General features: G+C 62.9%; 58 protein-coding genes and 1 tRNA gene (2 of these 59 running past the window's edge). 44 read left to right on the top strand and 15 right to left on the bottom strand.

Annotation, left to right across the window (positions count from 1 at the left end):
- Both pepT and JQ553_RS30565 read right to left on the bottom strand, forming a co-directional pair.
- Window positions 1-1,092: the 5' portion of a peptidase T gene (pepT, locus tag JQ553_RS30570; RefSeq protein ID WP_212503774.1), read on the bottom strand. The gene continues 165 nt to the left of window position 1, outside the view; only the first 1,092 of its 1,257 coding nucleotides appear in the window; its start codon is at window positions 1,090-1,092; the stop codon falls past the left edge of the window.
- Window positions 1,093-1,204: 112 nt separating this feature from the next.
- Window positions 1,205-1,528 carry an HU family DNA-binding protein gene (locus tag JQ553_RS30565; RefSeq protein ID WP_312015213.1) on the bottom strand — a complete coding sequence of 108 codons (324 nt, stop codon included), beginning with the start codon at window positions 1,526-1,528 and terminating at the stop codon, window positions 1,205-1,207.
- 309 nt (window positions 1,529-1,837) lie between these two features.
- Here JQ553_RS30565 and JQ553_RS30560 point away from each other — a divergent pair.
- Both JQ553_RS30560 and JQ553_RS30555 read left to right on the top strand, forming a co-directional pair.
- Window positions 1,838-1,914, top strand: a tRNA-Asp gene (locus JQ553_RS30560).
- A 328-nt stretch (window positions 1,915-2,242) separates the two neighbouring features.
- A complete protein-coding gene (locus tag JQ553_RS30555) occupies window positions 2,243-3,985 on the top strand; it encodes a winged helix-turn-helix domain-containing protein (protein WP_212503773.1) in 1,743 nt (580 codons plus the stop codon).
- A 99-nt stretch (window positions 3,986-4,084) separates the two neighbouring features.
- Here the strand turns inward: JQ553_RS30555 and JQ553_RS30550 are convergent, their stop codons facing one another.
- The 7 genes from JQ553_RS30550 to JQ553_RS30520 all read right to left on the bottom strand — a co-directional run bounded on the left by JQ553_RS30550 (window position 4,085) and on the right by JQ553_RS30520 (window position 9,426).
- Window positions 4,085-4,543, bottom strand: coding sequence for a YHS domain-containing (seleno)protein (locus JQ553_RS30550; protein WP_212503772.1), 459 nt, complete (start codon window positions 4,541-4,543; stop codon window positions 4,085-4,087).
- A gap of 584 nt (window positions 4,544-5,127) precedes the next feature.
- Window positions 5,128-5,295, bottom strand: a complete 168-nt coding sequence (locus JQ553_RS30545; RefSeq protein ID WP_249144697.1) for a hypothetical protein — start codon at window positions 5,293-5,295, stop codon at window positions 5,128-5,130.
- 39 nt (window positions 5,296-5,334) lie between these two features.
- On the bottom strand, window positions 5,335-5,535 hold the full coding sequence (locus JQ553_RS30540; RefSeq protein ID WP_212503770.1) for a hypothetical protein: 201 nt from the start codon (window positions 5,533-5,535) through the stop codon (window positions 5,335-5,337).
- A gap of 108 nt (window positions 5,536-5,643) precedes the next feature.
- A complete protein-coding gene (locus tag JQ553_RS30535) occupies window positions 5,644-6,273 on the bottom strand; it encodes a haloacid dehalogenase-like hydrolase (RefSeq protein ID WP_212503769.1) in 630 nt (209 codons plus the stop codon).
- Window positions 6,266-7,891 (bottom strand): hypothetical protein, encoded by a 1,626-nt coding sequence (locus tag JQ553_RS30530; protein WP_212503768.1) that lies wholly within the window; start codon window positions 7,889-7,891, stop codon window positions 6,266-6,268. Before JQ553_RS30530 ends, JQ553_RS30535 begins: the two co-directional genes overlap by 8 nt.
- A gap of 1 nt (window position 7,892) precedes the next feature.
- A complete protein-coding gene (locus JQ553_RS30525; protein WP_212503767.1) occupies window positions 7,893-8,882 on the bottom strand; it encodes a UbiA family prenyltransferase in 990 nt (329 codons plus the stop codon).
- Between the two features lie 340 nt (window positions 8,883-9,222).
- Window positions 9,223-9,426 carry a hypothetical protein gene (locus JQ553_RS30520; protein ID WP_212503766.1) on the bottom strand — a complete coding sequence of 68 codons (204 nt, stop codon included), beginning with the start codon at window positions 9,424-9,426 and terminating at the stop codon, window positions 9,223-9,225.
- A gap of 162 nt (window positions 9,427-9,588) precedes the next feature.
- Between JQ553_RS30520 and JQ553_RS30515 the strand changes: the two genes are divergently transcribed.
- The 27 genes from JQ553_RS30515 to mtnK all read left to right on the top strand — a co-directional run bounded on the left by JQ553_RS30515 (window position 9,589) and on the right by mtnK (window position 33,195).
- On the top strand, window positions 9,589-9,804 hold the full coding sequence (locus JQ553_RS30515; RefSeq protein ID WP_212503765.1) for a hypothetical protein: 216 nt from the start codon (window positions 9,589-9,591) through the stop codon (window positions 9,802-9,804).
- 77 nt (window positions 9,805-9,881) lie between these two features.
- Window positions 9,882-10,787 carry an alpha/beta fold hydrolase gene (locus tag JQ553_RS30510; RefSeq protein WP_212503764.1) on the top strand — a complete coding sequence of 302 codons (906 nt, stop codon included), beginning with the start codon at window positions 9,882-9,884 and terminating at the stop codon, window positions 10,785-10,787.
- A 60-nt stretch (window positions 10,788-10,847) separates the two neighbouring features.
- Window positions 10,848-11,042: a hypothetical protein gene (locus JQ553_RS30505; RefSeq protein WP_212503763.1), complete on the top strand. Its 195-nt coding sequence runs from the start codon at window positions 10,848-10,850 to the stop codon at window positions 11,040-11,042.
- 473 nt (window positions 11,043-11,515) lie between these two features.
- Entirely contained in the window at window positions 11,516-11,881 is a 366-nt protein-coding gene (locus JQ553_RS30500; RefSeq protein ID WP_057856661.1) for an NADH-quinone oxidoreductase subunit A, read from the top strand.
- The gene (locus JQ553_RS30495; RefSeq protein WP_050423879.1) at window positions 11,872-12,462 is read left to right on the top strand and encodes an NADH-quinone oxidoreductase subunit B family protein; all 591 of its coding nucleotides are present in this window, start codon (window positions 11,872-11,874) and stop codon (window positions 12,460-12,462) included. The genes JQ553_RS30500 and JQ553_RS30495 overlap by 10 nt, the downstream gene beginning before the upstream one ends.
- Window positions 12,463-12,473: 11 nt before the next feature.
- Window positions 12,474-13,076 carry an NADH-quinone oxidoreductase subunit C gene (locus tag JQ553_RS30490; RefSeq protein WP_212503762.1) on the top strand — a complete coding sequence of 201 codons (603 nt, stop codon included), beginning with the start codon at window positions 12,474-12,476 and terminating at the stop codon, window positions 13,074-13,076.
- Window positions 13,077-13,113: 37 nt separating this feature from the next.
- Window positions 13,114-13,494, top strand: coding sequence for a four helix bundle protein (locus JQ553_RS30485; protein WP_283817301.1), 381 nt, complete (start codon window positions 13,114-13,116; stop codon window positions 13,492-13,494).
- Window positions 13,495-13,549: 55 nt separating this feature from the next.
- Window positions 13,550-14,746: an NADH-quinone oxidoreductase subunit D gene (locus tag JQ553_RS30480; RefSeq protein ID WP_212503761.1), complete on the top strand. Its 1,197-nt coding sequence runs from the start codon at window positions 13,550-13,552 to the stop codon at window positions 14,744-14,746.
- Window positions 14,746-15,705, top strand: coding sequence for an FkbM family methyltransferase (locus tag JQ553_RS30475; protein WP_212503760.1), 960 nt, complete (start codon window positions 14,746-14,748; stop codon window positions 15,703-15,705). Before JQ553_RS30480 ends, JQ553_RS30475 begins: the two co-directional genes overlap by 1 nt.
- An 11-nt stretch (window positions 15,706-15,716) precedes the next feature.
- Entirely contained in the window at window positions 15,717-16,328 is a 612-nt protein-coding gene (gene nuoE / locus JQ553_RS30470) for an NADH-quinone oxidoreductase subunit NuoE (protein ID WP_212503759.1), read from the top strand.
- Window positions 16,328-16,540: a hypothetical protein gene (locus JQ553_RS30465; protein ID WP_212503797.1), complete on the top strand. Its 213-nt coding sequence runs from the start codon at window positions 16,328-16,330 to the stop codon at window positions 16,538-16,540. Before nuoE ends, JQ553_RS30465 begins: the two co-directional genes overlap by 1 nt.
- A gap of 19 nt (window positions 16,541-16,559) precedes the next feature.
- The gene (gene nuoF, locus JQ553_RS30460; protein WP_212503758.1) at window positions 16,560-17,885 is read left to right on the top strand and encodes an NADH-quinone oxidoreductase subunit NuoF; all 1,326 of its coding nucleotides are present in this window, start codon (window positions 16,560-16,562) and stop codon (window positions 17,883-17,885) included.
- 8 nt (window positions 17,886-17,893) lie between these two features.
- Window positions 17,894-18,382 (top strand): hypothetical protein, encoded by a 489-nt coding sequence (locus JQ553_RS30455; RefSeq protein WP_212503757.1) that lies wholly within the window; start codon window positions 17,894-17,896, stop codon window positions 18,380-18,382.
- A gap of 7 nt (window positions 18,383-18,389) precedes the next feature.
- Window positions 18,390-20,465, top strand: coding sequence for an NADH-quinone oxidoreductase subunit NuoG (nuoG, locus tag JQ553_RS30450; protein WP_212503756.1), 2,076 nt, complete (start codon window positions 18,390-18,392; stop codon window positions 20,463-20,465).
- Between the two features lie 10 nt (window positions 20,466-20,475).
- Entirely contained in the window at window positions 20,476-21,546 is a 1,071-nt protein-coding gene (gene nuoH / locus JQ553_RS30445; protein ID WP_212503755.1) for an NADH-quinone oxidoreductase subunit NuoH, read from the top strand.
- A gap of 7 nt (window positions 21,547-21,553) precedes the next feature.
- The gene (gene nuoI, locus JQ553_RS30440; protein WP_212503754.1) at window positions 21,554-22,048 is read left to right on the top strand and encodes an NADH-quinone oxidoreductase subunit NuoI; all 495 of its coding nucleotides are present in this window, start codon (window positions 21,554-21,556) and stop codon (window positions 22,046-22,048) included.
- A 9-nt stretch (window positions 22,049-22,057) separates the two neighbouring features.
- A complete protein-coding gene (locus JQ553_RS30435) occupies window positions 22,058-22,696 on the top strand; it encodes an NADH-quinone oxidoreductase subunit J (RefSeq protein ID WP_212503753.1) in 639 nt (212 codons plus the stop codon).
- Entirely contained in the window at window positions 22,693-23,001 is a 309-nt protein-coding gene (nuoK, locus tag JQ553_RS30430) for an NADH-quinone oxidoreductase subunit NuoK (protein ID WP_166296023.1), read from the top strand. Before JQ553_RS30435 ends, nuoK begins: the two co-directional genes overlap by 4 nt.
- A 66-nt stretch (window positions 23,002-23,067) precedes the next feature.
- On the top strand, window positions 23,068-25,140 hold the full coding sequence (nuoL, locus tag JQ553_RS30425) for an NADH-quinone oxidoreductase subunit L (RefSeq protein ID WP_212503752.1): 2,073 nt from the start codon (window positions 23,068-23,070) through the stop codon (window positions 25,138-25,140).
- Window positions 25,140-26,651 carry an NADH-quinone oxidoreductase subunit M gene (locus tag JQ553_RS30420; protein ID WP_212503751.1) on the top strand — a complete coding sequence of 504 codons (1,512 nt, stop codon included), beginning with the start codon at window positions 25,140-25,142 and terminating at the stop codon, window positions 26,649-26,651. Before nuoL ends, JQ553_RS30420 begins: the two co-directional genes overlap by 1 nt.
- A gap of 10 nt (window positions 26,652-26,661) precedes the next feature.
- The gene (gene nuoN, locus JQ553_RS30415; RefSeq protein WP_212503750.1) at window positions 26,662-28,098 is read left to right on the top strand and encodes an NADH-quinone oxidoreductase subunit NuoN; all 1,437 of its coding nucleotides are present in this window, start codon (window positions 26,662-26,664) and stop codon (window positions 28,096-28,098) included.
- Between the two features lie 62 nt (window positions 28,099-28,160).
- A complete protein-coding gene (locus tag JQ553_RS30410) occupies window positions 28,161-28,967 on the top strand; it encodes a biotin--[acetyl-CoA-carboxylase] ligase (protein WP_212503749.1) in 807 nt (268 codons plus the stop codon).
- Window positions 28,967-30,637, top strand: coding sequence for a ribonuclease J (locus JQ553_RS30405; protein ID WP_212503748.1), 1,671 nt, complete (start codon window positions 28,967-28,969; stop codon window positions 30,635-30,637). Before JQ553_RS30410 ends, JQ553_RS30405 begins: the two co-directional genes overlap by 1 nt.
- Window positions 30,638-30,693: 56 nt before the next feature.
- Window positions 30,694-31,098 carry a methylmalonyl-CoA epimerase gene (mce, locus tag JQ553_RS30400; RefSeq protein ID WP_212503747.1) on the top strand — a complete coding sequence of 135 codons (405 nt, stop codon included), beginning with the start codon at window positions 30,694-30,696 and terminating at the stop codon, window positions 31,096-31,098.
- Window positions 31,099-31,101: 3 nt separating this feature from the next.
- Entirely contained in the window at window positions 31,102-31,377 is a 276-nt protein-coding gene (locus tag JQ553_RS30395) for a DUF1467 family protein (RefSeq protein ID WP_212503746.1), read from the top strand.
- Window positions 31,378-31,503: 126 nt separating this feature from the next.
- On the top strand, window positions 31,504-31,851 hold the full coding sequence (locus tag JQ553_RS30390) for a hypothetical protein (RefSeq protein ID WP_212503745.1): 348 nt from the start codon (window positions 31,504-31,506) through the stop codon (window positions 31,849-31,851).
- A 42-nt stretch (window positions 31,852-31,893) separates the two neighbouring features.
- A complete protein-coding gene (mtnK, locus tag JQ553_RS30385) occupies window positions 31,894-33,195 on the top strand; it encodes an S-methyl-5-thioribose kinase (protein ID WP_212503744.1) in 1,302 nt (433 codons plus the stop codon).
- Here the strand turns inward: mtnK and JQ553_RS30380 are convergent, their stop codons facing one another.
- The 4 genes from JQ553_RS30380 to JQ553_RS30365 form a co-directional block, all read right to left on the bottom strand.
- Window positions 33,196-34,224, bottom strand: coding sequence for an ABC transporter permease (locus JQ553_RS30380; protein WP_212503743.1), 1,029 nt, complete (start codon window positions 34,222-34,224; stop codon window positions 33,196-33,198).
- Window positions 34,225-34,236: 12 nt separating this feature from the next.
- The gene (locus tag JQ553_RS30375) at window positions 34,237-35,739 is read right to left on the bottom strand and encodes a sugar ABC transporter ATP-binding protein (RefSeq protein WP_212503742.1); all 1,503 of its coding nucleotides are present in this window, start codon (window positions 35,737-35,739) and stop codon (window positions 34,237-34,239) included.
- Between the two features lie 10 nt (window positions 35,740-35,749).
- Entirely contained in the window at window positions 35,750-36,763 is a 1,014-nt protein-coding gene (locus tag JQ553_RS30370) for a sugar ABC transporter substrate-binding protein (protein ID WP_409363100.1), read from the bottom strand.
- A 129-nt stretch (window positions 36,764-36,892) separates the two neighbouring features.
- A complete protein-coding gene (locus JQ553_RS30365; protein ID WP_212503740.1) occupies window positions 36,893-37,300 on the bottom strand; it encodes a globin in 408 nt (135 codons plus the stop codon).
- Window positions 37,301-37,762: 462 nt separating this feature from the next.
- On the opposite strand from JQ553_RS30365, the gene JQ553_RS30360 reads away from it, so the two are divergent.
- The 8 genes from JQ553_RS30360 to JQ553_RS30325 all read left to right on the top strand — a co-directional run bounded on the left by JQ553_RS30360 (window position 37,763) and on the right by JQ553_RS30325 (window position 46,468).
- Window positions 37,763-38,137 (top strand): DUF2946 family protein, encoded by a 375-nt coding sequence (locus tag JQ553_RS30360; RefSeq protein WP_212503739.1) that lies wholly within the window; start codon window positions 37,763-37,765, stop codon window positions 38,135-38,137.
- Window positions 38,138-38,220: 83 nt separating this feature from the next.
- Entirely contained in the window at window positions 38,221-40,599 is a 2,379-nt protein-coding gene (locus JQ553_RS30355) for a TonB-dependent receptor (RefSeq protein ID WP_212503738.1), read from the top strand.
- A gap of 11 nt (window positions 40,600-40,610) precedes the next feature.
- Window positions 40,611-41,837, top strand: coding sequence for a sialidase family protein (locus tag JQ553_RS30350; protein ID WP_212503737.1), 1,227 nt, complete (start codon window positions 40,611-40,613; stop codon window positions 41,835-41,837).
- Between the two features lie 23 nt (window positions 41,838-41,860).
- The gene (locus JQ553_RS30345; protein WP_409363102.1) at window positions 41,861-42,331 is read left to right on the top strand and encodes a TlpA family protein disulfide reductase; all 471 of its coding nucleotides are present in this window, start codon (window positions 41,861-41,863) and stop codon (window positions 42,329-42,331) included.
- 29 nt (window positions 42,332-42,360) lie between these two features.
- Window positions 42,361-42,870: a copper chaperone PCu(A)C gene (locus JQ553_RS30340; RefSeq protein WP_212503735.1), complete on the top strand. Its 510-nt coding sequence runs from the start codon at window positions 42,361-42,363 to the stop codon at window positions 42,868-42,870.
- Window positions 42,871-43,089: 219 nt separating this feature from the next.
- Window positions 43,090-44,409 carry a proline--tRNA ligase gene (gene proS, locus JQ553_RS30335; protein WP_212503734.1) on the top strand — a complete coding sequence of 440 codons (1,320 nt, stop codon included), beginning with the start codon at window positions 43,090-43,092 and terminating at the stop codon, window positions 44,407-44,409.
- A gap of 72 nt (window positions 44,410-44,481) precedes the next feature.
- Window positions 44,482-45,762 carry a lipoprotein-releasing ABC transporter permease subunit gene (locus JQ553_RS30330; protein WP_212503733.1) on the top strand — a complete coding sequence of 427 codons (1,281 nt, stop codon included), beginning with the start codon at window positions 44,482-44,484 and terminating at the stop codon, window positions 45,760-45,762.
- 7 nt (window positions 45,763-45,769) lie between these two features.
- Complete coding sequence (locus JQ553_RS30325; protein WP_212503732.1) at window positions 45,770-46,468, top strand: ABC transporter ATP-binding protein; 699 nt, start codon at window positions 45,770-45,772, stop codon at window positions 46,466-46,468.
- Between the two features lie 3 nt (window positions 46,469-46,471).
- Here the strand turns inward: JQ553_RS30325 and JQ553_RS30320 are convergent, their stop codons facing one another.
- Window positions 46,472-46,735, bottom strand: coding sequence for a DUF3551 domain-containing protein (locus JQ553_RS30320; protein ID WP_212503731.1), 264 nt, complete (start codon window positions 46,733-46,735; stop codon window positions 46,472-46,474).
- A gap of 122 nt (window positions 46,736-46,857) precedes the next feature.
- Window positions 46,858-47,151, bottom strand: a complete 294-nt coding sequence (locus tag JQ553_RS30315) for a DUF3551 domain-containing protein (protein ID WP_249144696.1) — start codon at window positions 47,149-47,151, stop codon at window positions 46,858-46,860.
- Between the two features lie 279 nt (window positions 47,152-47,430).
- On the opposite strand from JQ553_RS30315, the gene JQ553_RS30310 reads away from it, so the two are divergent.
- The 7 genes from JQ553_RS30310 to frr all read left to right on the top strand — a co-directional run.
- Window positions 47,431-48,165 carry an outer membrane protein gene (locus JQ553_RS30310; protein WP_212503729.1) on the top strand — a complete coding sequence of 245 codons (735 nt, stop codon included), beginning with the start codon at window positions 47,431-47,433 and terminating at the stop codon, window positions 48,163-48,165.
- Between the two features lie 458 nt (window positions 48,166-48,623).
- Window positions 48,624-52,136 (top strand): DNA polymerase III subunit alpha, encoded by a 3,513-nt coding sequence (gene dnaE, locus JQ553_RS30305; RefSeq protein ID WP_212503728.1) that lies wholly within the window; start codon window positions 48,624-48,626, stop codon window positions 52,134-52,136.
- A gap of 179 nt (window positions 52,137-52,315) precedes the next feature.
- Window positions 52,316-52,753, top strand: a complete 438-nt coding sequence (locus JQ553_RS30300; protein WP_249144695.1) for a DUF2846 domain-containing protein — start codon at window positions 52,316-52,318, stop codon at window positions 52,751-52,753.
- A 292-nt stretch (window positions 52,754-53,045) separates the two neighbouring features.
- Window positions 53,046-54,038 (top strand): 30S ribosomal protein S2, encoded by a 993-nt coding sequence (locus JQ553_RS30295; RefSeq protein WP_212503726.1) that lies wholly within the window; start codon window positions 53,046-53,048, stop codon window positions 54,036-54,038.
- 126 nt (window positions 54,039-54,164) lie between these two features.
- Window positions 54,165-55,088 carry a translation elongation factor Ts gene (gene tsf, locus JQ553_RS30290; protein WP_212503725.1) on the top strand — a complete coding sequence of 308 codons (924 nt, stop codon included), beginning with the start codon at window positions 54,165-54,167 and terminating at the stop codon, window positions 55,086-55,088.
- A 71-nt stretch (window positions 55,089-55,159) separates the two neighbouring features.
- Window positions 55,160-55,876: a UMP kinase gene (gene pyrH, locus JQ553_RS30285; protein WP_212503724.1), complete on the top strand. Its 717-nt coding sequence runs from the start codon at window positions 55,160-55,162 to the stop codon at window positions 55,874-55,876.
- Window positions 55,877-55,926: 50 nt separating this feature from the next.
- On the top strand, window positions 55,927-56,202 hold the 5' end (the start) of the coding sequence (gene frr, locus JQ553_RS30280; RefSeq protein WP_212503723.1) for a ribosome recycling factor. 288 nt of this gene lie beyond the right edge of the window; only the first 276 of its 564 coding nucleotides appear in the window; the start codon lies at window positions 55,927-55,929; its stop codon lies off the right edge, out of view.

The following is a 56,202-nucleotide window of genomic DNA, read 5'->3' as shown; positions in this document are numbered from 1 at the left end:
GCCGCGGATTGACGTCTTTACCGGCGTCAGGCCGGTACGCTTGATCGCCTCGATCGCGTAGCGGACGATCTCGGGATGGCGGTCGATGACCTGCTTCATGTTGCGGTATTGCTGCTTGACCTCCATGCGGTAGGTCGAGCGCGGATAGGCCTTCATGACATCCTTCACGATGTCCTCGAGCAGGGCTTCCTTCCGCTTCAATCCGTCGTCGGTGAAGTCGCGCACGATGAACTCGATCCGCGCCTTCTCCAGGGCACCCGAGATTGCGACCGGGTGCAGGAAGCCTTCCTTTCCCTCGGTGGTCTCGGGCGAGCAGGTGTTTTTCGGCAGACGATCGACGATGGCCGCGGCAATCTTGATCGCGTGCTCCATCTTGCCCTTGGCAAAGCCCGGATGGGTGGAGACGCCTTCGATGATCACGCTGGCGCCATCGGCGGAGAACGTCTCGTCTTCGATATGGCCCGCGCTTTCGCCGTCCATCGTGTAGCCGAAGTCGGCGCCAAGCTTCTTCAGGTCGACCTTGTCGACCCCGCGCCCGATTTCTTCGTCCGGAGTGAACAGGATCTTGATGGTACCGTGCTTCACTTGCGGATTGCTGATCAGAAAATGCGCCGCATCCATGATCTCGGCGAGGCCGGCCTTGTTGTCGGCGCCGAGCAGCGTGGTGCCGTCGGTCGTGATGATGTCATTGCCGATCTGGTCGGCCAGCGCGGCGTGCTCGGCGGCACGGATGACCTGGGAGGGATCGGCCGGCAGCACGATGTCGCCTCCGCGATAGTTCTTCACGATCTGCGGCTTCACGTCCTTGCCGGTGCAGTCGGGCGAGGTGTCCATGTGCGAGCAGAAGCAGATCACCGGCACCTTCTTGTCGGAATTGGCCGGGATCGTCGCGTACACATAGCCGTGCTCATCGAGATGGGCATCCGATATCCCGATCGCCTGCAATTCGGTGACCAGCAGGCGGCCAAGGTTCTTCTGCTTCTCGGTGGACGGGCAGGTGGGCGACTCGGGATCGGACTGGGTGTCGATCACGACGTAGCGCAGGAAGCGCTCGGTCACTGTGTGTTTGAAGTCGAGAGCCGGTGCCAGCATGAAAAACCGCGCGGGTGAGGAATTGCGACAGGCAGGCTCTATAACAGAAAAGCGTCATTCCGGGGCTGCGTCGCTGGCCGGAATGACGCTTCATCGAGGCAAGAAGCCGGGATTAGACGGCTTCCTTGAGCTCCTTGGCGGCGCGGAAGGCGACCTTCTTGCTGGCCTTGATGTGAATCTGCTCGCCCGTGGCGGGGTTGCGGCCCATACGGGCGGCGCGCTTGCGCACCTGGAGGATGCCGAGGCCGACAATGCGGATGCGCTCGCCCTTCTTCAGGTGCTTCGTTATCCGGGTGACCATGTCCGTCAGGATCGCCTCGGCCTGCTTCTTGGACAGTTCCTGGTCCTCGGCGATGGCCGCCGCCAGATGCTTCAGGGTGATCGTCGCCGGGGTCGCTGCTTTCTTCGCCATGTGTGGCCCTCCTCGTTGCTGAATGGCTGGGATGGTCGCCTTCGCGCGCGATGGGCATGCCAGTTCGCGTGCGAAAGGCGCGTCCAGGAGAGTCCTGAAACCGCCGATTTTGACAGGCTCCGCGCCGAGCGGGCGTCAGGAAACCAAGACATATCAGGCCTTATTTGATTCGGGGCTTTGCTGACTACGCTGTTTCGCCTGAAAACAGGCCATAATTCGCATCGACGTCACAAAAATAGCGGTCTTCCGCGACGATCCGCAACGTCCTTGACTAACGGGATGCGGGCCTTTATGCCCTCGGTGCTACGCGGATCAGTCCTGTGATCGGCATCCGCGGGAGTAGCTCAGTTGGTTAGAGCGCCGCCCTGTCACGGCGGAGGCCGCGGGTTCGAGTCCCGTCTCTCGCGCCATCATTTCAATGGCTTAACTCAGATTCCCGATTTCGGTAGGCGCGCAAGGAGCGGCAGCGTGATGCATTGGGCCGCATGTTGTTCGACCTTCTCCGCTTCTTCACCTCGCCGGCGCGCGACGGAAGCCCCTACGCGCCTTTGAAAGCGTGAGAGCGGTTGTCGACCGTCGAGAACTGACTATTCCGGGCGTCCGCGATCAGTTCGGCAAGTCCGACCCGCGGCGGCCGTTCCAACTGGACTGCGGCCGGCCCACTGATAGATTCCTGATGACCTCTGGATGCTCCATGCAGAGACAGCTTTATCAGGTGTCTTTGGACGGGACCGTGCGATGACGCCGAGCGAGCATGACCACCCGGCACCCTCGGCAAACCGCTTGGGATTCGATCGCTACGTTCTGGATATGGAGCGGGGTTGTCTGTTTCTCGGCGAAAGCGAGATCGTTCTGCGACCGAAGACTTTCGCCGTGCTGCGTGTCCTCGTCGAAAATTCGGGACGCCTTGTATCGAAGGAGGATCTGTTCGCGGCGGTGTGGCCGAACATCGCCGTCACCGACGATGTGTTGGTCCAGAGTATCGGTGAATTGCGGCGTGCACTTGCTGACGACGGTCAGAGGCTGATCAAGACGATACCCCGGCGGGGTTATCGGTTTGAACCGATCGTGTCCGTCGTGTCGTCCAGTGGCCCAGGCGATGCTTCGATGAGCGAGATGCTCAGCGGTCAGAAAGCACCGACCACATTATCCGGAGTGGGATGGCGCAGGGCGCTGTCGCTAGGATTTGGGCTTGCCGCCCTCATCTCTGCAACGGTCTTCCTGAACGATCGTTTTGGACAGGATCTGAAGCCGGATAACCAATCTCTGAAAGCGGCGGAGACGGGAGGAAAGCCCAGCATCGCCATTCTGCCCCTCCTCAATCAGAACGCCGGTGCGTCCCGGGACTATTTTGCCGACGGGTTGACGCAGGACATCATCCACGCGCTAGGCCGGTTCCGAGGGCTGACGGTGATGTCATGGAACGCCGTGTTTCCTTACAAGACAAGGCCGGAAAGTCCCGGTGCAATCGCTCGCAAACTTGGCGTGCGCTACCAGGTTGAAGGAAATGTCCGTCAGAACGGCAACCGAGTCCAGGCAAACACACAGCTCGTCGATGCAAACGGCCAGGTGTTGTGGTCTGCAAGGTTCGATGAGGCTCTGTCCGATGTCTTCGCCCTGCAGGATGCGATTGCAACCCGGATCGCGGGGACGACGGCCAGCCGCGTGGCCCAAGTGGAGTTGAGCCGGATCTCCACCAAGCCGACGGGCAGTCTCGAGGCCTATGACTATGTGCTGCGCGCGAGACCGGCACTGCAACACCCCGACCGCGGCAACATCGTGCAGGCACGCGAGCTTCTCAGACGTGCGATCGAGACCGATCCGGATTACGCCGCTGCCTATTCGTCATTGGCCGAGACCTTTTTCATCGCGACATCGATGGGTTGGGCCGAGACCCCCGCCGAATTCCTTGCGCGCGCGGAGGAGGTGGCGAATAAGGCACTTAGCCTCGATGACGCCGATGTGCGAGCCCGCGTCGTGCTTGGTCGCATCCACATTTTCTATCAGCGGTATGATCAAGCCCGGACAGAGATGGACCGGGCCATCGAGATCAATCCCAGCGACGCCGGCGCAATTGCAGGCCGCGGCAATATCCTCCTTTGGTCAGGACAGACCGACGCTGCGATTGCCGCGCTGGAGTTTGCCCAGCGAATTGATCCAGAGCTCAATCCGAGCGATCGCTTTGCCCTTAGTCTCGCCTACTATTTGAAAGGACGCTACGGTCCTGCAATCGAGCAGGGCGAGCGAAACCTCAGCAAAACATCGGCTGCAAATTTCAGCCGGGTCGTTCTTGCGGCCGCCCACGGCGAGCTCGGTCATTCGGAAGATGCCGGCCGCATAGTGACGATGATTCGTCGCTTGGATCCCACCTTTGATGCGAAGGAATTTGGAACCAAATTCCTGCGCGCGGACGATCTCGACCATCTTCGCGATGGAATGCGCAAGGCGGGCTTGGTCGTGGAGCAAACGGCTCCGCGCTAGGGCATAGTCCGGAAGAGCGTGTCTTGGTTTTTCGCTCGCGACAAACGCTCAAACATAGACATGAGATCATGATGCGATGTGATCCTATCGCATCATCGTCTAGTTTGTGTCCTTGGGAAGGATCGATCTGTTCTGGTTGGCTTTGGCGATATTTCCGGTCGCATCCTTCTGGAAAAGCTCAGGTCCCTTCGGCGCGGGCGAGCCGAACACGTAAAGCTTGTTGTCGCTGATCAACCAGTTTTCCGGATCGGCCGTGACGATCTTGCCGAGCGCCAGCGCCATGGCGCAGTAATTGCCGAATTGCGGAGCATACCGGACCGAATCAGCCTTGAAGAGCTCACGGTGATGCGCGCTCGCGAACCGATAGGTGTGTTCATCCCATTGATACTCGAAATCGGGCATTCCGCGGGTAGGCCTGCCGTCGGTGAAATAAGCCACCGGGTCGTAGCCCTGGATGGCAAGCGGCAATTCCGTCGCGAGAGAGGGGAGTGGCATCGCCACCGGAAACGCGACGAGAAGGCCGAGGCGCAGGGCAGTGCGCCGGGAGAAACTGTGCATGGCGGAACTCCTGGTTCTCGCAAGGATGCCGTTCGGGCTCAAGCGTGCAGCTTGGCAGTTCGATCCACAAGCCATGGAGAAGCGGAGCAAGTAACGAAAGAGGGACGAAAAAACCCCGAAATCTGCGGACCCGCGCCTCCTTTCCGAGCGAAAAGCGTTTTCGAGCGAAATGGATGCCGGTTCGCGTAGCGAACGCGTCAAAACGGGAGGCTGGAGCCTCGGCTGATCACATTCACCGGCTTGTAGATTTCATGGAGCTTCTGGTTCCGCTCCGCCGTCTTGGCCATCTTGTTCGCCTGATCCTCCCAAGGCAGGGGAGGCAAAGCCTCTCCTAAATCGTTGTTCGTTCACTTCCTTAATTTGCGGAGCTTCTCCAAGAGAAGCTTCGCGCAATTTTCATGATTGCTCCTCTTGCTCGGCGGTTGATCAAAGGAAGAAAGAGGAATCTCTGACCCGGACTGGCATGGAGCACTGCCGGACGAGCGATCTCGACCGGAAGCAGCCTATCGGTGTCTGCAGGTGAAAGCCGATCAGCACTGCTGTCGTAATTTGTCGGTCAGTTCGCGGCCCGCTACACGTTCGTCCTACGCAAAGAATGCCGCGATCGCGTTGAGATCGGATCGGCCGGGAGTTCCGCCGCACAAATTTGCATCGATAACGCGGCGGCAGGCGTCCACGGTGCCGGCGTCTCCCAATTCGTTGGCGGCCTCGAGGATGGACCAGACGGTGTCCATCGGGATGTCGGTAGGCATGGCGGCATTCGACCTTGACTGCATGTTGAAGCGGCGAGGCTAGAACTCGAAGAGATCCCGGCCGCGGCGCGCGAGCACCTGGAGGTCGGCCATCGTGCCACGCACCGCGCTGCAGCGCCGGCATTCGATGACGGTGTCGTCGGACGCATGGGCCGGATCGGTCGGCTTGATCGACAGATTGCCGCAATCGGTGCAGACGATCTTGAAGCCGGTCCTCACTGTTGGCTGCTGCAAATTCATTTTGGCCTACGTCCTGTTGCCGCAACCCTAGGGAACAATTTTTAAAACTGAAGTCGTGCAGTAATTCGCAATCGAATGGCCGCGTTAGAACCTTGTTAAGGCTTCAGGTCAGCCGACGCGGCCCGGCAGATGCAGCGCCGGTTTTCCCAGGGCTCGAGCCGCGTTGCGCACTGAGGCGCGCGCATTGACCGTCATGACCCCGGCCGCCTGCGCCCAGACCGCGAGATCGGACTTGCTGTCACCGGCATAGATGAAGCCCTGCGGGAAGGCCCGGCGCAGAAGGTCGGCCTTGTTCGAGCCCTTGAGGTTGTGCTCGCCGTCGGAGGCGAACACCTGGTCGATGCAGGGAAACAGCGCCGCAACCTGGCTAGCGAGCATTGCGTCGGCTGCGGTCGCCAGCACCACGCGGCGGCCTGCTGCCTTCTCGCGCTCTGCCACCGCCACGACATCCTGATGGAACGCGATTGTGCTCCAGTCGATGTGGTTGCGTAGCGCGAGCTGGCGCTTCAGCGCGGCACGGCCGCGCACGAGCCAGCCGGCGCAGGAGACTGCGACCAGCGGATTGCGACGCAGGATCGAGAAGAAGCTCTTGTAGAGCAAGTCACCCCGGATCAGCGTGCCATCGAGGTCGAGCACCAGCGGCATCGTCCTGGGCAGGCCAAACAGGGGGGCCGCGTTGCCGGGGGGACGCCCGCGCGCTCTGTCGGAGGAATCGATGTCGATGGCGAGCTCAGTCATGCGCGGCGCTCAATTGGGTTGATACCCTGCACACGTTGATCTCGCGAGCGCCGGTCCCGGCGGTCTTGCAGTCGCCATAGCCGAGCCGGCTCGCAATCGCGGTGCCGTTCTCATCCGAGGCCGAGACGATCAAGACCTGCGGTGCGCCGCGATTGATGGCGCGGAATTTGGCGACGGACGCCGCATCGGGCGCGTCCTGCCAGTCCGGCGTGGCGCGCATGAAGTCGCGCGCCTCGACATATTGCAGCGGGAAGTAACCAAAGTAGCGTGTCGACGGCAGCGGCGATGACAGGCCGACGCCGTGGCCCGCGAGCGCCGCCGTCTGCGCGGCATGCAGCGTCGGGCGGATACGCCAGGCGAACAGCCGGCTGTCGCGCTGCGCGATCAGGTCGGCGCTCGCAAAGCTTTGCCCGGGATTGTCGCGCCCGGCCCCAAGCTCGCTTTCGAGCGTCGGAGCCCAGCTCCGGTAGGCGATGGCGCGGACCGCGGTCTGGCCGACCAGGCCGGACAGCGCTGCAAGACAGAGCACGCGCACCAGCGCCTGCGCCGGCTGCCGGCTTGCGATCGTCAACACGATTGCAATCCCGCTATAGGGCGCAAGCCGTTCCGAGAGCAGCGCCGAGCCGGTCTTGAGATTGAGCAGCGAGAGCAGCACGATGAGGACGAAGAAGACCGGCCATAGCAGATCGCCCGAACGGGGGCGCCGCAACGCCGCCAAGCCTGCGACCGCGAGTGCGCCGATGAGCGGCGCGAGCGCGACCACCTCCCACCAGGTGAAGGTAAAGAGGTAGGTCGCCGCCATGATGCGGCGAATGATCTGCGTCATGCCGCCTTCGGCGCTGGCCGTCTCGCCGGGAATGTTCTGGTAGGTGAGCAGGAAGCTTGAGATCAACAGCAGGATCGGCAGCGCCGCAGCCGCAGACCACGCGCCGTCGGTCAGGAGCCGCCGCGAGGCCGCTTTCGGCCCGGCGCGCTCGAGCGTATCTGTTGCGCGCGCGACGCCGTTGGCAGCAAGCAGCAAGCAGGCCGCAACGACCGAGGTGATGTGGGTGAGATAGAGCGCGCCGAGCAACAGCGCCGTCGCGACGAAGGCGAGCACATCGCGCCGTCCGTTCAGGCTGCGCCAGAAGCTCGCGAACAACAGGAACAGGGGCACGCCGAGCGCGAAATTGTAGAACCCCCAATGGATGAAGACGCCGAATGCGATCGGCAGCAACAGCAGCATCGGCAGCAGCGGCCGGCGGCTCTCCGCGCGGCTGATGGCGTAGGCAGCGACGATCCAGAGCAGGCCGTAGAGGCTCAAGAACAGGCTGTTGGCGAAGAGCGCATCGCCGGTGAGCCGGATCAGACCTGCGAGCAGCAGGTAGATCGCCGAATTCGGCTCGATGCGCGGATTCCACTGATAGAACGACGCTGCGGGCTCCTGCAGGGCGCCGCCCCAGCCGAAGCGGGCAATCAGGTCGGCCTGCGCGAGATGCACCGGCCCGTCCTGGGTGGGCACGAGCTTCACCAGCCAAATCGGGCCATCCAGCAGTATCAGCAGCGCTGCGAACAGCAGGGCTGCCGCGACGGCGCCGGTATTGGCCTTCGGGATTTGGAACGAGGATGCGATCGACATCTCAACGGATCCCGCTGAGATGAATCAGGTCGGAGCTGGTCAGGCTGTTCAGCCCGGGCAGGTCGACGAAGGTGAGCACGCCGAACAGCGCCATGGTGATACCGGCCGCGATCAGTATCGCAGGCTGGCGCATCAGTTCTTCCGGCCGAGCCGCGGCGGAGTCCGGCGTCAACGCGAGCCGCATATAGGAAGCGAACAGCGCGATTAGCAGCGGAATGACGACGAGATATTCGATGCGATATTTCAGCAGGAAGATGGCCATCATGAACGCAAAGCCCTGGGCGTAGACGAGGCAGCTCGTGACCAGGCTTGAATGGGTATAGACGGCGAAGGAGGGGCGATAGGCGGCAAGGTTGGCGGTGCCGCCGGCCTCGACGATTGCGCGATGCTCCGAAACGCGCTTGGCGGCCATCAGGAAGGCGCCGCCGAACCAATAGGCGAGCAGGATCGACGCCGGCGGGGCGATGCTCGGCACCACCGCGAACCAGCCGAACAGGAAGCGCAGCGGATTATTGAGGGACTCGACGATGACGTCGAGGAAGGCGCGGTCCTTGGCGCGGATCGGGCGCACATTATAGATCACGCCGAACGCCGCAAATACGGTCGCTGTGGTCGCGAAGGCGTAGCCGAGCCGATTGGCCGCCCAGACGCCGACGGTGGTCAGGAGGATGTACTGCGCAAAGACGATGGTCGGCGACATCACGGTTTGCACCGCCGGGCGCGCGTGCTTGGTCGGATGCATGGCGTCGAAGGGCGCGTCGAGCCATTCGTTGATGGTGTAGTTGGCTGACGACAGGGCCATCGCCACGAACAGGCAGGTGATCAGTCGCTGGGAAAGCGTGGTGACGTCGATCGGCCCTGTCTGCGACATGATCATCGCAAAGGCGATGCCGGGGATGATCAGCACGTGCTTGATCCAGTGGTCGGGCCGGGCGATCGCGATGTAGTCGGCGATACCCGCGGTCGGCTGCGCGTGATTGGTGACGGACATTGCGATCCTCCAAACTCCATCTGTGCCGCATCGGGTCGGATACGGTGAAAGATGCGTTTGGAGGGCAGCGATCGTGCCGCGGTGGCTGGCACGCGTGAAGTTGCGGCGAAACCCCGGCAACGCGGTTAACGGCCGCGGCTGGAAGAGGGGCGGACGAGGTTTCGGGCGTCGCCGGCAACGCCGACGCTTCACCCAGGCACAGCACAGTCAACGGTGCCGCGGAGTGAATTCAGCGGCAATGCGCCGGAATGAGACAGTTGTTTCAATACGGCGATCCGGCTCCAGGCAACAAAAAGCCGCCCGAAGGCGGCCGTTTTGGCTAAGAAGAACCTGTACGGACTTAACGGACGGTCGACGTCTCCGACGACGTGATGGCAACAGGCTTGCCGGCCTTGACGACGTGGTTGGTCTGGGCGGTCTGGCTAAAATCCGCATTCCTCCGGGCCGAAATACCCAAACCCGCAATCGCGATGCCGGCCACGAGGGCCACGATCACGATCTTGCGATGAGTCGCACGGTCCGCTGAATGGATCGAGTGGTTCATAATCGCCTCCGGGCGTCTTTGCGCCGTCTGTTGGCGATACTCGTAAGGCCGATCTGTTTCCGGATCGTTTCATGAGTTCCCCAAAATGGTTTCATTCGTCCGCCGGTTTGGTTTCGCCGCGGTTGCAACACGGGCTGTTGAGGCCCATGTTCGGGAAGCGCGTTGGAAAATGGTATTGAAAACAATGAGTTAAGGCCGGAGGAGCTTATTTGGCCGGGTGCCGGCACCATGGTGGGTGCAGCCGCCGAGTTTGTTTTCAGGCTCGGCGTCAACGCTCCGGAAGCCCATCCGCTCACAATCCGCCTGACCGCGGTCGCCGCACAGGCCCCGAAGCCTGAAGATGACCCCTGGCATCGCGTAGCTTTACTTCTCGCGTAATCGCGCACGCCATCCCCGATGGCGATGATCGGCCTGTCGGCGCCTCGATGCCGCCGATCCGCAAGGGAGATGCGCGAATGGATCGTCGAACCGTTCTCGAAGCGACGTTGCTTGGCACTGCACTTGCGGCGGCATCGCCGGCCGCCGCGCAAACCGTCACGCATTCGCGGGGGCGTCCGCTCCATGCGACCGCCAAGGACGGAACGAGGCTGTTCGTGCAGGACTGGGGCTCGGGCCGGCCGGTGCTGTTCCTGTCGGCATGGACCTTCGATGCGACCGTCTGGGGCAGCTATATCGTTGCGCTCGACGCCAAGGGTTATCGTTGCATTGCGCCGGACCGGCGCGGGCACGGCCGGTCCGGTATGCCGGCCACGGGGTACGATCTGGACACGCTGACCGACGATGTCGCCTCGGTGATCGAACAACGCGATCTTCGCGACGTGATCCTCGTGGCCTATTCGATGGGGTCGATCGAGGCAGTCAACTATCTCGCGCGCTTCGGATCGGATCGCATTGCGAAGCTGGTGCTGGTCGCGCCGACCACGCCATTCCTGGTGAGGACCGAAGACAACCCGGATGCGATCCCCAAGGCTGCGATCGACGCCGACAACGAGGCCATCGCGCGCGACTTCCCGAAATGGATTGCCGCAAACGAGCCGCCGTTTTTCATGCACGACACGCCGGAGATCACGCGCGCCTGGATCAGGGAGATGATCCTGAGCGTACCGCTGCCGGTGGCGCTCGCGTGTCGCAAGACGACCGCCTTCGCCGATCTTCGCGCGGCGGCGGGCGGGTTCGATCTCCCGACGCTGATCGTGCAAGGCGACAAGGATGCCAGCGCGCCGCTAGCGCTGACCGGCACCAAGACCGCAAAGCTGATCAAGGGCAGCAAGCTCACCATATACGAGGGCGCACCCCACGCGCTCACGCTGACACACAGCGAGCGCCTGCTGTCTGACATGCTCGCCTTCATGGAGAGTTGACGCGCGCGTTCTGCGCCGTCCGCCCGCGCGAGCGTAGGTCACCACGACCGTGCACCGGCATTGCCGGTTGCCGACGAGGATTGGATCCTTACCACGGGTGGGCACTTTTCTGGGGATATCGGTCACCGGCGTGCCTGCTTGGATCTCGACGGGTTGCGCAAGAGCTTGCCGGTCGGCGTCGTGTCGCAATTCGGTCTGGTCGTCTTCCTCAGCCGGCTTCCGCCGATCCGCATCGGCGGAAGCCTGCTGATTTGAAGGGGCGGCTCGCGAACCTCGTCGCGCCGAAGCTGCGCCACGGCGACAACCCGCGGGATAACCGAGACGGTGGTTTCCGTGATTTCGGGCTTGCTGCCCCATGACGCCATTGTGACCGGCGCACAGTGCGCAACCGAACCGGCATCCGCTGGAAGAGCTCAGCTCGCAGAATTATGGCGTTCTTATTCGGGCAATGGCGACCGCCGGACCGGCGACCCCGGACTGCAAAATGCCGCCCGCGGATAAGGGACGGAGCTGACATGAGGGCAAGGCCGGGCACCACACCATGACCGCGGCGTGACCTTGACGGGGGCATGAACGCGCCACAGCACCGGCGGGGAGTCTGCGAAAGAGGCGGCAAAGCGTCAAAATAGCTTGTCTTGCGCCCCCTGTTGCGCTGCGCTAAGCCTCAAGAATAATTCCAATCATCGAATCTGCGGCACGTCCGAAACCGCAGCAAGAAGGCCTCGCCGATGACCGGCATCCTGCAGAATTACCTTCCACTTGTGGTCTTTATCGGGGTCGCGAGCCTGATCGGTCTGGCGCTCCTGATCGCGCCGTTCCTGGTCGCGTTTCAGCAACCGGACCCGGAAAAGCTGTCCGCCTATGAATGCGGATTCAACGCTTTTGACGACGCCCGCATGAAGTTCGACGTTCGCTTCTATCTCGTGGCGATCCTCTTCATCATCTTCGACCTCGAAGTGGCCTTCCTGTTCCCCTGGGCCGTGGCGTTCGGAAAGCTCGGAGCGACCGGGTTCTGGTCGATGATGGTGTTCCTGGCCGTGCTGACGGTCGGGTTTGCTTACGAATGGAAGAAAGGCGCGCTTGAATGGGATTGAGCCCCACCGCCGCATCCTCGCAGCCGGCGATCGCGCAGGCTCCGAAGGGCATTCTCGATCCGTCGACCGGCAAGCCGGTCGGCGCCAATGATCCGTTTTTCCTCGAGGTCAACCACGAACTCTCGGACAAGGGTTTCTTCGTCGCCGCCGCTGACGACCTCATCACCTGGGCGCGTACCGGCTCGCTGATGTGGATGACTTTCGGTCTCGCCTGCTGCGCGGTCGAAATGATGCAGGTGTCGATGCCGCGCTACGACGTCGAGCGCTTCGGCTTCGCGCCGCGCGCCTCGCCCCGGCAGTCCGATGTGATGATCGTGGCGGGGACCCTGACCAACAAGATGGCGCCGGCGTTGCGCAAGGTCTATGACCAGATGCCGGAGCCACGTTACGTCATCTCGATGGGCTCCTGCGCCAATGGCGGGGGCTATTATCACTACTCCTACTCGGTGGTGCGCGGCTGCGATCGTATTGTGCCGATCGACATCTACGTGCCGGGCTGCCCGCCTACCGCGGAAGCGCTGCTCTACGGCGTGCTGCTGCTGCAGAAGAAGATCCGCCGCATCGGCACCATCGAACGCTAAGGTTTTACGTCATGGACGACGGCAAGCTCGACGCCCTTGGGCAGACGATCGTGAGCGCGCTTTCGGGCGCCGCCACCGCGCACTCGGTCGCGTTCAACCAACTGACCATCGATGTCGATGCGGAAAGGATCGTGGACGTCGTCAAGTTCCTGCGCGACGACCCGGGCTGCCGCTTCGTCAATTTCACCGACGTGACCGCGGTCGACTATCCCGGCCGCGAGAAGCGCTTCGACGTCGTCTATCATCTGCTGTCACCGACCTTGAACACGCGCATCCGCCTGCGTGCCGAAGCCGACGAGAGCACGCAGGTGCCATCGATCATCGGCGTTTTCCCCGGCGCCGACTGGTTCGAGCGCGAGGCCTATGATCTCTATGGCGTGATCTTCACGGGCCATCCGGACATGCGGCGGCTCTTGACCGACTACGGCTTCGACGGCCACCCGCTGCGCAAGGATTTTCCGCTCACCGGCTTTGTCGAGGTCCGCTACGACGACCAGGAGAAGCGAGTGCTCTATGAGCCGGTCCGTCTCAACCAGGAATTCCGCAAGTTCGATTTCCTCTCGCCGTGGGAAGGGGCGGATTATCCGCTGCCCGGGGATGAAAAGGCGAAATAGCGAATAGCGAATGGTGAGTGGCGAATAGGGATGATGATTGAGCGAACAGTCGATCAATTCGTACCGGGACCTGAAGGTATGGCAGGAAGCCATGACCTTGACCGAGTCCTGTTATCAGTTGACGCGCCGATTTCCTCGCGAAGAGCTGTTCGGCTTGACCTCGCAGATCAGGCGCGCCGCAGCGTCGATTCCTGCCAACGTCGCGGAGGGGCATGGACGCGAAAATACCGGCAGTTTCGTGCAGTCGCTTCGCATATCGCAAGGCTCGCTGAAGGAATTGGAAACCCATTTGCTATTGGCGGAGAGGGTGGGGATCTCGCCCTCCTTGCAATCGCAGCCGATTCTCGCGCAGTGCGAAAGCTTGGGCAAAATGCTGCGTGCGCTGATACGTTCCCTGCAGGACAAGTCCACGAAATGACGGTCGCTATTCGCTATTCGCCATTCGCTATTCGCTCGGCAGCGGGAGCTGTATCATGAACGAGCAACCGCAAAACCTTCGTAACTTCACGATCAATTTCGGGCCGCAGCACCCGGCCGCGCACGGCGTGTTGCGCCTGGTGCTGGAACTGGACGGTGAGGTCGTCGCCCGCGTCGACCCCCATATCGGACTGCTTCACCGCGGCACCGAAAAGCTGATCGAGCACAAGACCTACCTTCAGGCGATCCCGTATTTCGACCGGCTCGATTACGTCGCGCCGATGAACCAGGAGCACGCGTTCTGCCTCGCGGCCGAAAAGCTGCTCGGCATCACCGTGCCGCGCCGCGGCCAGTTGATCCGGGTGCTCTATTGTGAGATCGGCCGCATCCTGTCCCATCTGCTCAATGTCACCACACAGGCGATGGACGTCGGCGCGCTGACCCCGCCGCTGTGGGGCTTTGAAGAGCGCGAAAAGCTGATGGTGTTCTACGAGCGCGCTTCCGGCTCGCGCATGCATGCGGCCTATTTCCGCATCGGCGGTGTGCACCAGGACCTGCCGCCCAAGCTGATCGACGACATCGAGGCATGGTGCGACCCGTTCCTGCAGGTCGTAAACGACCTGGATACTCTGCTCACCGGCAACCGCATCTTCAAGCAGCGCAACGTCGATATCGGCGTGGTGCCGCTCAAGGAAGCCTGGGAGTGGGGCTTTTCGGGCGTGATGGTGCGCGGTTCGGGCGCGGCATGGGACCTGCGCAAGGCGCAGCCGTATGAATGCTACGCCGAGATAGATTTTGACATCCCGATCGGCAAGAACGGCGACTGCTACGACCGCTATCTGATCCGCATGGAAGAGATGCGCCAGTCGGTGCGCATCATGAAGCAGTGCATCCAGAAACTGAAGGCACCCGACGGGCAGGGGCCGGTGGTCGTCGAAGACAACAAGATCGCGCCGCCCCGTCGCGGCGAGATGAAGCGCTCGATGGAGGCGCTCATCCATCACTTCAAGCTCTACACCGAAGGCGTGCGCGTGCCGGCCGGCGAGGTCTACGCCGCCGTCGAAGCGCCAAAGGGCGAATTCGGCGTCTATCTCGTCGCCGACGGCACCAACAAGCCCTACAAGTGCAAGATCCGCGCACCAGGATTCGCGCACCTGCAGGCGATGGATCACATCTGCAAGGGCCATCTGCTCGCTGACGTTTCCGCCATTCTGGGCTCGCTCGACATCGTGTTCGGAGAGGTCGATCGGTGATGGCGCAGGCGCCAATCCAGTTTGACCGCGCCTCAGGGGCTCTCGAAGGAGCCAATCTGTGGGAACGGACGGCTGCGTTTGCGCTGATGACGGGATCGAAGATCTCGTCGCATTTCTCGCATATGGGCTACATCGCCTGCGCCAATCTGCTGCGCAAGACGCTGCCCGAACGCAATATCGCCATCAAGCTCAATCCGGATGCGCTGTTCGAGTTTCCTTACGGCGACGGCTACTGGAGCAAGCTACTCAACCGTTCCTACAATTATGAGGACGAGTTGGAACTGCTGTTCGCGGACTCCGCCGACGTCGACTACACGCTGATCGATTGCGGCGCCAATTACGGTTACTGGTCGGTGCTGGTCTCGAGCAAGCCGTTCGGCGCGCATCGCGCGATCGCGATCGAGCCGGCGGGACAGAACTATTCGAAGCTCGCCAACAATGCGCGCGTCAACGGCAACCGTTTCGAGACCGTCAAATGTGCGATCGGCGCCGGCCGCGGCACCGCGCGTCTGTCGGGCACCAAGCACGAGGCCTTCAGCATCGCCGGCGATCAGGCGAGCGGCGAGGAAGTTCCTGTGATCGCCCTCGACAATCTGATCGATGACGGCAAAATCGCGGCCCGCGGCAAATACCTTGTCAAGCTCGACGTCGAGGGTGTCGAGATCGAGGCCATGAAGGGCGGCCGGCGGTTGATGGAAGCCGACAGCGTGCTGCTCTGCGAGGAGCACGGCAGCGATCGCGCGCACACCGTGTCGCGCTACATCCTCGAAGAGACGCCGCTGGCACTGATCGTCTACGATCCCTCTACCAATCGCCTTGAGACCGTGAACGAGCTTTCGATTCTCGATCGCATCAAGGTTTCCACCCACATCGGCTACAACGTGTTCGGCACGAGCAGCGCTTTCTGGCAAGACCGGATTCAAGCGCTGAATGCGAGGGCCGCACGCCGCGTGCAATGAGAGACTGAACGATGTCCGTCCGCCGCCTTGCCCCGAAGGAATTGCAGCCCGCGAGCTTCACGTTCACGGACGAAACCCTCGCCTGGGCCAAGAAGGAAATTGCGAAATATCCGCCTGGCCGACAGGCGTCGGCTGCGATCGCGATCCTGTGGCGCGTGCAGGAGCAGCATGAGGGGTGGGTCTCGGAAGCAGCGATCCGCGCCGTTGCCGACCTGCTCGAGATGCCGCACATCCGCATGCTTGAAATCGCAACCTTCTACACGATGTTCCAACTCTCGCCGGTCGGCAAAAAAGCCCATGTGCAGGTGTGTGGCACCACGCCGTGCCGGCTGCGCGGCGCCGCCGACCTGATCGAGGTGTGCCAGCATCGCATCCATCACGAGCCCTTCCATCCGTCGAAGGACGGCAACTTCTCCTGGGAGGAGGTCGAGTGCCTCGGCGCCTGCGTGAACGCACCGATGGTTCTGATCTGGAAGGACACGTATGAGGATCTGACCAAGGAGAGCTTTGGCAAGGTGCTGGACGGTTTCGCCGCCGGAAATCCGCCGAGGCCCGGTCCGCAGATCGACCGTCAGTTCTCCGCGCCGGTGGGCGGGCCGACCACGCTGAAGGAGACCACCTGATGCGCGACCCGCAGATGCAAGCAAACGGGACGGGGAGGGTCGGCACGATGAGGAACTGGCGCTACATCGCCCTGCATACGCTGGCCGCTGCCGGCTTCATCTTCCTGTTGCAGCGCTACGGGCTGAACGCCTCGCTGGAATCCAGCCTGTTGTGGGCCGTGGTGTTTGGCGGCTGCGCCGCCGGGCTCGCTTACGCCCAAGCCAATCGTTGATGTTCGGAAAGTCTTAAGAATGCTCGACGACAAGGATCGCATCTTCAAGAACCTCTACGGCCTCCACGATTGGGGCCTCGAGGGCGCGCGCCGCCGCGGCGCCTGGGACGGCACCAAGGGGATTATCGACAAGGGCCGCGACTGGGTCATCAACGAGATGAAGGCGTCCGGCCTGCGCGGTCGGGGCGGGGCGGGATTCCCGACCGGCCTGAAATGGTCGTTCATGCCGAAGCAATCGACCGACGGGCGGCCAAGCTATCTCGTCGTCAACGCCGACGAGTCAGAGCCCGGAACCTGCAAGGACCGCGAGATCATGCGGCATGATCCGCATCTCCTCGTCGAGGGCTGCCTGCTCGCGAGCTTCGCGATGGGCGCGCATGCCTGCTACGTCTATGTCCGCGGCGAGTTCATCCGCGAGCGCGAGCGCCTGCAGGCCGCGATCGACCAGGCCTACGACGCCAAGCTGATCGGCAAGGACAACGTCAACGGCTGGCCGTTCGACCTCTATGTCGCCCACGGCGCCGGGGCCTATATCTGCGGCGAGGAGACCGCGCTGCTCGAAAGCCTCGAAGGCAAGAAGGGCCAGCCGCGGCTGAAGCCGCCGTTCCCGGCGAATGTCGGTCTCTATGGCTGCCCGACCACCGTGAACAACGTCGAGTCGATCGCAGTCGCCCCCGACATTCTGCGCCGCGGCGCAGCCTGGTTCGCCGGCATCGGCCGACCCAACAATGTCGGCACAAAGCTCTTCTGCATCTCCGGTCACGTCGAACGGCCCTGCAACGTCGAAGAAGCGATGGGGATTCCGTTCCGCGAATTGATCGACAAGCATTGCGGCGGCATCCGCGGCGGTTGGAGCAATCTGAAGGCGGTTATCCCCGGAGGTTCGTCGGTGCGGATGGTTCCGGCCGAGCAGATCATCGACACACCAATGGACTTCGACTCCCTGAGCAAGCTGCGCTCGGGCCTCGGCACCGCCGCCGTGATCGTGATGGACAAATCGACCGACCTGATCCGGGCGATCGCCCGCATCTCCTATTTCTACAAGCACGAGAGCTGCGGCCAGTGCACGCCGTGCCGCGAGGGCACGGGCTGGATGTGGCGGGTGTTGACCCGGATGGCCGAGGGTCGCGCCCACAAGCGCGAGATCGACATGTTGCTCGAAGTGACCAAGCAGGTCGAGGGTCACACCATCTGCGCGCTCGGCGACGCAGCCGCCTGGCCGATCCAGGGTCTGATCGCGCATTTCCGTCACGAGATCGAGGAACGCATCGACCAGTATTCGCACAAGGCCGATATCGACGATGTCGGAGTCCGCGATCCCGTCAACATGGTGGCTGCGGAGTGATGGCGGCGATGACGCAACAGGTCGTCTGGTGGCAGAAATACGGGACGCTTGCGCAGATGGCGCAGGCGACCGTGGCGCTGCTCGGCTTTGTTGCAATCCTGCTGCAGATCAACGAAATCCGCGCCGGCAACCGCGCCACGAGCGCGCGCACGGCGTTTCTCGGTTACACCGAGCTCGCTTTCAGGAATCCGAAGTTCGCGCAGCCCGACTACGAGGCCATCAAGGTGGGTAACCGCGAAGAGCGTGTCCAGTATGAGAGTTTTGTCTCATACTTCCTCTATGCCTGCGAGGAAACGATCGCCGCATTCAGGGACAAGCGCGAGTGGTTGGCGTCCTGTGACTACGATCTGAAGCCGCATTTGGCCTTCCTCTGCGAGAAGGAGCAGGCGCAGCCCGCTTATCTCGCGACCTACGGCGCGGAGACTCAGCAATGGGTCAAGACATCCATGAAGACCGCCAGCGTTACACCGCCCGACTGCAAGCTCGGAAAGACTTGAGACAGACATGACCAAGATCATCATCGATGGCAAAGAGATCGATGTGCCGCCGGAATACACGCTGTTGCAGGCGTGCGAGGCGGTCGGCGCCGAGATTCCGCGCTTCTGCTACCACGAGCGGCTGTCGATCGCCGGCAATTGCCGGATGTGCCTTGTCGAGGTGAAGGGCGGCCCGAAGCCGGTCGCTAGCTGCGCCTGGGCCGTGCGCGACTGCCGTCCGGGCCCGAAGGGCGAACCGCCGGAAATCTCGACCCGTTCGCCGATGGTGAAGAAGGCACGCGAAGGCGTGATGGAGTTCCTGCTGATCAACCATCCACTGGACTGCCCGATCTGCGACCAGGGCGGTGAGTGCGACCTGCAGGACCAGGCGATGGGCTACGGCGTCGATACCAGCCGTTTCGCCGAGAACAAGCGCGCCGTTGAGGACAAGTATCTTGGCGCGCTGGTCAAGACCTCGATGAACCGCTGCATCCAGTGCACGCGCTGCGTCCGCTTCTCCGCCGAGATCTGCGGCGCACCTGAAATGGGCGCGACCGGCCGCGGCGAAGACATGGAGATCACGACGTACCTCGAGTCGGCGCTGACCTCGGAGCTGCAGGGCAACCTCGTCGACATCTGTCCGGTCGGCGCGCTGACCTCGAAGCCCTATGCGTTCGCGGCGCGGCCCTGGGAACTCGGCAAGACCCAGTCAGTCGACGTCATGGACGGTGTCGGCTCGGCGATCCGCGTCGACACCCGCGGCCGCGAGGTGATGCGCATCCTGCCGCGCATCAACGAGACCGTGAACGAGGAATGGATCTCCGACAAAACCCGCCACATCGTCGACGGCCTGCGCACGCAGCGGCTGGACCGGCCCTATGTGCGCGAGAACGGCCAGCTGAAGCCGACGACGTGGCAGGGCGCGTTTGCCGCGATCGCCGCAAAGGCCGGCCGCAGCGACGGCAAGCGGATCGGGGCCATTGCCGGCGATCTCGCCGCGGTGGAAGAGATGTTCGCGCTGAAGGAATTGCTGGCGAAGTTCGGTTCGGCCAATCTGGCGGTGCAGGGCGGCGATGCGTTTGACGCCAAGGCCGGCCGCGGCTCCTACATCTTCAACCCGACCATTGCCGGTATCGACCAAGCCGATGCGCTGCTGATCATCGGCTCGCACCCGCGCAAGGAAGCCGCCGTGCTCAACGCGCGCATCCGCAAGCGCTGGCGCGCCGGCGGGCTCAAGGTCGGGATGATCGGATCCAAGGCCGACTTCACCTATGATCACGAATACCTTGGCGCGGGGACCGACACGCTGGCCGATCTCGCCGCCGGCAAGCACTCGTTCGCCGATGTGCTGAAAAACGCCAAGCACCCGATCGTCCTGGTCGGCGCGGGGGCTTATACGCGGCATGACGGAGCCGCGGTGCTGGCGCAAGCGGCGAAGCTTGCCGTCGATGTCGGCGCGCTGAAGGAGGGCTGGAACGGATTTGCGGTGCTGCAGGACACGGCGTCACGCGCCGGTGCCCTCGATCTCGGCTTTTCAGCCTCCGGCGGCAGCCTGACCACAGCGCAGATGACGACCTTCGGCACGCTCGATTTGCTGTTCCTGCTCGGCGCCGACGAAATCAAGGCGCCGGATGGCACCTTCGTCGTCTATATCGGCACCCATGGCGACCGTGGCGCGCATCGGGCCGACGTCATCCTGCCCGGCGCGGCCTATACCGAGAAGTCCGGCATCTACGTCAACACGGAGGGCCGGGTGCAGATGGCCAACCGCGCCGCGTTCCCGCCCGGAGAGGCCCGCGAGGACTGGGCGATCATCCGCGCACTGTCCGACGTACTTGGCAAGAAGCTGCCTTACGATTCCATGCAGGCGCTACGCCAGGCGATGTTCAAGGCCCACCCGCATCTGATGCGTCTCGACCAGATCGAGGCCGGCAACGCCGACGAGGTCAAGGCGCTGGCGGGCAAGGGCGGCAGTATCGACAAGGCGGCGTTCAAGCCGACGGTCGAGGATTTCTACCTGACCAACCCGATCGCACGGGCGTCCGCCGTGATGGCGGAATGCTCGCGGCTGGCGTCGGGCCGAATGCTGACGGCAGCGGAGTGAGCGTGATCTGATGGCTGAATTCTTCGCAAGCTCGTTCTGGACCGGGTTCCTCTGGCCGCTGATCATCATGGTCGCGGAGAGCGTGTTGCTGCTCGTCGTGCTCCTGGTCGCGATCGCCTACATCCTGCTCGCCGACCGCAAGATCTGGGCGGCGGTGCAGATCCGCCGCGGCCCCAACGTGGTCGGCCCGTTTGGGTTGCTGCAATCCTTTGCCGACCTCTTGAAGTTCGTGCTGAAAGAGCCGGTCATCCCGTCCGGCTCCAACAAGGGCGTGTTCCTGCTGGCGCCGCTGGTGTCTTGCGTGCTGGCGCTCGCTGCCTGGGCCGTGATCCCGATGGATCTCGGCTGGGTGATATCAGACATCAATGTCGGCGTGCTCTACATCTTCGCGATCTCGTCGCTGTCGATCTATGGCATCATCATGGCCGGCTGGTCGTCGAACTCGAAATACCCGTTCCTGGCGGCGCTCCGCTCGGCGGCGCAGATGGTGTCCTACGAGGTCTCGATCGGCTTCGTGATCATCACAGTGCTGCTCTGCGCCGGCTCGCTGAACCTCTCGGCCGTGGTGGAGGCGCAGAACACGCGCGGGCTCGCCAGCCTGATCGGCTTGCCGCAGCTTACCATTCTGAATTGGTATGTGTGGCCGCTGTTCCCGATGGCCGTGGTGTTCTACGTTTCGGCGCTGGCCGAGACCAACCGTCCGCCGTTCGACCTGGTCGAAGCGGAGTCCGAACTCGTCGCGGGCTTTATGGTCGAGTATGGTTCGACGCCGTACCTGCTCTTCATGCTCGGCGAGTACGTCGCGATCACCACGATGTGCGCGATGGCGACCATTCTGTTCCTGGGCGGCTGGCTGCCGCCGGTGGCGCTGCCGCCCTTTACCTGGGTTCCCGGCATCGTCTGGTTCGCACTGAAACTGTTCTTCATGTTCTTCCTGTTCGCGATGGCGAAGGCGATCGTGCCGCGCTACCGCTACGATCAACTGATGCGGCTCGGCTGGAAAGTGTTCCTGCCGCTGTCGCTTGCGATGGTGGTGATCGTGGCCGGCGTGCTGCAGTTTGCCGGCATCGCGCCGAAGTGAGGCCATCATGAGTGTCAACGTCAACGCAACGGCCCGCTCGCTTCTCTTGTCGGAATTCGTCTCGGCGTTCTTCCTCGCCATGCGCTATTTCTTCAAGCCGAAGCCGACGCTGAACTATCCCTTCGAGAAGGGTGCGATCTCGCCGCGCTTCCGCGGTGAACACGCGCTGCGGCGCTATCCAAACGGCGAAGAGCGCTGCATCGCCTGCAAACTGTGCGAGGCGATCTGCCCGGCGCAGGCGATCACGATCGAGGCGGGTCCGCGCCGCAACGACGGCACCCGCCGCACCGTGCGCTACGACATCGACATGGTGAAGTGCATCTATTGCGGCCTGTGCCAGGAAGCCTGTCCGGTCGATGCCATCGTCGAGGGCCCGAACTTCGAGTTCGCGACCGAGACCCGCGAGGAACTCTATTATGACAAGGCGAAATTGCTCGCCAACGGCGACCGCTGGGAGCGCGAGATCGCAAAGTCGATCGAACTCGACGCGCCGTATAGGTGAGGTGAGCGAATGATGCTTCCGGCGCTGTTCTTCTATCTGTTTGCTGCCGTTTGCGTGGCGTCAGCGGTCATGGTGATTGTCTCGCGCAATCCCGTGCACTCCGTGCTGTATTTGATCCTGGCGTTCGTCAACGCCTCGGGCCTGTTCATCCTGATGGGCGCAGAGTTCCTCGGCATGATACTGATCGTGGTCTATGTCGGCGCCGTCGCGGTCCTGTTCCTGTTCGTAATCATGATGCTCGACGTCGATTTCGTCGAGTTGCGCGAGGGCTTCATCCAGTACCTGCCGATCGGCATCGTGATCGGCGGTATTTTCATGTTCGAACTGCTGCTCGTGGTCGGTGCCTGGGTCATCAACCCGCAGGTCGCCAAGACGATCACGGCCGCGATCCCGGCAAATGTGAGCAACACCGAGGCGCTCGGCCTCGTGCTCTACACGAAGTACATCCATTACTTCCAGATCGCGGGCGTGGTGCTTCTGGTCGCCATGATCGGCGCGATCGTGCTGACACTGCGCCACAAGCCGAGCGTCAAGCGACAGGACATCAACGTGCAGAACGCGCGCACGCCCGACATGGCGATGGCATTGCGCAAGGTGGCGTCGGGGCAGGGGCTGCAGGACGCCGATGCGGCGGAGTGGGTGAAATGACGATCGGGCTCGGGCACTATCTCGCGGTCGGCGCGATCCTGTTCACGCTTGGGATCCTCGGCATATTTCTCAACCGCAAAAACATCATCATCATCCTGATGTCGATCGAGCTGATCCTGCTCTCGGTCAACATCAATCTTGTGGCATTCTCGACCTTCCTGGGCGACATCGTCGGTCAGGTGTTCGCGTTGCTGGTGCTGACGGTGGCTGCGGCCGAGGCCGCGATCGGCCTCGCTGTGCTGGTGGTGTATTTCCGCAACCGCGGTTCGATCGCGGTTGAAGACGTCAATCTGATGAAGGGCTAGGCAGCGCATGATCCGGAAAAGTGGAGGCCGGTTTTCCGGCAAGATCATGCGCGAGAGGACACGTTAATGGTTCAGGCAATCGTTTTCCTGCCTCTGCTGGGCGCCATTCTTGCGGGGATTATCTCGCTGGTCGGCGCGCATGCGCGATGCCCGAGCGGCGATACCGTCGAACATCACGACGATGCGCATGGCGATGCCCATGCCTCCGCCGCTCATGACGATCACGGCCACGACGATCATGGCCATGACGACCACCACGTCTCCGAGCCGCCGGCGGCGGGCTCGCGTGCGGCCGAGCTGATCACCACCGGCTTGCTGTTCGTGTCTGCGGCGCTGTCCTGGTTCACCCTGGTCCAGGTCGGCTTCATGCACCAGGATGCCAGCATCCAGATACTGCCCTGGATCACCTCTGGAGACCTGCAGGTGTTCTGGGCGCTGCGCGTCGATACGCTGACGGCGGTGATGCTGGTCGTGGTCAACACGGTATCCTCCCTCGTCCACCTCTACTCGATCGGCTATATGGACGAGGACCCGTACCGGCCGCGCTTCTTCGGTTATCTCAGCCTGTTCACCTTCGCGATGCTGATGCTGGTCACGGCCGACAATCTCGTACAGCTCTTCTTCGGCTGGGAGGGCGTTGGTCTCGCGAGCTACCTCCTGATCGGCTTCTGGTACCAGAAGCCCTCGGCAAACGCCGCGGCGATCAAGGCCTTCGTGGTCAACCGCGTCGGCGATTTCGGCTTCGCGCTCGGCATCTTCGCGATCTTCATGCTGATCGGCTCGACCGATTTCGAGACGATCTTTCGCGCCGCACCCGGGCTGACTGGCAAGACCATCAACTTCTTCGGCTGGCAGGCCGATGCGCTGACGCTGACCTGCTGCCTGCTGTTCATGGGCGCGATGGGCAAGTCGGCGCAGTTTCTGCTGCACACCTGGTTGCCGGACGCGATGGAGGGCCCGACCCCGGTATCGGCGCTGATCCACGCCGCGACCATGGTTACCGCCGGCGTCTTCATGGTAGCGCGGCTGTCGCCGCTGTTCGACCTGTCGCCAACCGCGCAGGCGGTGGTGATGTTCTTTGGCGCGACCACGGCGTTCTTCGCGGCGACCGTCGGTCTGGTGCAGAACGACATCAAGCGCATCATCGCGTACTCGACCTGTTCGCAGCTCGGCTACATGTTCGTGGCGATGGGCGCGGGGGCCTATTCGGTCGGCATGTTCCACCTGTTCACGCACGCCTTCTTCAAGGCGCTGCTATTCCTCGGCTCGGGTTCGGTGATCTACGCCATGCATCACGAGCAGGACATCCGCAACATGGGCGGCCTCTGGCGCAAGATCCCGTACACCTTCGCCGTAATGTGTGTCGGCACGCTGGCGCTGACCGGCTTCCCGCTGTTCGCGGGCTACTTCTCCAAGGATGCGATCATCGAGTCGGCCTATGCGGCGCATAATCCGTTCGCGACCTATGCCTATCTGCTGACGGTCGGGGCCGCCGGGCTGACCTCGTTCTATTCCTGGCGTCTGATCTTCAAGACCTTCTTCGGCGAACCGCACGACCAGGAGCATTACGAGGCGGCGCATGAAAGCCCGATGTGGATGCTGGTCCCGATCGGCGTGCTCGCCGCGGGTTCGATCCTTGCCGGCTTCCCGTTCAAGGAACTGTTCGCCAGCCCTCACGGCGTGGAGGAGTTCTTCCGCGATTCCGTGAAGATGAACCCGCACATCCTCGAGGACATGGAGCACATGCCGGGCTGGCTGGTGCCGCTGCCTACGGTCATGATGGTGATCGGCCTGTTCATTGCCTACATGTTCTACATCCGCAGGCCGTATCTGCCGGTCGAACTCGCGAACCAGCAGCCGATGCTGTATCAGTTCCTGCTCAACAAATGGTACTTTGACGAGCTGTATGAACTGATCTTCGTGCGTCCGGCCAAGTGGATCGGCTACCAGCTCTGGAAAAAGGGCGACGGCTTCATCATCGACGGCTTCGGTCCCGACGGTGTCTCGGCACGCGTGCTCGACGTCACGCGCAACGTCGTGAAACTGCAGACCGGCTACCTCTATCACTACGCGTTCGCGATGCTGATCGGGGTTGCCGGATTGATTACCTGGTTCATGTTCGGCTTGGGAGGCCAGTAATGACAACCTGGCCTATCCTATCCGTCGTCACCTTCCTGCCGGCCGTCGGTGCGATACTGGTTTACCTGCTCGCGCGGGGCGGCGATGAGGCGGCGAACCGCACCGCGCGCTGGATCGCGTTGTGGACCACACTGATTACCTTCGCGGTCTCGCTGATCCTGGTCGCGCGTTTCGATCCGGCGCAGACCGAGTTCCAGTTCGTCGAGAAGGCGTCCTGGCTTGCGACCGGCATCACCTATCACATGGGGGTCGACGGCATCTCGCTGCCGCTCCTGATCCTGACGACGGCGATCATGCCGCTCTGCATCATCGCAAGCTGGAGGGCGATCACGAGCAGGGTCGGCGAATACATGATGGCGTTCCTGATTCTGGAAACGCTCATGGTCGGCACCTTCTCGGCGCTCGATCTCGTGCTGTTCTACCTGTTCTTCGAAGGCGGCCTGATCCCGATGTTCCTGATCATCGGCGTCTGGGGTGGTCCGCGCCGGGTCTATGCTTCTTTCAAGTTCTTCCTCTACACGCTGCTCGGCTCGGTCTTGATGCTGCTTGCCATCATGGCGCTGTATTGGAACGCCGGCACCACCGACATCCCGACGCTGATGCACACGGCGGTGCCGCGCGGCATGCAGACCTGGGCTTGGCTGGCGTTCTTTGCTTCCTTCGCCGTGAAGATGCCGATGTGGCCGGTCCACACGTGGCTGCCGGACGCCCATGTCGAGGCGCCGACCGCGGGCTCCGTGATTCTGGCCGCGATCCTCCTGAAGATGGGAGGTTACGGCTTCCTGCGCTTCTCGCTGCCGATGTTCCCGCTCGCCTCGCACGACTTTGCGCCGTTCGTGTTCACGCTCTCCGTCATCGCCATCATCTACACCTCGCTGGTGGCGATGATGCAGGAGGACATGAAGAAGCTGATCGCATACTCGTCGGTCGCGCATATGGGCTTCGTCACCATGGGCATCTTCGCGGTGACGACGCAGGGCGTTGCCGGCGGCATGTTCCAGATGGTCTCGCACGGCATCGTCTCCGGCGCGTTGTTTCTTTGCGTCGGCGTCGTCTACGACCGCATGCATTCCCGCGAGATCGCCACCTATGGCGGCCTGGTGAACCGCATGCCGCTCTATGCGATGACGTTCATGATCTTCACCATGGCCAACGTGGGTCTTCCCGGAACATCCGGCTTCATCGGCGAGTTCATGACGTTGCTCGGCACCTTCAAGGTCTCGCTGCCGACGGCGTTTTTCGCGACAACGGGCGTGATCCTGTCGGCATGCTATGCCCTGTGGCTTTACCGCAAAGTGGTCTTCGGTGCGCTGGTCAAGCCGTCGCTCATGAGCATCAAGGACCTCACCTTGCGCGAATGCCTGACACTGTTTCCGTTGATCGCGCTGACCATCCTGTTCGGTGTCTATCCGAAGCCGGTGCTCGATATGTCGGCTGCCTCAGTCCAGCAACTCGTCAACAATTACAATACCGCCGTGACTGCCGTGAAGGCAGCGGCGCTGATTCAATAAGGCGCTAGCCATGAGTTTTTCCAGTGCAGGTTATCAGTTGCAGCCGGTGCTGCCCGAGCTGGTGCTCGCGGTCGGCGCCATGGTGCTGTTGATGATCGGAGCCTATCGCGGGCAGGGAACGACGCGACTCGTCACCGCGCTGGCGGTGCTGCTGCTGGTCCTGACCGGCGTGCTGGAGCTCACGCTGCCGGCCGGCAAGCTCGTCACCTTCGGCGGCAGCTTCATTGTCGACGATTTCGCCCGCTTCCTGAAAATCCTGGCACTGATCGGCTCGGCGGCCACGCTGATCCTGGCGACGGAATTCCTGTCCGATCCGTCGCGACGGATTTTCGAGTTTGCGATCCTGGTGCTGCTGTCGACCCTCGGCATGATGGTGCTGATCTCGGCCGGCGACCTGATCATGCTCTACCTCGGCCTCGAGCTGATGAGTCTTGCACTCTATGTCGTGGCGGCGAGCCAGCGGGACAACGCGAAGTCGACCGAGGCGGGCCTGAAGTATTTCGTCCTTGGCGCCCTGTCGTCGGGCATGTTGCTCTACGGTGCATCGCTGATCTACGGCTTCACGGGTACCGTCAGCTTCGCCGGCATTGCCGCGGCCGCGACCACCGGTAGCGTCGGCATCGTGTTCGGCCTGGTGTTTTTGCTCGCTGGCCTCTGCTTCAAGGTCTCGGCGGTGCCGTTCCACATGTGGACACCCGATGTCTATGAGGGCGCGCCGACGCCGGTGACCGCCTTCTTCGCGTCCGCGCCGAAGGTCGCGGCCATGGCCGTGTTCACCCGCGCGACGCTGACCGCGTTTCCCGGGATCGTCACCCAATGGCAGCAAATCCTGGTGTTCGTGGCGATCGCCTCGATGGCGCTGGGCTCGTTCGCGGCGATCGGGCAGAGCAACATCAAGCGCCTGATGGCCTACTCTTCGATCGGCCATATGGGCTTTGCGCTCGTCGGCCTTGCCGCTGGCACGGTCGAGGGCGCGCAGGGCGTGCTGGTCTACATCGCGATCTATGTCGCGATGACGCTCGGCTCTTTTTCCATCATTCTCGCGATGAAGCGCAACGGCCGGGCGGTGGAGCAGATCAGCGATTTCGCCGGTCTCTCCCGCACTAATCCGGTGCTTGCCTTCTTCTTTGCGATGCTGCTGTTCTCGCTCGCCGGCATCCCGCCGCTCGCGGGTTTCTTCGCCAAATGGTACGTCTTCGTCGCGGCGATCAAGGCCAATCTGTTCACGCTCGCCGTCATCGGCGTGCTGACCAGCGTAGTGGGGGCCTACTACTATCTCTCCATCATCAAGACGATGTATTTCGACGAACCGGCCGGCCGGGTCGACCCGATGCGCTTTGAACTTCGCGCAGTGCTGGCCGTTGCGGGGTTGTTCAATATTCTCTTCGCGCTCTTCGCGGGACCCGTCGTAGGCGTCGCCACGGCGGCGGCGAAGTCGCTGTTCTAGCGCGTGTGATCCCGGATGGTTGGGGGCCGGTTTTCGGAGATGATCATGCGCAAGACCTCAAAATGACGTTCGCGCTCGGGCCGCGAGCCGTGTCGGCGGGCTATCGGCTCGCCGTCTTCGACCGGATCGGCTCGACCAACGCGGAGGCGTTGCTGCGCGCCCGCGACGGCGAGCGCGGGCCGATGTGGTTTGTGACTCCAGAGCAGACGGCGGGGAGGGGCCGGCGCCAGCGGGCCTGGATCGCGCCGCGCGGCAATCTCGCCAGCAGTGTTCTCGAGGTGATGGGCGTCCAGCCCGCGGTCGCGGCAACGCTCGGCTTTGCCGCGGGGCTGTCGCTCGAGGCGGCGCTTCGCAAGGTGAGCATCGAGGCCGCGTTGCGTCTCGGCCCGGATAGCCCGCAATACGCCCTGAAATGGCCCAATGACGTGCTGGCAAACGGCAAGAAGCTGTCCGGCATCCTGCTGGAGGCTGAGGCGACCGGTGGCGACCTCGCTGTCGTGGTCGGGATCGGCACCAATGTGGTGGCGGCGCCCGAGGGCACGCAGACGCCGGCTGTGTCGCTCAATGCCCTCGGCGTCCAGATCGGCGCCGAGGAGCTGTTTGCCGAACTCTCGGAAGCCTGGGTAGAATTCCGGGGCATATGGGACAAGGGGCGGGGCTTTGCCGAGATCCGTCGGCTCTGGCTGGACCGCGCCGCGGGCCTCGGGGATAAGGTCGCGGTTCAAACTGGAGGCGAACCTCTGGAAGGCATCTTCGATACGATTGATGAGACCGGCTGTCTGATCGTCCGCACCGCTGACGGTAGGCGCCTGGCTGTCGCCGCCGGCGAGGTCTATTTTGGCACCGCCGCCTCGGTGGGGGCAACCTGATGGCGCGGCCGGACGAACTGACTTTTGCGCCGCTCGGCGGTGTCGGCGAGATCGGCATGAACCTGTCGATCTATGGTCTCGGCAACCGCCACCAGCGTGCCTGGCTTGCGGTCGATCTCGGCGTGTCCTTCGGCGACGAGGAGCATCTGCCGGGCATTGACCTGATGATGCCCGACATCCGCTTCCTGGAGAAGGAGCGCAACAACCTGATGGGCCTGGTGCTGACACACGCCCATGAGGACCACTTCGGCGCCATCATCGAACTCTGGCCGAAGCTGCAGTGCCCGATTTACGCAACCCAGTTCAGCGCGGCGCTGTTCGAGGCCAAATGTGCGGCCGAGCGCGACCCGCCGAGAATCCCCGTCACCGTGATCCCGTCCGGCGGGCGGGTCGACATCGGCCCGTTTAACGTCGAGTTCATCCCGGTGGCGCACTCGATACCGGAGTCCCATGCGCTGGCGATCAAGACCGAGGTCGGGACGGTGTTGCACACCGGAGACTGGAAGATCGATCCGACCCCGGTCATCGGCCCCCCGACCGACGAGCGGCGCCTGCGTGAACTTGGCGATGCCGGGGTGCTGGCGCTGGTCGGCGATTCCACCAATGCGGTGCGCGAGGGCCGATCGCCGTCGGAAGCCGAGGTCGCCAAGACCATCGCTGAGCTCGTGAAGGGCGCAAAGGGGCGGGTGGCGGTCACGACCTTCGCCTCGAACGTCGCGCGGATGAAGGCGGTTGCCGACGCAGCGAAGGCCGCCGATCGCGAGGTGGTCGTGGTCGGTCGCGCAATGGAGCGTGTGGTTCAGGTGGCGCGTGAATGCGGCTACCTCAACGGCGTGCAGAACTTCCGCGGCACTGACCTCTACGGCCATTTCCCGCCGGATAAGGTGTTGGCGCTGTGCACCGGCAGCCAGGGTGAGCCGCGGGCGGCGCTGGCGCGGATCGCCAACGACGACCATCCGCAGGTGACGCTGAACAAGGGCGACACCGTGATCTTCTCCTCGCGGACCATTCCCGGCAACGAGAAAGCGGTTGGCGCGATCATCAACGGGTTGGTTACGCAGGGCGTGGAGGTGATCACTGACCGCGACCACCTTGTGCATGTTTCCGGTCATCCGCGTCGCGACGAACTGCGCGACATCATCTCCTGGGTGCGGCCTCAGGTCTTGATACCCGTGCACGGCGAAGCATTGCACCTTGCCGAGCACGCCAAGCTGGCGCGCGCAGCTGGCGTCGCGAAGGTGTTGACGTGCCGCAATGGCGACCTGGTCAAGCTCGGCCCCGGCGAGCCCGGCATTATCGATGAGCTGCCCGCGGGCCGGCTGTACAAGGACGGAACTATCCTCGAGGACGCCAAGTCGCGCGCGGTGGTGGAGCGGCGGCGGATGGGCTTTGCCGGCTGCGCCTTCGTCGCCATCGCCATGACCGAGCAGGGCGAGCTCGCCGACGATCCCGAGGTTGATCTCGTCGGCGTGCCGGAGAAGAATACCGCGGGCGAAATGATCGATGAGATCGTGTTCGATGTGGTCGTATCGACGATTGAGGGCCTGCCGCGCGCGCGACGCCGCGATCCTGATGCGCTCGCGGAATCGGTGCGCCGCGCCGTGCGGGCGATGCTGAACGAGCAGTGGGGCAAAAAGCCGATCTGCCTCGTGCACGTCCTGACGGTCTGAGGCGTGTCCTGCAAGCCGCCTCGCGACGAGCGCGCACAACTACGAGGGAGAGAGACATGCTGGGCCGGCTCAATCACGTCGCGATCGCGGTCAAGGACGCCAAGAAGGCCGCAAAGATCTACGGTACCGCGTTCAATGCCGAGATTTCCGACGCCGTGCCGCTGCCCGAGCACGGCGTCGTCACCGTGTTCGTAACGCTGCCCAACACCAAGATCGAATTCATCGAACCGCTCGGCGAAGGCTCGCCGATCGCGAAATTCGTCGAGCGCAATGCCGACGGCGGCATCCACCATGTCTGCTACGACGTGCCTGACATCATCGCGGCGCGCGATCGGCTGGTCGCCGACGGCGCCCGGGTGCTCGGCGACGGCGAGCCCAAGATCGGCGCGCACGGCAAGCCGGTGTTGTTCTTCCATCCCAAGGATTTTTCCGGCGCGCTGGTCGAGATCGAGCAGGCCTAAGGCATGGCGTACCAGATCTCCACCGCGTTCGCGATCTACTTCGTGCTGTGGTGGCTCGTGCTGTTTCTGACGCTGCCGTTCGGCGTGCGCAGCCAGCACGAGGAAGGTGGCGGCGCGCCTGGCACCGACCCCGGTGCTCCAATCCTGGCTCGGATGGGCCATAAGCTTTTGTGGACCACGATCCTCTCGGCAGTGTTGTTTGCGATGGGAATGTGGGCCTACTACGCCGGCTATCTCAATATCGAGCGGCTGTCGAAGCTGATGGGGACGCCGTTCTAGAGCATGATCCGGCATGGTGGTAGCGGTTTTCCGAAAAAGATCATGCTCGAACAAAGAGATGAGACCATGATGCGATTCGACTAATAGCATCATGATCTGGGCCACCAATGGCCGTAGGGGAGATGAATGAAATTCCAGAGAATCGCGATCGTCGCTTTCGTGCTGCTTGTAGCCGGCATTGCCGCCTCGTTCTATTTCACCTGGAAGACGCTGACGCGGCTGCGAACCGTTCAGGCCTTCGTCGAAAGCTCCGTCTTCGCTGACGCGGTCGCGGCCTGCGAGGCCGCGCACAGCACGACCCCGTTCAAGTGGAACGGCGGCAAGCAGACTGCGGTGATCGGGCTCAACTCGGTCAAGCTCAACAAGGACACGATCGTCGCGAGCTACACGCTGGTCGCTGACAGCGTCTATTGCGATTATGATCCGATCAAGAGAAAGGCCGAGATCGGCTCGAGTTTCCTGGAACGGGAGTGAGGACGGACCTCGCCCCCGCGGCAATGGAGGAGTGCGGGCCCAATGACATCGCAGGAGCAAGATCCCTCCCAGCGCAAATATCGAATTCTGCGTGAGACCGATCTACGCGACTATCTCGCGGGACTGCCGCCAATTGTTGCGCAACTCGGTGGGTCGCCGACGGACTGGTCGATCAGCGAGGTCGGCGACGGCAATCTCAATCTCGTGTTCCTCGTGAAGGGCAGTCACGGTGGCATCGCTGTGAAGCAGGCGTTGCCCTATGTTCGTCTGGTCGGGGAAAGTTGGCCGCTGCCGCTGTCGCGGGCCCATTACGAGCATCTGGCTTTGGTGCACCAGGCACGTCTCGCACCGAAGCTGGTGCCTGCAGTGCTGCATCACGATGGTCCGCTGGCGTTGACTGCGATGGAACTGCTCGAGCCTCACATCATCATGCGCAAGGGGCTGATCGCGGGAACCCGTTATCCGCGTTTTGTCGATGACATCTCCACCTTTCTCGCACAGACGCTGTTCTTCTCGTCCGATCTCGCGCTGACGGCCGCGGAGAAGAAGCAGGGGCTCGCGGCGTTCGCCGGCAACCATGCGCTGTGCAAGATCACCGAGGACCTGATCTTCACCGATCCCTATCGCGTCGCCGAGCAGAACCGCTGGACCGTGCCTTACCTCGACGCCACGGCCGCCGCGTTCCGCGAGGACCTCGACCTGCACGTCGCGATCTCCAGGCTCAAGCTGAAATTCATGGCAAGCCCGGAGGCGTTGATCCATGGCGATCTGCACACCGGCTCGATCATGGTCACCGATCGCGAGAGCCGGGTGATCGATCCCGAATTCGCGTTCTATGGCCCGATGGGCTTCGATATCGGCGCCGTTATCGGCAATCTCATCATGGCCTATCTGGCCTCGACCGGACACGAGCGCTCGCCCGGCGAGCGTGCGTCGTTCGAAGCCTGGATGCTGGAAACGATCGAGGGCGTCTGGAGCGAGTTTTCGCGCAAGTTCCTCGCGCTATGGCGCAGCGAAGCCAAGGGCGATGGCTATCCGCAGTCGCTGTTCTCGGGCGAAGCCGGCGCGGCGCGGCTGGAAGCGGAGCGGCAGGCCTACATGGCGCGGCTTTTCCAGGACACCGTCGGATTCTCCGCGGCCAAGATCATCCGCCGCATCCTCGGTCTTGCGCACAATATCGATTTCGAGTGGATCGCCGACGAGAAGCGGCGGGCGATCAGCGAGGCGCGTAGCCTCAAACTCGCGCGCACGATGATGCTGGAGGCGCCCTCGTTCACGACGATCGGTGCCGTCACCAAGGCGGCGCGGGAGGTCCGCAACTGGCAGCCCGACTTTGCAGGATAATCAGTCGGTGGTCCGCTCTCGCAACCGCTGGGCATAGACGTTGATGATCAGCGCGGCGAGCAGGATCAGGCCGCGGATCAAGATCTTCAGGAAGCTGTCGATATTGACGTGGTCGAGGCCGTTGTTCAGCACGCCAAGCACGAACAGGCCGACGATGGTGTTGCCGATGCCGCCGCGGCCGCCGAACAGGCTGGTACCGCCGACGACGACGGCAGCAATGGAATCCAGGAGGTAGGTGTCGAACTCATTCTGCTGGGCGCTGCCGAAATGAGCCACGCCGAGCATGCCGCCGATGCCGGAGCACACCGCCGAGATCACCATGACGCTGCCGAGGATCAGCTTGACGTTGAGCCCGGAAAATTCCGCGGCCTCACGGTTTCCACCGACCATGTAGATGTAGCGGCCGAACCGCGTATAAGTCAGCACCAGGTGTCCACCGAGCAGCATCACGGCGGCCACGATGACGATCCAGGGGACGCCGCCGATCGCACCGGAGCCGAGCGTCGAGATCAGTGGCGGCACCTTGTAGGCGATCTGCCCGCGCACCAGCAGCGCCGAGATGCCGGCAGCGATCTGCATCATCGCGAGCGTCATGATGAAGGAGGGGATGCCGATCACGGTCAGCCCTAACGCATTGACGAGACCGAGCAGCGCACAAAGCGCCAGCGCGAGCAGGATCGCGGCCCAGCCGGGCATCGGGACGTTGGCGATATTCACGTAGGATTCCTGCAACGTGAAATAGGCCACCGCGATGCCGGTGACATTGGCGATCGAGGCGACCGAGAGGTCGATCTCGGCGCACAGGATCACGAAGGTGAGGCCAACGGCGATAATGCCGGTCACCGACACCTGGGTCAGGATGTTGCCGACGTTGTCGAGCGTCGCAAATGATGGGCTCGCGATGGCGAAGAAAGCGCTGAGAACGATCAGCGTCAGGAACGGCGCGATGTTGCGCATCTGCGAGCGCAGGAAGGCGCCGAACCCGCGCAGGCGGGGTGCCGGGGCGGTCGCGCTGTCACTGCTTGCCATCATGCACCTCCATCACGCCGCCTCCAGCAGGCGGTCCTTGCTCACCGCCTCGTTGGCGAATTCCCGCACCACCGCGCCGCGCTTCAGCACCAGGATCCTGTCAGCCAGCGACAGCACCGTCTCCGGTTCCGTCGACAGCACGATGATAGCCAGTCCTTTTGCGCGGAGATCGCGGACGATGTTGATCACGTCGTTCTTGGCGCCAACGTCCATGCCGCGCGTCGGTTCGCACAGCACCAGGAGGCGCGGCGGATAGGTCAGCCATTTGGCGAGCGCGACCTTCTGCTGATTGCCGCCGGAGAGCATGCCAAGGTCCAGGCCAACGACCGGCGGCCTGATCTGGAGCTGCTCGACTTGCCGCATGGCAATGGCGCGCTCGCGGGCGGGCTTAAGAAGCAGGGCGGAGATTCGCTCGAGCACGCTGATCGAGATGTTCTTGTAGACCGGCTCCTGGTGGAACAGCATGTCGCGCCGGCTCTCGGGCACCAGTGCGACGCCCGCACGCCGCGCGGCGGCGGTGCTTCGCAATTTTCTTGCCCGGCCGTCCACCACAATCGTCCCGCCATCCGGTCTCAGCTTGCCGAACAGGATTCTCGACAATTCCTGCTGCCCGCAGCCCATGAAACCATAGATGCCCAACACCTCGCCGGAGCGTGCCTCGAACGAGACGTCGCGCAGGCTCCGGCCGAGCGAGAGCTGATCGACCTTCAGGACGACCCTGCCGCCGTTCGACGGCGCGAGCTGGAGATCATCCGTATAGCTGTGCTCCAGCGCGTCGCCGCCGCGTCCAATCATGGCCTCGATCAGCGCGCCTTTGGTGGTTTCGGCCGCTGCTGTTTCGGCGACCTTCCGTCCGTTACGGAATACTGTGACGGTGTCGGAGACACGCAGGATGTCCTCGATGAAATGCGAGATGAAAACGATCCCGGTGCCCTCGTCGCGCAACCGGCGCAGCGTCGCAAACAGCCGCTCAACCTCGGGCGGGGAAAGCGCGGAGGTCGGCTCGTCCAGAATGACGATGCGGGCGCCGGAGAACAGCACGCGCGCGATCTCGATCAGTTGCTGCAGCCCGATCGGCAGGTCGCCGAGCCTGCTCATCGGGTCGACGTCGATGCCGAAACGGCCAAGCTGCTCGCCGGCGTCGCGCGCCATCCGCCGCCATTGCACGAGGCCGAGGCGGTTGGTCGGCTGGTTACCGAGGAAGACATTCTCAGCCACCGTGAGGTCGGGCGCGACGCTCAGTTCCTGATGAACCATGGCGATGCCGGCCGCGTGGGCGTCGCGGGTCGAGCGGAAGCGCGTCTCCTTGCCATCCAGCATGAAGCGGCCGGAGAATTCCGGATGCACGCCGGCGATGATCTTCATCAGCGTGCTTTTTCCCGCGCCGTTCTCGCCGACGAGACCGTGGATCTCGCCGGCATAGAGCGCGAAGTCGACCCCACGAAGGGCTTCGACACCGCCGAAGGCCTTCGTGATCTGGTTCAACTCGAGGATCGGGGAGCGTCCCTGCGACATTGGTGGGCGCTCAGATCAGGAAATGATCCTCCATCCACTGCATGCCGGCGGCGTTGGCCTTGGTCACGACGGGGCCGTCGGTCACCACGCTCTTCGGAATGCCCTGGCCGCTCTTCTCGCCGCCGACCACGGCCGCGACGCCGGCCACGATGGCGCCGCCATGGATGCGGCAGGATGGGTTGCGGACGGTCGCAAACATGCGGCCTTCGCTCACCGCCTGGATCGCCGGCGGCATCGCGTCGACGCCACCGATCAGGATGTTGGTGCGGTTGCGCGCTTTCATGATGTTGTAGGCGGCGAGCGCCATGTCGTCATTGTGGAAGAAGGCGGCGTCGATCTGCGGGTATTTGGTCAGATAGGTTTCCCAGAGGCGCGCGGTCTTCGAGACATCCCAATCGGCGGGTTGGGTGTCAAGCACCTCGATATTCGGAAACTGCTTCACCACCGTGTTGAAGCCCTTGGCGCGGCCCTGCGCGCCGGTGTGGCCGAGCGCGCCCTGGGTCATGATGATCTTGCCCTTGCCGCCCATCGCGTTGCAGAGGGCCTGTGTCACCGAGGCGCCCATGAATTCGTTGTCGGGAGCGAGGAAGGAGTGCACGTTGATCTGGTCGAGCGGCGCGATCAGCGTGTCCATGTCTATGACCGGCGTACCGGCGTCGATCATCTTCTGCACCGGCTGGGTCAGCGTGCCGATCCCGAACGCCTGGATCGCGACGAAATCCCATTTCTGCGACGCCATGTTGTCGATCGCGGCACGCTGCTTGACGGCGTCGAGCTGACCGTCGAACCAGGTGACGTCGACGTTGAAGAGCTTGCCCCAGAACTCCGCCGCCTGCTTGCCCTGCGCGCACCACGTCGCCTGCAGTCCGGCGTTGGAGAATGCGGCCTTGAGCGGCTTCTCGGAGCGGCCCATCTCCGCGGCGAGGGCGGGGTTCACGCCCATTCCGCCGAACAGCGCCGCCGCCGCTCCGCCGGCCGCAGCCATTTGCAACAGGTCACGTCTTGTCTTCGGCGATTCGTCCATCCCTGGCATCGTTGCTTGCTCCCTCGTTCGTTTTTCTGGCCGTCGGCGTCAGTTGCACGCGCCACGGACAAAGGGAGTGTGTCACAATCGGAACCGGCGCGCTACGGCTTCACGGTCTCTGCGACACGACTACGTCGCGTGCTGCAACACGATGGCTTCGATATCGCGCAACAGCTTGTGCCACGCAGCATCGATCTCCGGGGACCACGCGTCGTCCAGCAACTCGCACAAGGTGTCCTTGATCACGCCGAAGAAGGCGATGAACAGATCGCGCGGCGTTCCGTACGCGTCGTGCGACGACACCTCGCATTCGATCAGGCGGAAATGTCCGTTGCGTTCACCGGCGAAATCAAGAATTGCCTCGATCGTCAGCGACAGCATCGAACCCTGCACAGGCGCACTGCCTTCGGTACGAAACATCGCCTGCGCCTCCGGGTGTTCGCGAAACAGGCGTCGATAGACGCGCACCGTTAGGTCGTCGCAGCGTTCTGCGGCGAGTTCGAAGCTGTGCGCGATAGCATTCGATGATGATGTCATTGTTGATCGCGATCAGCACACAAAAAAAGAGCAGGGCGTCTAGCCCTGCTCCAAAAATTGTGTCGACCCTGATTTACCCCAAAAATTCGATTTGGTGTTGATTGATGGGGTGACGCTGCTTGTGCGCGTCGGGCTCCTCCCGAGACTTGGACCACCAGACTGAAGCCTTGCGGCTGGCCTGAGCCCGAATTCGTAGACCATCTTTTTCGCCTTGTCATCATTTTCAGCAACGATTGTTCAAATAACGAGCAATTTGCGAAATGATTAGGATATTGCGACTGGCGGTTGCAGATCGGTCTTGAAATCCCGCTATGGGTAAGGGGATACGGCGCTTTCTTTTGCGTCGGGCAGCGTCACACCTGTGCCCGCCAGCTATTCCCATCGGGCGGAAAAAGATAGGCGGGAGTCCAATCTCGACTTCCGGCCTCCATGGTGGTTAGTTCCCCCTTGGATGGATCTGCGATGCGCCGGCGGCTGAAGAAGTTTCTGCCCGTATTCCTGGTTGCCCTGTTGGTGCAGATTTTTGCACCGATCGGTGCATGCTGGGCGGCGAGCCTTGCCGCGTCGGACCCGCTTGCGGCCGCCACCATCTGCCATGGGAGCGGAACGGCTGGAGCCGGGCAGGATGACCAGTCCGGCCACCGCGCCCATGACGGCTGCTGCTCCGCATGCAGCGTGCTGCAGACCGGCGTGCCGGTCGACAGCCCGCAAACATCAACGTCGAGCGCGGTCGATCGCTCGACGAGCCCTGTCGTTTGGCACAATTTTGCGCCGGATCTCGACCGCTCCCACGCCTGCTCACATGCCCGGGCGCGCGCGCCACCGTTCATCTCCTGACGCCATTGCCGCGACCGGCGCGTAAGGCGCCGGTGAATGCCATTGAGCAGACCGGCCGAACGGCCGGTGTCGGGAACATCTCGATGTTTCGCCATCACCCGCTTGGAGCTGTCAGCGTGCTCATGTTGGGCGCAGCGCTGTCAGCGATTCCATCCGGGACTAGTGCCCAATCCCCGAGCACTGCGCTGCCGCCTGTGACCGTCGATGCGCCACAGGCCGTCCGGGCTAAACCGGTCGGGCCAAAGCCGAGGGCTCGCGCGGTCACCGCCCGCCGGCCGCCGAAACCGGCTGCGCCGGCAGCCCCAACTGCCGTCGCGTCGCAGGGTGAAACGCCGGCGGCAGCGCGCAGCGGCCTCGACCGGGCACCGGACGGTCAAACGACAACGACCATCGATCGAAGTCAGTATGAAGACAGGCCCGCGTTTTCGGTCGCCGACGTGCTGCGCGACAGTCCCGGGATATCCATCAAGCAGGGTAACGGGCCCCGCGATTTCGGGATTTCGATTCGGGGATCGAATGCGCGGAACGGCTTCGGCATCCGTAATATGGTGATCTTCGATGACGGCTTCCCGGTCACCCAGCCTGATGGCCTGTCGCGCAGTGACCTGATCGACCCGCATGCTTACGGCGCCATCGATGTGATCCGAGGGCCCTCGTCGGCACTGTACGGCAATTACGCAACCGGCGGCGCGCTCAATTTTCGGATGAGGCCCGGTGGAACCATCAACGGCGCCGAATACGGCACCGAGGGCGGAAGCTTCGGCTATCTCAACAACTACCTGACTGCCGGGCAGAAGGTCGGCAATTTCGAGGCTTCGCTGTTCGCAAGCGATGTACGCGGCGATGGCTACATCCAGAACAGCTGGTTCAATACCCAGACGGTGAACTTCCTCGCCACCTTACGGGCAACGCCGGACGACCGCTTCACGGTCAAGCTGATCAACAACGATCTGTCTACGCGCCTGCCGGTCAGGCTGTCGCTCAATCAGTTCAACCAGAACCCATTCCAGTCCGGCTGCGATGTGCCGGCTACGCTCGGCTGCGGAACGCAGTCGCTGTTCATTAATGGATTCAACGGCGCGAGGACATCGCAAACAGCGATCGTCGCGGGCTTCGGGCGCAACGACCGCCGGACCATCGTTGGCGGCCGCTGGGAGCACGATTTCGACAACACGACCACCTGGCGCAATCAGTTCGTCTTCGACGACCGCAACATCAACCAGCCCACGGGTGCGACCAGCGCGATCGGCGATTTCCCGTCGTACAACTTCATGAGCGACGTGACAAAGCGCGGCGAGCTGCTCGGGATGGATTCCACGACCTTCTTCGGAGGCTGGTACAACACGCTCACGACGACCAGCGATACGGTCAACGTGAAGCCGGGAGGCAACGCTACGCTCGGCCTGCTGCAGAGTAGACAGTTCCAGTCGACGACCAACTACGGCGTCCGCGCGCGGGAGGAATTGAAGCTCATTCCGTCGCTGACTGCCGTTGCGGGCATCGGTTGGGAAACGACCACCTTGAACGGCGTCAATACTGCCATTGGGTATCCGGTCGTGAACAATCCGTCAGTCGTCGTCCCGACCGTCACTGCAGCCGCGCCGCAGTTCATCAACACCGCGCCGGAATTTGCCCTGGTCTATAAGCCCGATAATGAGTGGCAGTGGCACGCGCGCGTGGCGACTGGCTACGGCACTCCGCAGGTCAGCAATCTCTTCGTCCTTCCCAGCGGCCTTCCGGGCAACAACACCGCGCTCAAGACGCAGACCAATCTGGGCTATGATCTCGGTGCCGACTGGACTCCGAACAAGGCCGTGAAGCTGAGCGCGACGGCGTTCTATGAGTTCTTCAACAACGAATTGGTCACGCAGGCGACGCCCATCAACGGCGTCACTTACACCTTCAACGCGCCGCGTTCGGAACACCGCGGCTTCGAACTTGCCGCCCTTTGGCAATTCTATGAGGGGTGGCAGTTCACGGCAGCCTACACCTATCTCGATGAGGTCTATACCGATTACATCGAAAGCATCAGCGGATTCACTTTCAACCGGGCCGGCAACAAGATTCCCGGCATATCGCCGAATGAGCTGACGGCGCGGTTGGGTTATGACCAGCTTCACGGTCCACTGACCGGCCTTGGCGGTTTTGTCGAGCTGGTGTGGAAGGACTCCTTCTACATGGACAACGCCAACTTCCTGAAGGCGCCCGGCTATGAGATCGTCAACCTCAATCTCCACTACAAGACCGACCTGGTGTCGGATTATTTCCGGCAGCTCACGATGTTCTTTGAGGTGCGCAATGTCTTCGACAAGACCTATGTGGCGTCCGCGAACAATATCGCGGACAGCGTCACCGCCGCTGGCGTTCAAAATCCCGCGAGCGTACTGGCGAACAGCACGGGCTCGATCTATGCCGGGTCGCCGCGCGCCTTTGTCGCCGGCATGAAGCTCGCCTTCAAATGAGGAGCGCATCGATGACATTCGCCAGACTTGCGCTTCGGACGGCTTTGACCGCAACCGTACTTGCCGCCTTGCCGGGCCTTGCCGCCGCGCAGATGAGCCATCAGCACACGTCCGAAGCCGCCTGCGAAGAAGCGCTCCTGCGCTGCGCGACGAAAGTGACCCCCGCCTTCGGTCCGGACGGAACGTTGTGGCTCGCCTGGATGGCGGGGGGCCGGATATCAGTCGCGAGCTCAAAGGACCAGGGAAAAAGCTTTTCCACGTCGGTTCAAGTCACCGAGCCGCAGCTCGATCTCGATTGGGGGCCGGATGCGCGGCCGAAGATCGCGGTTGACGCGAGAGGCGGGATCGCACTGGCGTTTTCGATCTTCAGGGACAAGGCGTTCAACGGCCAGGTGCTGATCACGCGCTCGACCGACGGTGGGCGGAGCTTCGCTCCGCCGAAGCCAATCACCGCGAACAATGCAAGCCAGCGGTTCGAGGCAATCGGTTTCGATCCCGCCGGCACCGTGTTCGCGGCCTGGCTCGACAAGCGCAACCGCGCGCCAGCGCAGCAGAACGGCCAGACGTACGACGGTGCCGCCCTGTTCTTTGCGACGTCAAGAGATGGCGGCGAGACCTATTCCGACGCACGGATCGTGGCCGACAATACCTGCGAATGCTGCCGTCTCGGGCTGGCCTTCGACGGCAACGGTCACCCGGTGGTCGCATTCAGGAACATCTTCGAAGGCGGCGTGCGCGATCATGCGATCGTCACTTTCGCCGACCTCGGTTCGCCCGGCGAGGTGCATCGCGTCAGCCGCGATGATTGGCAGATCGCAGCCTGCCCGCATCATGGTCCAAGCCTGACGATTTCGCCCGAAGGGACCTATCATGTGACGTGGTACACCAACGGCAAGGCGCGCAAGGGGCTCTTCTACGCCCAGTCGCGCGACGGCGGCAAAACATTCACCGATCCGCTCCCGGTCGGACAGGTGAACCGGGGCCCCTCGCGGCCTCAGATCATCGCCGGGCCCGACGGACTTGCGATGGTCTGGAAGGAATTCGACGGGACGAAGACGTCGGTCAACCTGATGACATCACATGACGACGGCGCGACCTGGTCGAAGCCGCGGGCGATCGCCGATACCAACGATGCCTCCGACCATCCGCTGCTCGTCTCGGACGGACGGCAAACCTACCTATCCTGGATGACGAAGGCCGACGGCTACCATTTTCAAGCGATCGAGGCCGAACCATGAAACGTTACCTGCTCGCCGCGCTCATGCTCCTGACGTCACTGCCATCCGGGCTGGCTTCTGAGGAGGGCGCGCTGAGACCGTTCGAACGCGGCAGCTGGCAGCAGGTGTTGCGCTCGCATGCGGGCCATCCCACCCTGGTGCATTTCTGGGGCGTGACCTGCGGTCCGTGCAAGATCGAGCTGCCGCAACTCGGCCAGTTCATGAAGGATCATCCGGGGATTGATATGGTCACGATCAGCGCCGACCTGGTTCCGAACTTGCCCGCGGCGACGCGGTCGATGTTGGATCGCGCCGGGCTCGCATCGGCCGAGAACTGGTTTTTCAGCGACGGCTTTGCCGACCGGCTGAGATTTGAGATTGACCCTGCCTGGCAAGGCGATATCCCGCGCACCATGCTGATCGCCCGCGACGGAACGGTGACGACGATCGAGGGATCGGCCGAGATCGCCGATTTGCAGAAATGGTCCGACGCGCAGGTCGCGGCGACCCGATAACGAGCCACTCGTATACGGAGCATGACGACATGACACGCTTTTCCCGCATCTTTGCTCTCGCCGGGTTCGCCGCAACTCTCGCCTTCACCTCCGCGCGTGCCGAGGAGATCAAAGCCGGTGATCTGGTGATCACGCAGGCCTGGAGCCGCGCTACACCGAATGGTGCGAAGATCGCCGGCGGCTATCTCACGATCGAGAACAAGGGCGCGGTGCCCGACCGGCTCGTCGGCGGCAGCGGCGAGATCGCGGGCAGGGTCGAGATCCACGAAATGGCGATGAACGACGGCGTGATGAAGATGCGCCCATTGGACAAGGGCCTGGCCATCGAGCCCGGCAAGACAGTGAAACTCGCCCCCGGCGGCTATCACCTGATGATGTTCGACCTGAAAGGGCAGCTCAAGCAGGGCGAGAAGGTGCCTGTGACGCTCGAATTCGAGAAGGCCGGCAAGGTCACGGTCTCGCTCGACGTGCAAGGCGTGGGCGCCCAGGGCCCAGGCGCCGGCGCTCGCTCGGGCCACATGGACATGAAGAAGATGTAAGGCCTAACCCTGAGAATACGGCAGCGGACCACGTCGCGCCGGGAGACAGCTCCGAGGCCGGCCAGGGAGCTGCCTGTACCGGGCCGCCCGCAATGGGCTCAGATAGCCGAAAATCGCCTGATTTCGCGGGTTTTTCGCCTCAGGCGGCCTTGTGTTTTCGCATGTGATCCGGTTTCACTGCAGTTCTTCCCACGCTCCCCTGATTCCTCGAGTAACACCATGCGATTGTCGCGGTTTTTCCTGCCCATCCTGAAAGAGAACCCGAAAGAGGCGGAGATTGTCTCGCATAGGTTGATGCTGCGCGCAGGCATGATCCGGCAGGAGGCGGCCGGCATCTATGCCTGGCTGCCGCTCGGATTCCGGGTCTTGAAGAAGATCGAGCAGATCGTGCGCGAGGAGCAGGACCGCGCCGGCGCACTGGAACTGCTGATGCCGACGCTGCAGCTCGCCGATCTCTGGCGCGAAAGTGGCCGCTATGACGCCTATGGCCCCGAGATGCTGCGCATAACCGATCGCCACAAGCGCGAGCTTCTGTACGGGCCGACCAATGAGGAGATGATCACTGAGATCTTCCGCTCATACATCAAGTCCTACAAGAACCTGCCGCTCAACCTCTACCACATCCAGTGGAAGTTCCGCGATGAGCAGCGCCCGCGTTTCGGCGTGATGCGCGGCCGCGAATTCCTGATGAAGGACGCGTATTCGTTCGACCTCGACGAGGCCGGCGCACGACGCGCCTACAACAAGATGTTCGTCGCCTACCTGCGCACGTTCGCGCGGATGGGCCTGAACGCGATCCCAATGCGTGCGGAGACCGGCCCGATCGGCGGCGATCTCAGCCACGAATTCATTGTACTTGCGGAGACTGGCGAATCCGGCGTCTACATCAATCGCGATGTGTTGGAACTGCCCGTACCGGCGGAGGACGTCGACTATGACGGCGATCTGACGCCGATCATCAAGCAATGGACATCGGTTTATGCCGCGACCGAGGACGTCCACGATGCCGCGCGCTTCGACAGCGAAGTGCCTGCGGACAAACGGGTGCACACCCGCGGCATCGAGGTCGGCCAGATCTTTTATTTCGGCACCAAATATTCCGACAGCATGAAGGCGCTGGTTGCGGGCCCCGACGGCGTCGAGGTGCCGATCCATGGCGGCTCTTACGGTGTCGGCGTGTCGCGTCTGGTGGGTGCCATCATCGAGGCCTGTCACGACGATGCCGGCATCAAATGGCCCGAGGCGGTCGCGCCATTCCGCGCAGCAATCCTCAACCTCAAGCAGGGCGATACCGCGGTCGATGGTGCCTGCGAGCAACTCTATCGCGAACTCTTAGCAAAGGGCGTCGACGTGCTCTATGACGACACCGATCAACGCGCTGGCGCGAAGTTCGCCGCGGCCGACCTGATTGGCATTCCCTGGCAGATTCTCGTTGGACCCAAGGGGCTCGCGGAAGGCAACGTCGAGGTGAAACGTCGTAGCGACGGCTCTCGCGAGAATATGAGTCCGGCCGACGTGGTTACGAAACTCGCGGGTTAAAGTTGATTCACCACGCGCTCGCGCGCCGGGTAATCCGGCCACATTTGGCCCGAATCATGGGATTATCGACAGATGGATGAGACCATGAAAGAGCCAGTCCGTACCCCGCCTTTTGCGCCATTCGAATGGCTGCTGTCCGGACGCTACTTGCGCGCGCGACGCAAGGAAGGGTTCATTTCAGTCATCGCTGGCTTTTCGTTCCTGGGCATCATGCTTGGCGTTGCCACGCTGATCGTGGTGATGGCCGTGATGAACGGCTTTCGCAAGGAACTCCTGGACAAGATCCTGGGTCTCAACGGACACCTGTTGGTGCAGCCCCTGGAATCGCCGCTGACCGACTGGAAGGACGTCGCCGACCGGATTAGCCAAGTGCAGGGCATTCGGCTGGCCGCGCCCGTCGTGGACGGACAGGGGCTCGGCTCGTCGCCGTTCAACGCGGCGGGCGTGTTCATTCGTGGCATCCGCGCCGACGATCTCAACAATCTCACCTCGATCGCCAAGAACATCAAGCAGGGCTCGCTCGAGGGGTTCGATGAGGGGCAGGGCGTTGCGATCGGCCGCAGGCTCGCCGACCAGCTCTCGCTGCATGCTGGCGACAGCATCACGCTGGTCGCCCCCAAGGGCGCCGTGACGCCGATGGGCACCACGCCGCGCATCAAGCCCTACAAGATCGCCGCGGTGTTTGAAATCGGCATGTCCGAATATGATTCGACCTTTGTGTTCATGCCTCTCGCCGAGGCGCAGGCCTATTTCAACCGCAACAACGACGTCTCCTCGATCGAGGTGTTCACCACCAACCCCGACAGGATCACCGCATTTGCCAAGGCCGTGACCGAGGCTGCGGGGCGACCGGTGTTCCTGGTCGACTGGCGGCAGCGCAACTCGACCTTCTTCAACGCGCTGCAGGTCGAACGCAATGTGATGTTCCTGATCCTGACCATGATCGTGCTGGTCGCGGCTCTCAATATCGTCTCCGGACTGATCATGCTGGTGAAGGACAAGGGGCAGGACATCGCGATCCTGCGCACCATGGGGGCCTCGCAGGGCTCGATCATGCGCATCTTCCTGATCACCGGCGCCTCAATCGGCGTGGTCGGCACGCTGACCGGTTTCTTCGTCGGCATGCTGATCTGCCTGAACATCGAATCGATACGACAATTCCTGTCCTGGCTCACCAACACGGAATTGTTTTCGCCCGAGCTTTACTTTCTCTCGAAGCTGCCTGCGGAGGTCGATTTCGGCGAGACGCTTGCGGTGGTCATCATGGCGTTGACGCTGTCCTTCCTGGCGACGCTCTACCCATCGTGGCGCGCCGCGCGCCTCGATCCGGTCGACGCGCTCCGATACGAGTGAGGCGCACATGGCGCAGGGGGCGGACGATGTGCCGGTTATCTATCTCCACGAGATCAAGCGGGAGTACAGGCAGGGCGAAGCGACGCTGACGATCCTCAACGGCGCCAAGCTAGCGCTGTGGCCTGGGCAGTCGGTGGCGCTGGTGGCGCCGTCGGGCTCGGGCAAGTCGACGCTCTTGCACATTGCGGGCTTGCTGGAAAGTCCCGACGAGGGCGAGGTCTATGTCGCGGGCACGCCGACCTCACAACTGTCCGACATCGACCGGACGCATATCCGCCGCACCGACATTGGGTTCGTTTATCAGTCGCACCGGCTGCTGCCGGAATTCTCCGCTCTCGAGAACGTCATGTTGCCGCAGATGATTCGAGGTCTCAAGCGCTCCGAAACGATAAAGCGCGCGACCGAGATCCTGGCCTATCTCGGGCTCGGCGACCGCATCACCCATCGACCGGCGGAACTGTCCGGCGGCGAGCAGCAGCGCGTGGCAATCGCGCGCGCGGTCGCCAATGCGCCACGGGCGCTGCTTGCGGACGAGCCGACCGGCAACCTCGATCCGGGCACTGCCGACCACGTCTTCAATGCGCTGATGCAACTCGTGAAGGCGACGCGGGTCGCGATGCTGATCGCAACCCACAACATGGATCTGGCGGCGCGGATGGACCGCCGGGTCTCGCTTGCGAATGGACAGGTCGTCGAACTGGATTAGCTCTCAATACGCTTGACCACGTCGCGCGGAGCGCGGCTGAGGCTCGGCATAGGCATTGGCGCGATACGGATTGATCACGCACATTGCTCCCCGGCCGGCGGCGGAAAACTGGCATTGTGCGAGCGATGCGTAGCTGCAGTCATAATCCTCGCCGCCCCATCGAAAGATATGCATGCATACGGGATGGTTCGGGTCGAACGTTTGTGCATGTGCCAGCTGAACCGCATCGGCACCCAGAGCAAGTGCGGCCAGAAGCACGATGCGCATCAAAGGAATCTCCCGTCGAAGAGACCGGTCGCGTGTCGTCACGGCCAATCTAACGGCGAAGCGGCCGCATCCACGCCGGTGTGCGTCAACCCTTGCTCCCCGGCCGTGGTTCCGCGTCGGCCTCAGTGGATGAACAGCTCGAAGAAATTGCCCTCGCGGCGCGCGCGCGGAGGAACGTTGAGATAGGAGCGCCGATCATTGTCACCGGCATAAAAGGGATTCTGGAGACAGTACAGGCGGCGTCCCGAGGCGGTGGCCTGGCACTGCTCATAGGTCTCGAAATAGCAGGCGCTGAACCCGGGATATTCATCACCCTGGATGCAGAAGGGATATCTTACGCCGATAGCCTGCGCGGGAACTGCAGTGAGCGCTGCAAACGCGCTCACCCACGCTGCAGCGAGAACAAATTTGCGCATAAGCGGTCCTTCATGCATTTGCGAGCCGTGGAAGTGTCGCAATCCAAACCGGACAAGCAACTTCCCGTCAACTCAATCTCGCGCCTTCCGAAATGTGGAGACTTTGCGTCATAGCATAAGGCCGAAACAAGTAGTGCTTGTAACGCAACATGATCTCACGTTTTCGGGAGGGTCATTTGGGTCAATTGTTGCTGTGAAGCTACAGCAATTCTGTCGCGGGCTGGTATGAGCCTGACAGGAGGCCTTGGGGGCCACTGTGAAGTTGGAATGGGAAAAAGAATGAAGAAGGTTTTGTTTGCTACGGCCAGTCTGATCGCGCTCGGCACGACTGCGCCGACGTTCGCGGCGGATCTCGCGGCTCGTCCTTACACCAAGGCTCCGCCGGTGATTGCCACGGTGTATAACTGGAGCGGCTTTTACATCGGTATCAACGGCGGCTGGGGACAGAGCCACGATAACCGTATCTTCGATCCGACTGGTGCCTCGTTCGGCAGCCACGATGCGGACGGCGGCACGGTCGGTGGTCAGATCGGCTATCGCTGGCAGACCGGCGGCTGGGTGTTCGGTCTCGAAGCTCAGGGCAACTGGGCTGACTTCTCGGGCAACTCCGGAAACGCGTTCGCTCCGGGCAACGTTGTCCGCTCCAAGACGGACGCCTTCGGCCTCTTCACCGGCCAGATCGGTTACGCCTGGAACAACGCCCTGTTCTACGTGAAGGGTGGTGCCGCGGTCACCGACCGCAACTATCAGTTCGTCACGGCTGGCGCGCTGGTGTCCGAGTCCGGCTTCGACACCCGTTGGGGCGGCACTGTTGGCGCTGGCCTCGAATTTGGCTTCGCTCCGAACTGGTCGCTCGGCATCGAATACGATCACATCTTCGAGGATCGTCATGGCGTGACCTTCATCTCTCCGGCCGGCTTCGCCACGACCGGCTTCAGTTCGGGGGGCGACACCGATCTCGTGACCGCGCGCTTGAACTATCGGTTCAGCGGTCCGACCCTCGCAAGGTACTGATCGCTCGACTAGTCAAAACAGCGGCAGCGATAGCCCCGGGCCTCAGGCCCGGGGCTTTTTTTCGTTGGCCCGCCGGTTAACCATTGCGCGGGTTGGCTGGTGGGTCTGCTTGACTCTCGGAACGAAAAGAGAACAATGTTCTCCATACGTTCCAGTCCGGGAGGCGGCCATGTTGAAGATTTTCGTGGAGGAAGCGGCGGCTCTGGCGTCGATCACGCTGTTCGTCGGCATGATCGCGGTTTGGGCCCAATTGATCACCCAGTTCTGAAATGTTCCGGCGGAGGCAGGGGCATAGTCCGCCCTTGGGGAAAATCCGGAGGAGTGACGGCGATGCTGCGTTGCGCGTGGACTCTGCGCGCCTCCGGCCCCACCATCGCGAGGCGAGTCGGGCCTGAGGCATCGGTGCTTTCAGGGCCGGCGTTCGCTCCGTCCCTGAAGCAAGGATCCTTTGAGCGGCCATGTCGAATGCCGGATTCGTTCACCTTCATGTCCATTCGGCCTATTCGCTGCTGAAAGGCTCGATCAAGATCGCCAAGCTCGGCGAACTTGCAAAAGCTGACCGCCAGCCAGCGCTGGCGCTCACAGACACCGACAACATGTTCGGTGCGCTGGAATTCTCAGACAAGATGGCGGGCTACGGCATCCAGCCGATCGTCGGCTGCGAGCTCGCGGTGGAATTCGGCGACGTTGATCCCAGCACGCGGAGCGTGCTGGCGGCGGGACCGGCACGGATCGTGCTGCTGGCGGCGCGGGAGCGTGGCTACCGCAGCCTGATGCGGCTGAATTCGCGGGCGTTCCTGGAAACGCCCGTCAACCAGACGCCGCACATCAAGTTCGACTGGCTCACCGACGATGCCGAGGACTTGATTGCGCTGACCGGCGGGCCCGACGGGCCGATCGCGCTGGCGCTTGGCGCCGATCAGGCGGCACTGGCGGCCACGCGGTGCGATCGCCTGGCGAGCGTGTTCGGAGACCGCCTCTATGTCGAACTGCAGCGTCACGGCGTAGAGACAGAGCGTCGCACCGAGGGCGGGCTGATCGATCTCGCCTACGGCAAGGGCCTGCCGCTGGTCGCAACCAACGAGCCGTATTTTGCGACCAGCGACGATTACGAATCGCACGATGCGCTTTTGTGCATCGCCGGCGGTCACTTGGTTGCCGAGACCGGCCGTGAGCAGCTCACGCCGGATCACCGCTTCAAGACGCGTGCGGAAATGGCGGTGTTGTTCGCCGACATTCCGGAGGCCCTCGCTTCGACCATCGAGATCGCCGAGCGCTGCTCGTTCCGCCCAAAGACGCAAAAGCCGATCCTGCCGCGCTTCACTGTCGGCGCCGGCTCAGGCTCCGATGCCGCGGCGGAGGAAGCGGGCGAGCTGAAGCGGCAGGCCGAAGAGGGGCTCGCGCGGCGCATCAGGGTCCACGGCCTGTCGCCGGGCAACACCGAAGAGGACTATCAGAAGCGTCTCGCTTTCGAAATCGACGTCATCAACCGCATGAACTATGCGGGCTACTTCCTGATCGTCTCCGACTTCATCAAATGGGCCAAGTCCCACGACATTCCGGTCGGCCCGGGCCGCGGCTCGGGCGCGGGTTCACTGGTCGCCTACGCGCTGACCATCACCGACCTCGATCCGATCCGCTTTGGCCTGCTGTTCGAGCGCTTCCTCAATCCGGAGCGCGTGTCGATGCCGGACTTCGACATCGACTTCTGTCAGGATCGCCGCGGCGAAGTGATTCAGTACGTGCAGGATCGCTACGGCCGCGACCAGGTGGCGCAGATCATCACCTTCGGTACGTTGCAGGCGCGCGGCGTGCTGCGCGACGTCGGCCGCGTGCTGCAGATGCCTTACGGGCAAGTCGACAAGCTGACAAAGCTGGTGCCGCAGAATCCCGCCGCGCCCGTGACGTTGGCGCAGGCGATCGAGGGCGAGCCGAAGCTGCAGGCGTTCCGCGACGAGGATCCCGTGGTGGCGCGCGCCTTCGATATCGCGCAGCGTCTCGAAGGCCTGACCCGGCATGCCTCGACCCACGCCGCCGGCATCGTGATCGGCGACCGCCCCCTCAGCGAGTTGGTGCCGCTCTACCGCGATCCGAAATCGGACATGCCGGTCACGCAGTTCAACATGAAGTGGGTCGAGCCCGCGGGCCTCGTGAAGTTCGACTTCCTGGGGCTGAAGACGCTGACCGTGCTCGACGTCGCGGTGAAATTGCTAAGGCAGCGCAACGTCCATGTCGATCTCGCGACGCTCGCGATCGATGACGCGGCGAGCTACCAGATGCTGGCGCGCGGAGACGTGGTCGGCGTGTTCCAGGTGGAAAGTCAGGGCATGCGCCGTGCGCTGATCGACATGCGGCCCGACCGCTTCGAGGACATCATCGCGCTGGTTGCGCTGTATCGTCCGGGTCCGATGGCGAACATCCCGACGTACTGCGCGCGCAAGCACGGCGACGAGGAGCCGGAATACCTGCATCCGATTCTGGAGCCGATTCTCAAGGAGACGTTCGGCGTCATCATCTACCAGGAGCAGGTGATGCAGATCGCGCAGCAGATGGCCGGCTATACGCTCGGCCAGGCCGACTTGCTCCGCCGCGCCATGGGCAAGAAGATCCGCGCCGAGATGGAGAAGCAGCGCGAGATCTTCGTCGCTGGCGCGGTGAAGAACAGCGTGCCGAAGGCGCAAGCGGAGACGATCTTCGAGCTGCTCGCGAAGTTCGCCGACTACGGCTTCAACAAGAGCCACGCGGCGGCCTATGCGCTGGTGTCGTACCACACCGCCTACATGAAGGCGCATTACCCGGTGGAGTTTCTCGCGGCGTCGATGACGCTCGACCTCAACAACACCGACAAGCTGTCCGAATTTCGCTCCGAGGCCCAGCGGCTCGGCATCAAGGTCGAGGCGCCCAACATCAACAGGTCCGGCGCGACCTTCGAGGTCGGCGAGAAGACCATCTACTACGCGCTCGCCGCGCTGAAGGGCGTCGGCCTGCAAGCCGTCGAGCAGATCGTGGAGGAGCGCAAGAAGGGCGCATTCACCTCGCTCGCCGATTTCGCCGCGCGGGTGAGCCCGCGCTCGATCAACAAGCGCATCATCGAGAGCCTCGCGGCCGCGGGCGCCTTTGACACGCTCGAACCCAACCGCGCGCGTGTGTTCGGCGGAGCAGATGCGGTCCTGGCCGCCTGCCAGCGCAGCCACGAGGCCGCAACCTCGGGGCAGAACGACATGTTCGGCGGCGCCGCCGACGCCCCGACAATCGTGCTGCCGCAGGTCGAGCCCTGGCTGCCGGCCGACCGCCTCAGGCGCGAATATGATGCGATCGGCTTCTTCCTGTCCGGTCATCCGCTCGATGACTATGCCACCGCCTTGAGGCGGCTGCGCGTGCAGACATGGGCGGAGTTTTCGCGCGCCGTCAAAACCGGCGCCACCGCGGGCAAGGTGGCGGCGACGGTGGTGTCGCGCATGGAGCGGCGCACCAAGACCGGCAACAAGATGGGCATCATGGGCCTGTCGGATCCGACCGGCCATTTCGAGGCGGTGCTGTTCTCCGAGGGGCTCGCGCAATACCGCGACGTGCTCGAGCCGGGCGCGGCCGTGCTGCTGCAACTTGGCGCCGAACTGCAGGGCGAGGACGTGCGGGCGAGGGTGCTGCACGCCGAGCCGCTCGATCACGCCGCGGCGAAGACACAGCGGGGCCTGCGCATCTTCGTGCGCGACACCAGGCCACTCGACTCGATCGCGCGCCGGCTCAACATGTCCGAGCCCCCAGCGGCTAGTGCGGTAAAGGCGCCGGCCGTGAAGCCGGTCCCTGCGGCCACGCCGGCCGGCGGTGCCGACGGCGATGTTTCGCTGGTGATGATGCTCGACCTCGAAACCGAGGTCGAGATGAAGCTGCCCGGCCGCTACAAGGTCTCCCCGCAGATCGCCGGCGCGATCAAGGCGGTCGCAGGCGTGGTCGACGTGCAGACGCTGTAAAGACCCGAAGCGACTGCATCGTAAGCACTATTGCAACCTTGCTGTACTCGTCACTATGCTCGTCCCGGGCAAATTGGGGGCTTTGGGGCGTCATGTTTTGGCGAGGTGTGTTTGCGTTGGTCGTGGCCGTACTGCTGTGCGGATGCGAGACCGAACGACATGGGTTGGATTACTCCGCGATGGTGCAGAAGGTTGGATCGCCCGGCTCGGGAAAGTCGCGGATCGTCGTGCTTCGCGAGAAGGGATACGCCGGCATTACTGATCCGGGGTGGGACATCCGGCTTGACGGTGGACCGATGGCAGAACTCAAGACCGGGACCTACGTCTATGTCGACCGTCCGCCCGGACAGCACCAAATTTCAGCGACCGCGGCCACGTTCCCGGGTACAAGCCAAGTCGACATTTCCGCCCAATCCGGCCGCACCTATTTCTTCCTCGCAAGGCCGAGCGAGCGCGCCAAGGTCCTGAACGGGATGTCGGTTGCGGGTGGCGTTGCCGGCCTGCTCGTGGGCGCCGCAATCACTTCGAACAACAGCAATCCTGGACCGCTCGACTTCTTCCCGCTGGAGGAAGATTCAGCGCGAATAACGATCGCCGAACTGAAACTCGCCCAATAGCGCGGCGCATTACCCTGGTGATAGGCGTAGCGCGACGGTCGATCCGGACCTTTTAGGTCCGACGCGGGCCTATTGGCGACAGAAGGGCATTTTCCGGCCCGCTTAAGAACGATTACGGGGGCGGTGAGAGCTTCCAAACCGGCCTTATTTCCTTGCTTCTGGCGGAAATCGCGCTATATAGCGCGCCATCTCACACGGAAACATGGCTCTCAAAGGCCGTCCGGTGGCAACCGGGCCAATAAGGCTCGTTTGCTCACACGTTTCCGGAGGAACCAACCGGAGAACTAAACCTATGGCGCTGCCCGAATTCAATATGCGTCAGCTCTTGGAAGCTGGCGTTCACTTTGGCCACCAGTCCCACCGCTGGAACCCGAAGATGGCGGACTTCATCTTCGGCGCCCGCAACAACATCCACATCATCGATCTCGCGCAGACCGTGCCGATGATGCACCGCGCGCTGCAGGCGGTCAGCGACACGGTCGCCAAGGGCGGCCGCATCCTGTTCGTCGGCACCAAGCGGCAGGCGCAGGACGGCGTCGCCGAGGCCGCCAAGCGCTCGGCGCAGTACTTCGTCAACTCGCGCTGGCTCGGTGGCACGCTGACCAACTGGAAGACGATTTCCGGCTCGATCAAGCGGCTGCGTCATCTCGACGACGTGCTGTCGTCCGGCGAGGCCAGCTCCTACACCAAGAAGGAGCGGCTGACGCTGCAGCGCGAGCGCGACAAGCTCGACCGTTCGCTGGGCGGCATCAAGGACATGGGCGGTCTGCCCGACATGATCTTTGTGATCGACACCAACAAGGAAGACATCGCGATCCAGGAGGCGCAGCGGCTCAACATTCCCGTTGCCGCGATCGTCGACACCAATTCGGATCCCAAGGGCATCACCTATGTGGTGCCGGGCAATGACGACGCCGGACGCGCGATCTCGCTGTACTGCGATCTCGTCGCCCGAGCGGCCATCGACGGCATCTCGCGTGCGCAGGGCGAATCCGGGATCGATATCGGCGCGTCCGCCGAACCGGTGCAGGAAGACGTGCCATCGGCGGCGCCTTCCGGCTTCCAGGGTCTGGCCGGTCCCCGCGGTACCGCCGACAACCTCAAGAAACTCACCGGCGTGTCCGGTGCGATCGAGAAGAAGCTCAACGACCTTGGCATCTTCCACTACTGGCAGCTTGCCGAGCTCAATCACGACACCGCGCACAAGATCGGCGAAGAAGTCGGTCTTCCGAGCCGCGCCGACGCCTGGGTTGCCCAGGCCAAGACGCTCGCCGAAGCTGAATAACGGTAAGCGGCGCGGCCGGTCGCGTCCGGCCGCTACTGCTATTCCAAGAACAACGATTTCCCTGTCGCTGACCGGCGGCGCCATCAGGCGCCGCGGTTTCTCTACAGGCAAGAAGGGCATTGAACGATGGCAACGATCACAGCAGCGATGGTCAAGGATCTCCGCGAGTCGACCGGCGCGGGCATGATGGATTGCAAAGCGGCGTTGACCGAAAACAACGGCGACATGCAGGCCGCGCAGGATTGGTTGCGCAAGAAGGGTCTCTCCAAGGCTGCGAAGAAGGCCGGCCGTGTCGCAGCTGAAGGCCTGATCGGCGCACTGACTTCAGGCACCAAGGGCGTGGTGGTCGAGGTCAATTCGGAGACCGACTTCGTCGCACGCAACGAGCAGTTTCAGGGCCTGGTCAAGATGATCTCCCAGGTCGCTCTGCATAACGGCGCCGACGTCGAGAAGATCAAGGCCGCAAAGGTCGGCGACGTTACCGTCGAGACCGCGATATCGGACGCGATCGCGACGATTGGTGAGAACATGACACTGCGTCGCGCCGCCTCGCTTGCGGTGAACGAGGGCGTGGTGTCGAGCTATGTCCACAACGCCGTGATCGACGGCGCGGGCAAGATCGGCGTGATCGTGGCGCTGGAGTCCGCCGGCAAGGCCGACGAGCTTGCGGCCCTCGGCCGCCAGCTTGCCATGCACGTGGCGGCGGCGAAGCCGCTGGCGCTCGACCCGAGCGGCCTCGATCCGCAGACCGTGAAGCGCGAGAAGGACGTGCTGGCCGACAAGTACCGCCAGCAGGGCAAACCGGAGAACGTGATCGAAAAGATCGTCGATTCCGGCCTGAAGACCTACTACAAGGAGGTCTGCCTTTTGGATCAGGCCTTTATCCATGACAGCGGCAAGTCCGTTGCCCAGGCGGTGAAGGAAGCTGAGGGTAAGGTTGGCGCCCCGATCAAGATCTCGGGCTTTGTGAACTATGCTCTCGGCGAAGGAATTGAGAAGCAGGAGAGCGATTTCGCCGCCGAAGTCGCAGCTGCCAGCGGCAAGAAGTAACCGCTGACATCCAGCTTCCGGTGCAGTCGCACCGGAAGCTTGCCTGCGCGGGATAAGGAATCGATCGCATCATGGCTGAGCCGGTCTATCGTCGCGTGGTGGTCAAGCTGTCCGGCGAATATCTGGCCGGTTCTCAGACCTTCGGTATCGATCAGCCAACCGTCGACCGCATCGCCGATGATCTGATCGCGGCACGCAAACTCGGCATCGAGGTTGCGGTCGTGATCGGCGGCGGCAACATCGTCCGCGGCGTGGAAGTGTCCTCGCGCGGCGTGTCCCGGCCGACCGGCGACACCATGGGCATGCTCGCCACCATGATGAACTGCCTCGCGCTGGAGGCTGCCATTGAGCGCAAGGGGACGCCGGCGCGGACGCTGTCAGCCTTCGTGATGCCGGAGATATCCGAGCTGTTCACCCGCAGTGCAGCGCACAAATATCTTGCCGAGGGACGCATCATCCTGCTGGGCGGAGGAACCGGCAATCCGTTCTTTACGACCGATACGACCGCGGTGTTGCGCGCGGCGGAAATCGGCGCGCAGGCGGTGCTGAAAGCCACAAATGTCGACGGCGTCTACAGCGCCGATCCAAAAAAGGACCCGAAGGCCAAGCGTTTCGATCGGCTGACGCATTCGCAGGCGATCGAGGGCGGCTACAAGGTCATGGATGCGACTGCTTTCGCGCTTGCCCGCGAGACGTCGCTGCCTATCATCGTATTCTCGATTGCGGAGCCTGGTTCGATCGGTGCGATTCTGCGCGGGGCCGGACACGGTACGGTCGTCGCTGGCTGATGGGACGCCTGACGGCGTCGGCAACCGGTTTCTTGAGAAAGGAGAGCGTCATGGCCACGCCTGGTTTTGACATCAACGAATTGAAACGCCGCATGCAGGGCGCCGCGCAGTCGCTCAAGCATGAACTTGGCGGTCTGCGGACCGGCCGCGCCGCGGCGTCGATGCTTGAGCCGGTGCAGGTCGAGGCTTACGGCTCGCACATGCCGCTCAACCAGGTCGCGACCATCAGCGTGCCCGAGCCGCGGCTCCTCTCTGTGCAGGTTTGGGACAAGTCGATGGTAAAGGCCGTCGAGAAGGCGATCGTTGATTCCAATTTGGGTCTGTCG

Source organism: Bradyrhizobium lablabi, from assembly GCF_018131005.1.
GTDB classification, from domain to species: Bacteria; Pseudomonadota; Alphaproteobacteria; order Rhizobiales; family Xanthobacteraceae; genus Bradyrhizobium; species Bradyrhizobium lablabi_D.
Note: the sequence above shows the minus strand (reverse complement) of the source record. Positions and strands in the feature narration are given on the sequence as shown.

Bases quoted from the DNA above. Each gene is read 5' to 3' on its own strand.
- JQ553_RS30300 (WP_249144695.1), top strand. From the start codon at position 52,316: ATGGTGCAGAAGGTTGGATCGCCCGGCTCGGGAAAGTCGCGGATCGTC.
- JQ553_RS30480 (WP_212503761.1), top strand. From the start codon at position 13,550: ATGAACGAGCAACCGCAAAACCTTCGTAACTTCACGATCAATTTCGGG.
- nuoI (WP_212503754.1), top strand. From the start codon at position 21,554: ATGAGTGTCAACGTCAACGCAACGGCCCGCTCGCTTCTCTTGTCGGAA.
- JQ553_RS30535 (WP_212503769.1), bottom strand. From the start codon at position 6,273: ATGACTGAGCTCGCCATCGACATCGATTCCTCCGACAGAGCGCGCGGG.
- JQ553_RS30350 (WP_212503737.1), top strand. From the start codon at position 40,611: ATGACATTCGCCAGACTTGCGCTTCGGACGGCTTTGACCGCAACCGTA.
- JQ553_RS30330 (WP_212503733.1), top strand. From the start codon at position 44,482: ATGGATGAGACCATGAAAGAGCCAGTCCGTACCCCGCCTTTTGCGCCA.
- JQ553_RS30355 (WP_212503738.1), top strand. From the start codon at position 38,221: ATGTTTCGCCATCACCCGCTTGGAGCTGTCAGCGTGCTCATGTTGGGC.
- JQ553_RS30500 (WP_057856661.1), top strand. From the start codon at position 11,516: ATGACCGGCATCCTGCAGAATTACCTTCCACTTGTGGTCTTTATCGGG.
- JQ553_RS30325 (WP_212503732.1), top strand. From the start codon at position 45,770: ATGGCGCAGGGGGCGGACGATGTGCCGGTTATCTATCTCCACGAGATC.
- nuoK (WP_166296023.1), top strand. From the start codon at position 22,693: ATGACGATCGGGCTCGGGCACTATCTCGCGGTCGGCGCGATCCTGTTC.
- nuoF (WP_212503758.1), top strand. From the start codon at position 16,560: ATGCTCGACGACAAGGATCGCATCTTCAAGAACCTCTACGGCCTCCAC.
- JQ553_RS30395 (WP_212503746.1), top strand. From the start codon at position 31,102: ATGGCGTACCAGATCTCCACCGCGTTCGCGATCTACTTCGTGCTGTGG.
- dnaE (WP_212503728.1), top strand. From the start codon at position 48,624: ATGTCGAATGCCGGATTCGTTCACCTTCATGTCCATTCGGCCTATTCG.
- JQ553_RS30495 (WP_050423879.1), top strand. From the start codon at position 11,872: ATGGGATTGAGCCCCACCGCCGCATCCTCGCAGCCGGCGATCGCGCAG.
- JQ553_RS30345 (WP_409363102.1), top strand. From the start codon at position 41,861: ATGCTCCTGACGTCACTGCCATCCGGGCTGGCTTCTGAGGAGGGCGCG.
- pyrH (WP_212503724.1), top strand. From the start codon at position 55,160: ATGGCTGAGCCGGTCTATCGTCGCGTGGTGGTCAAGCTGTCCGGCGAA.
- JQ553_RS30380 (WP_212503743.1), bottom strand. From the start codon at position 34,224: ATGGCAAGCAGTGACAGCGCGACCGCCCCGGCACCCCGCCTGCGCGGG.
- JQ553_RS30420 (WP_212503751.1), top strand. From the start codon at position 25,140: ATGACAACCTGGCCTATCCTATCCGTCGTCACCTTCCTGCCGGCCGTC.
- nuoN (WP_212503750.1), top strand. From the start codon at position 26,662: ATGAGTTTTTCCAGTGCAGGTTATCAGTTGCAGCCGGTGCTGCCCGAG.
- nuoH (WP_212503755.1), top strand. From the start codon at position 20,476: ATGGCTGAATTCTTCGCAAGCTCGTTCTGGACCGGGTTCCTCTGGCCG.
- JQ553_RS30390 (WP_212503745.1), top strand. From the start codon at position 31,504: ATGAAATTCCAGAGAATCGCGATCGTCGCTTTCGTGCTGCTTGTAGCC.
- JQ553_RS30320 (WP_212503731.1), bottom strand. From the start codon at position 46,735: ATGCGCATCGTGCTTCTGGCCGCACTTGCTCTGGGTGCCGATGCGGTT.
- JQ553_RS30360 (WP_212503739.1), top strand. From the start codon at position 37,763: ATGCGCCGGCGGCTGAAGAAGTTTCTGCCCGTATTCCTGGTTGCCCTG.
- JQ553_RS30465 (WP_212503797.1), top strand. From the start codon at position 16,328: ATGCGCGACCCGCAGATGCAAGCAAACGGGACGGGGAGGGTCGGCACG.
- JQ553_RS30340 (WP_212503735.1), top strand. From the start codon at position 42,361: ATGACACGCTTTTCCCGCATCTTTGCTCTCGCCGGGTTCGCCGCAACT.
- nuoL (WP_212503752.1), top strand. From the start codon at position 23,068: ATGGTTCAGGCAATCGTTTTCCTGCCTCTGCTGGGCGCCATTCTTGCG.
- JQ553_RS30365 (WP_212503740.1), bottom strand. From the start codon at position 37,300: ATGACATCATCATCGAATGCTATCGCGCACAGCTTCGAACTCGCCGCA.
- JQ553_RS30510 (WP_212503764.1), top strand. From the start codon at position 9,882: ATGGATCGTCGAACCGTTCTCGAAGCGACGTTGCTTGGCACTGCACTT.
- JQ553_RS30310 (WP_212503729.1), top strand. From the start codon at position 47,431: ATGAAGAAGGTTTTGTTTGCTACGGCCAGTCTGATCGCGCTCGGCACG.
- JQ553_RS30315 (WP_249144696.1), bottom strand. From the start codon at position 47,151: ATGCGCAAATTTGTTCTCGCTGCAGCGTGGGTGAGCGCGTTTGCAGCG.
- mce (WP_212503747.1), top strand. From the start codon at position 30,694: ATGCTGGGCCGGCTCAATCACGTCGCGATCGCGGTCAAGGACGCCAAG.
- nuoE (WP_212503759.1), top strand. From the start codon at position 15,717: ATGTCCGTCCGCCGCCTTGCCCCGAAGGAATTGCAGCCCGCGAGCTTC.
- mtnK (WP_212503744.1), top strand. From the start codon at position 31,894: ATGACATCGCAGGAGCAAGATCCCTCCCAGCGCAAATATCGAATTCTG.
- JQ553_RS30455 (WP_212503757.1), top strand. From the start codon at position 17,894: ATGACGCAACAGGTCGTCTGGTGGCAGAAATACGGGACGCTTGCGCAG.
- JQ553_RS30405 (WP_212503748.1), top strand. From the start codon at position 28,967: ATGGCGCGGCCGGACGAACTGACTTTTGCGCCGCTCGGCGGTGTCGGC.
- JQ553_RS30490 (WP_212503762.1), top strand. From the start codon at position 12,474: ATGGACGACGGCAAGCTCGACGCCCTTGGGCAGACGATCGTGAGCGCG.
- JQ553_RS30410 (WP_212503749.1), top strand. From the start codon at position 28,161: ATGACGTTCGCGCTCGGGCCGCGAGCCGTGTCGGCGGGCTATCGGCTC.
- nuoG (WP_212503756.1), top strand. From the start codon at position 18,390: ATGACCAAGATCATCATCGATGGCAAAGAGATCGATGTGCCGCCGGAA.
- JQ553_RS30530 (WP_212503768.1), bottom strand. From the start codon at position 7,891: ATGTCGATCGCATCCTCGTTCCAAATCCCGAAGGCCAATACCGGCGCC.
- proS (WP_212503734.1), top strand. From the start codon at position 43,090: ATGCGATTGTCGCGGTTTTTCCTGCCCATCCTGAAAGAGAACCCGAAA.
- JQ553_RS30435 (WP_212503753.1), top strand. From the start codon at position 22,058: ATGATGCTTCCGGCGCTGTTCTTCTATCTGTTTGCTGCCGTTTGCGTG.
- JQ553_RS30545 (WP_249144697.1), bottom strand. From the start codon at position 5,295: ATGCCTACCGACATCCCGATGGACACCGTCTGGTCCATCCTCGAGGCC.
- JQ553_RS30475 (WP_212503760.1), top strand. From the start codon at position 14,746: ATGGCGCAGGCGCCAATCCAGTTTGACCGCGCCTCAGGGGCTCTCGAA.
- JQ553_RS30540 (WP_212503770.1), bottom strand. From the start codon at position 5,535: ATGAATTTGCAGCAGCCAACAGTGAGGACCGGCTTCAAGATCGTCTGC.
- JQ553_RS30370 (WP_409363100.1), bottom strand. From the start codon at position 36,763: ATGGACGAATCGCCGAAGACAAGACGTGACCTGTTGCAAATGGCTGCG.
- JQ553_RS30375 (WP_212503742.1), bottom strand. From the start codon at position 35,739: ATGTCGCAGGGACGCTCCCCGATCCTCGAGTTGAACCAGATCACGAAG.
- JQ553_RS30525 (WP_212503767.1), bottom strand. From the start codon at position 8,882: ATGTCCGTCACCAATCACGCGCAGCCGACCGCGGGTATCGCCGACTAC.
- tsf (WP_212503725.1), top strand. From the start codon at position 54,165: ATGGCAACGATCACAGCAGCGATGGTCAAGGATCTCCGCGAGTCGACC.
- JQ553_RS30555 (WP_212503773.1), top strand. From the start codon at position 2,243: ATGACGCCGAGCGAGCATGACCACCCGGCACCCTCGGCAAACCGCTTG.
- JQ553_RS30550 (WP_212503772.1), bottom strand. From the start codon at position 4,543: ATGCACAGTTTCTCCCGGCGCACTGCCCTGCGCCTCGGCCTTCTCGTC.
- JQ553_RS30295 (WP_212503726.1), top strand. From the start codon at position 53,046: ATGGCGCTGCCCGAATTCAATATGCGTCAGCTCTTGGAAGCTGGCGTT.
- JQ553_RS30520 (WP_212503766.1), bottom strand. From the start codon at position 9,426: ATGAACCACTCGATCCATTCAGCGGACCGTGCGACTCATCGCAAGATC.